The following is a 57,671-nucleotide window of genomic DNA, read 5'->3' as shown; positions in this document are numbered from 1 at the left end:
GTGAGCCGCAGCGCGCGGGAGAGGGCGGCGAGCATCTGCTCCGACGGCTGCGCACCGCCGCCGCGCTCCAGCTCGATGTAGTAGTCCACCGAGGCGCCGGTGAGCTGCGCGACCTCCTCGCGGCGCAGACCCGGGACCCGGCGTCGAGGCCCGGAGGGGAGTCCCACGTCGGAGGGCCGGATCCGGTCGCGCCGCTTCTTGAGGAAATCGCCGAGCTCGCCGAGGTTCACGCCGTCCAGTCTCCGCCGGACGACCGGAGCCGAGCCAGGGGACGGTGACCCCCGGGTCAGCGGCAACTGGATGGTCCCGGTGCCGCGCCGCAGGCTGGTTCTCGTCACCGACGAGAGGAACACCATGACACGCACAGCCATCGTCACCGGCGGTTCGCGCGGCATCGGCCGCGACGTCGTCACCCGGCTCGCCGCGGACGGCTTCGCGGTCGTCGCAGGTTATGCGGGCAACGAGCGGCTCGCGGAGGACGCCGTGCGGGCCGTCGAGGCGGCGGGCGGGCGCGCGATCGCCGTCCAGGCCGACGTCGCCGACGAGCAGGCGGTGGCCGCGATGTTCGACACCGCCGAGGCCGAGTTCGGCGGGGTGGACGTCGTCGTGCACGCGGCCGGGAAGATGGCGCTGTCCGCGGTCGTCGACCTGCACCTGTCCGTCCTCGACGACGTGTACCGGACCAACGTCCGGGGCGCCTTCGCCGTCGCTCAGCAGGCGGCCCGCCGCATCCGCGAGGGCGGAGCGCTGATCACCTTCTCCAGCTCGGTCGTCGGCCTGGCCTTCCCGACCTACAGCCCCTACACGGCGACCAAGGGAGCCGTCGAGGCGATGACGATGGTGCTGGCCCGCGAGCTGCGCGGCCGCGACATCACGGTCAACACCGTGGCTCCCGGGCCGACGGCCACCGACCTGTTCTTCGAGGGCAAGGACCAGGAGACGGTCGACCGCCTCGCCGCCCAGCCCCCGCTGGAACGTCTCGGCACCCCGGCCGACATCGCCGCGGTCACGGCCTTCCTCGCCGGTCCGGACGGCCGCTGGGTCAACGGCCAGGTCCTCCGCGCCAACGGCGGCATCAACTGACCACCGCCACACCCCGCCCCCGGAGCCGCGACGGATTACGGCAGTTTTCCGGCGGCGGATTACGGCGGTGTTCCGGGTTGGGGCGTCGGGGTGGTTGTGGTGTCGGTCCGGTGTTGCCTGGTCAGGGGTGTGCGGGGCCCGGGTAGAGTGAAGTCAACAGTGTTGACTTCGCTTGTGGAGGTGCGCGGTGGGTGACGTGCTGAGCGGTAGGAGCTCGATCGGGGAGTGGCTCGACCACCCCGAGGGAAGGCCGCTGATCGAGGAGCTGCTGGCCGGTTCCGGCCGCGACGCCGAGGCGCTGGCGCCGGTGAGCGGGATGCCGCTGGAGCAGTTGGTCGAGCTCAGCCAGGGCGCGTTCAGCCGCGAGGCCGTCGACGACCTGGTGCTGCGGGCCAACGGCGGGGTCATGCCGGAGGTCGAGGGCGTCGTGCCCGGCTGGCAGGAGCGCCTCGTGCCCGGCCGCTTCGAGGGCAAGACCGTCATCGTCACCGGTGCCGCCTCCGGCATCGGGCGTGCCACCGCCTCGCGCATCGCGCGCGAGGGCGGCCGGGTCGTCGCCGCCGACATCAACGCCGGTCCGCTCGACGAACTCGCGGCCGAGCTGCCCGGCGCGGTCACCGTGGCCGGGGACATCTCGCAGGCGGCCGACGTCGAGCGGATCATCGTCGCCGCGGGCGAGCGCATCGACGGGCTCGCCAACGTCGCGGGAGTCATGGACGACTTCAGCCCGCTGCACGAACTCGACGACGCCGTCTGGGAACGCGCCTTCCGGGTCAACGTCGACGGCCTGATGCGGCTCACGCGCGCCGCGCTGCCGTCGATGCTGGCGGCCGGCAGCGGCTCGATCGTCAACGTCGCCTCCGAGGCCTCGCTGCGCGGCAACGCCGCCGGGGTCGCCTACACCGCCTCCAAGCACGCGGTTCTCGGCATCACCCGCAACACCGCCTTCATGTACGGGCCGTCGGGCATCCGGGTCAACGCGGTCGCTCCGGGTGGCGTGGCCACCGGCATCAGCGCGTCGATCGGGGACATGTCGGAGTTCGGAAAGCAGCGCACGGGCGGGTTCATGGGGCTGATGCCGCCGGTGGCGACGGCGCCGCAGCTGGCCGCCTCGATCACGTTCCTGCTCAGCGACGACGGGGTGAACCTCAACGGCGCGATCCTGCCCTCCGACGGCGGCTGGTCGGTGCAGTGATCACGGCGTGAGCAGTCGCTGCAGGAGTTCCCCGTAGCGCTCGACCAGGCCGGCTCGGTCGGCGGCCAGCTGCTGGTCGCCGACCACCCACAGCGCGTAGAGCAGGCCGCCCACCAGGGCTGCGGCCGAGCGGGCGCGGTCCTCGGCGTCCGGGCCGCGCATCCGCACCCGCAGCGGTTGGACGAACGAGGTCTCGTGGGTCTCGCGCAGTCGCGCGGCGATCTGCGGGTTGCCGCTGCCCTGCACCATCGCCAGGTAGATCGCGCGGCTGCGGCTGTCGGAGTCGAGCAGCACCTCGACGAACCGCGAGCCCAGCCGTTCCAGCGGCACGTTCAGCAGCGGTTCGTCGTCGATGCTCAGGTGCATGGTGTCCAGGAACAGCAGCTCCTTGCTGCCGAAGTGCCGGATCACCAGGGCCGGATCGGTGGCGGCCAGCGAGGCGATGTCGCGGACCGAGGTGTCGGCGTAACCGTGCTCGGTGAACAGCCGGGTCGCGGCGTCGCGGATCGCCTCGCGCGTCTGGGATCCGGACCTTCTGGCCATGTCGCAGAGGATATCGGCACGACCCTTCCGCGTGACCTCTCCCGCGTAGGATTCACGGCACCACAGTGGAGGGAGCTGGAAGCGGTGGAGATCGACATCAGCACGCCGCAGTCGGCGCGGATCTGGAACTACTGGCTCGGCGGCAAGGACCACTACGCGGTCGATCGCGAGGCCGGGGACGCCGTGATCGCGCACATTCCGGACATCCCTGAGGGCGCCCGCGCCGAGCGCGCGTTCCTCGTGCGCGCCGTGCGCCGGCTGGTGGAGACCGAGGGCCTGCGGCAGTTCCTCGACGTCGGAACCGGTCTGCCGACCGCCAACAACACCCACGAGGTCGCCCAGCGCCTCGCTCCCGAGAGCCGCATCGTCTACGTCGACAACGACCCGACCGTGCTCGCGCACGCCCGCGCGCTGCTGACCAGCACTCCCGAGGGTACGACCGACTACCTCGACGCCGACATGCGGCGACCCGGGGAGATCATCGAGGCGGCCAAGCGGACCCTGGACTTCAGCAAGCCGATCGGTCTGATGATGCTCGGCGTGGTCAACCACCTGATGGACGACGAGGAGGCGTACCGGGTGGTGCGCGAGCTGGTCGACGCGCTGCCCGAGGGCAGCTTCCTGGTGCTCACGCACTCCTCCGCCGAGGTGCACGGCGAGCCGATGCTGCGCGCGATGCGGGAGACGACCGAGCGCGGCGGCACGCCGATCCGGGCGCGCACCGCCGCCGAGATCGAGGGCCTGTTCGCGGGCACCGAGCTGCTGGAGCCCGGCGTGGTCAGCTGCTCGCAGTGGCGCCCGGACGCCGAAGGCGAGACGCCCAAGCCCGTCTACCTCTTCGGAGGCGTCGGCCGCGTCGGCTGATTCCGCGGATTCTTCTGCTCCAGGGGTGGAGTGCACCCGGAGCAGAAGAATATCTTTCGTTCATGCGGACGATCAGCTGAAGTATCTTGCTCGAACCACGGCTTCCTGTGTAATTCTTGTTGTGTACGTGAGACCCGCGCACACGCAGCCGGGAGGCCGAATCATGACCGCTCAGCACGAGACCGTTTCGACCGCAGTCCCCGCCCAGCGGGCCGGAACCGACCCCGTAGCCGCGCTGAAAGCGCAGGTCACCGGCGATCTGATGGACATCGTCGTCGATCTCGACGCCGGCGAGGGCTGCCGCCTGCGCGACGTGCGCGACGGCACCGAGTACCTCGACCTGACGATGTTCTTCAGCTCCGCGCCGCTCGGGCACGGGCACCCCGGCCTGCGCACGCCGGAGTTCGAGGCCGCGCTGCTGCGCGTCTCGCGGGTCAAGCCGTCCAACCCCGACTTCGCCACCGATGAGCAGGCGCGCTTCGCCGAGACCTTCCAGCGGGTCGTCGGGGTCCCGGAGCTCCCGCTGCTGTTCTTCATCGACGGCGGCACCCTCGCCGTGGAGAACGCGCTCAAGGTCGCCTTCGACTGGAAGACCAAGGTCAACGCGCGACGCGGGGTCGCCGTGCGCGGCAGCCGCGTGATGCACCTGGAGAAGGCGTTCCATGGGCGCAGCGGGTACACGCTGTCGCTGACCAACACCGACCCGTCCAAGATCCGCGACTACCCGATGTTCGACTGGCCGCGGATCCCCAGCCCGGCCATCGAGCCCGGTGAGCGGTGGGACACCGCTGAGCTGCTGCCCGAAGAGGTCCAGGCGCTGGGCGCGGCCGAGGCGGCGCTGCGCCGCTACGGCGCCGAGATCGCCTGCTTCGTCTACGAGCCCATCCAGGGCGAGGGCGGCGACCGGCACCTGCGCCCGCAGTTCCTGCAGGCGGTGCAGCGGTTGTGCGTCGAGCACGACGTGCTCACCGTCGCCGACGAGGTGCAGACCGGTGCGCTGACCGGTCAGGCGTGGGCGCACCAGGCGCTGGGTCTGGAACCCGACCTCGTCGCCTTCGGCAAGCGGCTGCAGGTCTGCGGGGTCATGGGCGGTCGCCGGGTGCTCGACGTCGCCGACAACGCCTTCCGCGAGCCCAGCCGCATCAGCTCCACCTGGGGCGGTTCGCTGACCGACATGGTCCGGGCGACCCGGATCCTGGAGGTCATCGAGGCCGACGACCTGTTCGCCCACAGCCGCGCCATGGGACAGCTCCTGCTGGGCGAGCTGCGGGACCTCGCCGCCGAGTTCCCGTTCCTGATCCACTCGCCGCGCGGCCGGGGCCTGATGTGCGCCATCAGCTTCCGCGACCCGGACCACCGCGCCCGAGCCCTGGAGATCGCGCGGGACCAGCACCGGACGCTGTTCCTGCCGTCCGGGCCGGACTCGCTGCGCGCCCGGCCGCCGCTCTCGGCCCGCCCGGAGGAGATCCTCGACGCCGTCGCAGCCCTCCGGAAGACCCTCACGTCCCTCACCTGAGTGAACCATTCGAATTTCGCGCGAAATTCGACCGGGATCTTCCGGGTTCAAATTTCGCGCGAAATTCGAATCCCCCCACGCGCCCGGGCGTGTATCCCCAGGTCAGGGTGTCTTGGGGGTGGGTTGGGTCGAATTTCGCGCGAAATTCGAATGGGGTGGGGTCAGATCCAGCCCTCTTGCCAGGCTCGGCGGGCGGCTTCGTGGCGGGTGGCGACGTCGAGCTTGGTCATGGCCGCCGACAGGTAGTTGCGCACTGTGCCCTGGGCGAGGTGGACCTCGGCTGCGATGCCGGCGATGGTGCCGCCCTTGAGGGTGTGCCGGAGCAGCTCCAGCTCGCGATCGGTCAGCGGGCAGGCGTCACCGGTCAGGGCCGTGGCCGCGATCTCCGGGTCGATGTAGCGCCCACCGGCCTGGACGTCGCGGAGGATCGCCGCGAGCTTGGTCGCCGGCGTCGTCTTCGGGACGAAACCGCGAATCCCCGCCGCCAGCGCCCGCTTCAGCACGCCCGGCCGCGCGTGCCGGGTGACCAGCACGATCGGGATCTCCCCGGTGAGCCGCTTGGCGGCCTCGACCCCATCGAGCTCGGGCATCTCCAGGTCGAGCACGGCGATGTCCGGGCGGTGCAGGCGAACCGCCTCCAGCGCTTCGACGCCGTTGCTGCACTGGGCGACGACCTCCAGGTCCGGCTCCAGCGCCAGCAGCGCGGCCAGCGCGCCCCTGATCAGGTCCTCGTCGTCGGCCAGCACCACGCGGATCACAGCGCGACCCCCGGTTCCTCGGCCGTGCCGATGAGTTCGAAGCGCTCGCCGTCGTGGCGGGAGTCCACGTGTCCGTTCAGCGTGGCGAAGCGGTGCCGCAGCCCGTCGATGCCTGACCCTTCTTGCCCGCCTGCGGGATTCGCCGCGTCGTTGCTCAGGACCACGCGGGTGCGCGACCCGTCGACGGCGATGTCGAGGGTGCAGTGCCGCGCTCGGGAGTGCCGCAGGATGTTGGTCGTCCCCTCCCGCACCAGCGCCCCGAACAGCGGTTGCAGCGGTGGCGGGACCAGCGTCGCGTCGCCGCGCACCTCGGTCTTCACGCCCGCAGCTTCCAGGATCTCCCGCGCGTTGGTGAGCTCACCGGTCAGGTTGCTGCGCCGGTAGCCCTGCACGACCGCGCGGGTGTCGCGCAGCGCCGTGCGCGCCAGCTCGGCGACCTCCGCGGCCTGCGCGCGGGCGGCGTCGTCGTCGTTGCCGACGAGGCGTTCGGCGAGCTCGGCCTTCAGCGCGATGGCCTGCAGGTGGTGGCCCTGCACGTCGTGCAGGTCGGCGGCGAAGCGCAGCCGCTCGCGGGCGATCGCCAGCTCGCCGCTGACCGACCGGGCGCGATCCAGCGTCAGCACCATGTCCCAGAACCACACCACGCCCACCGTCAGCGCCGAGATCATCGACACGATGACGATCGCGTAGAGGGCGAAGAACATCCCGACCATCGGGTGCGGGCCGCCGAGCGCGCCGAACACCCACGTCACCGCGGTGGTGACCACCAGCGCGACGATCTGGATCGGCCAGCGCAGCCGGGGCGTCGCCAGCGCCACGTGCACGCCCACCAGCCCGCCGACCGGAAGCACCCACAACAGCCCGTACGGGCTCGTCGACATCGCGTAGCCCGCGGCGGCCAGCCCGGCGACGCCCACCAGCCCGCGCGCGACCGGGTAGCGGGGGCCGTGACCGAAACCGCTCATCAGCAGCGTCGACAGCTGCGTCCCGTCCACCGTGACCAGCAGCGCGGCCAGCGCGAGCACCACGACCTCGGGCGCGCCGTAGTCACCGGTGGCCAGGTCGATGGCCGGGAACACCGCGTAGACCGGCATCATCGGCACGATCGACCACCACGTGTAGCGGCGCAGCCGCGCGAGCCGTCGCGGGTCGAACTCGGTCGGGTCCTCGTTCACGTCCCCAGCATCGTGCATCCGCCCGCTGCGCGGGACCGGATCGCCGAGCTCATGACATCAGTCATCGGATCCGCTGACACCGCACCCGCGCAGCGCTGACGGAACGCTCTACCGGCGCGAACCCCGGATGACCAGGCTGGACGCATGACACCAGTGATCGAAGCCCGCGGCCTGCGCTGCCGCTACGGCGATTTCGAGGCGGTGCGAGGAGTCGACTTCGACGTCCTGCCCGGTGAGCTGTTCGCGCTGCTGGGGACCAACGGGGCGGGCAAGACGACCGTGCTGGAAACCGTCGAGGGCCACCGGGCCCCGGCGCAGGGGCAGGTGCGTGTCTTCGGCGCCGACCCGCTGCGCGACCGCTCGATCCGCAGCCGCACCGGGATCATGCTGCAGGACAGCGGATTCGCCGGAGACCTCACGGTCGCCGAAACCGCCGAGCTGGCCCGCCGGATGCGCACCGCCGAGTCCGATGTGGACGCAACGCTCGCCGCGCTGGGGCTCGACCCGCGCCGCGACGTCCGCGTCAAGCAGCTCTCCGGCGGTGAGCGCCGGCGCCTCGACCTCGCGCTGGCCCTGCTCGGCGAACCCGACCTGCTGTTCCTCGACGAACCCACCGTCGGCATGGACCCCGAGTCCCGCCGCACCACGTGGGAACTCGTGCGCGGCCTGCTCTCCGCGGGAACCACGGTGCTGCTGACCACGCACTACCTCGAGGAGGCCGAACGCCTCGCGCACCGGCTGGCGATCATGCACGAAGGACGCATCGCGGTCGCCGGACGACTGGTCGACGTCCTCGCCGACCACCACGCGCGCATCACCTTCAACGCCGCGGAAGACCTCGGCCTGCCGGCGCTGATCGGCACCGCGACACGGCGCGACAGCCGCGTCGACATCCGCACCCCGCACCTGCAGCAGGACCTGCACGCCCTGCTGACCTGGGCCGACGGTCGCGTGGACCTCTCGGGTCTGCGCGCGCAGCCGGCCTCGCTGGAAGAGATCTTCCAGTCCGTCCGAGAGGAGACCCAGGCGTGAACGTGGTCCTGGCTCTGGCCCGAGCCGAGCTGAAACTCCTGCTGCGCAACAAGACCGTGGCGGTCAGCTCGCTGCTGATGCCGATCCTGGTCGGACTGTGGGTCGGCTTCACCCTGCCCGATGACGCCCCTCCGCAGGCCTGGGCGATCACGCTCTGCCTCCAGCTGCTGATGGTCCTCGGCTTCACCGTCTACTTCGCCGTCACCGCTGCGCTGGCCTCCCGCCGCGAGGACCTCTACCTCAAGCGGCTCCGCAGCGGCGAGGCCTCTGACGTGGTGATCCTCGCAGGTCTGCTCACCCCGGTGGTGCTGCTCGGAGTGCTGCAATCGGCGCTGATGCTGGTCATCTCGATCAGCATGGGCGCGCCGATCCCGGACCCGCTGCCGCTGCTGGCCGCCCTGGTCCTGGGCATGGCGCTCTGCTTGGCGGCCGGTGTCGCGACCAGCGGCCGCACCTCGTCCTCCGAGCAGGCCCAGATCACCACGCTGCCGATGTTCCTCGCCCTGATGGGCGGCGTCCTGGTCGCCGTCGTCGGTCCGATGTGGTTGCCGCTGCCCGGCGGAGGCATCGGCGGGCTGATCCACCACGCGGTGACCGGCGAGGGCGACGCGCTGTCGTCGGCGGCGTCGCTGCTGGTCTGGATCGTGCTGTTCAGCCTGCTGGCCAGGTCTTGGTTCCGGTGGGAACCGCGCTGATCAGCGCCAGGACGGCAGCCACAGCTCGGCCTGCCACTGCTCGTGGGTGATCGGATCACCGTTGAGGATCGGCCACAGCCACGCGAAGTTCGCGACCACCAGTCCGATGTAGAGCGACACGGCCAACAGCCCGGTCTTGCGCCGCTCGAAGTGGTCCTCGGCGGAGCCCAGCACGTGGCCGAGCACCAGCACGATCCCCAGCACCAGGAACGGGACCAGCGGCGTGGCGTAGAAGTAGTACATCTGCCGCGACAGGTTCGTGAACCACGGCAGGTACCCGGCGCCGTAGCCGACCAGGACCGCCGCGTAGCGCCAGTCCAGCCGGAACACCGCGCGCCACACCGACCACGCCGCGACCGGCAGCGCCAGCCACCACATCGCCGGGGTGCCGATCAGCATCGTGGCCTGCACGCAGCTGTTGCGGCCGCAGCCCGGCATCCCGCCCTCGTAGTAGTAGAGCATCGGGCGCATGCCCATAGGCCACGCCCACGGCTTGGACTCCCACGGGTGCGGGGTCGACGGCGTGGTCAGGTGGGTGTGGAAGTCCAGCACGTTGAGCTGGTAGTACAGCAGCGATCGCAGCGCGTCGGGCAGTCCGTTCATGCCCACGTCGTCGTTGAGCAGCACCGCGTGCCGGTCGGTCGCGGTCTCGCTGGCGAACCAGCCCGACCAGGTCGCGAAGTACACCAGCAGCGGGAGGCCCACCAGCGCCCACAGCGCCGGGGCGGTGTCGCGCACCAGCGCGGCCCGCCACGGCCTCCGCACCCCGGCGGCCCGCCTGGCCAGCGCATCCCAGATCACGCTGAGCAGGCCGAACGCCATGATGTAGTAGATGCCGTTCCACTTGACCCCGCAGGCCAGGCCGAGCATCAGCCCGGCGCCCAGGCGCCACCAGCGGAAACCCAGCCGCGGGCCCCAGGTCGACGGGTCCAGCCGTCCGTCCGAGCAGACCTGCCACAGCCGTTCGCGCACCTGGTCGCGGTCCACCAGCAGGCAGGAGAACGCGGCGAGCAGGAACAGCGCCTGGAAGATGTCGAGCATCCCGACGCGGGACTGCACGTGGCTGAGGCCGTCGCAGATCAGCAGCACACCGGCCACCGCGCCCAGCAGCGTCGAGCGCGTCATCCGGCGGGCGATGCGGATGATCAGCAGCACCATCAGGGTGCCGAACAGGGCGGCCATGATCCGCCAGCCCCACGGCGTGTAGCCCAGCAGCCACTCGCCGATCGCGATCATCTGCTTGCCGACAGGCGGGTGCGCCACCAGCTCGTAGCCGGGGTTGTCCTCGTAGCCGCCGTTGCGCAGCATCTGCCACGCCTGCGGGACGTAGTGCTTCTCGTCGAAGACCGGAGTGCCCTCGTCGGTGGCCCGGCCCAGGTCCCAGAAGCGGACCAGCCCGGCGACCAGGGTGATCACCAGCGTCACCACCCAGCCGCGCCTGCGGTCGGTGGGCATCGAGGAGTCCAGCAGTGGCAGCGGGTCGGTCTCCCCCGGGCGGCGAGCCGCCGGTGCGCGGCCTACCTGGACGAGTTCGTCGGCACCGCCGAACCTGCGGACTGGGACGCTCACACCGTCGATCGTAAGGGTCAGGCACGCCTCGACCGGGGGACGCCCCGCTGGGAGCCGTCGAGGAATCGCCTCGCTCCGCGCTGGTGGCGGAAGCCCGGCCCGCACGGCTACGCCGCGTTCTCGCCCGGGGTCAGGCGGCCTACGCTGTGCGGTCATGGACTCCGGCACCCTGCTGCTCGCCGCCACCCCGCTCGGCGATGCCCGCGACGCGTCCGCGCGGCTGATCGAGGCGCTCGGCACCGCCGAGGTGGTCGCCGCCGAGGACACCCGCCGGGTGCGCAACCTCGCCAGCGCGCTGGGCGTCACCCCGGCCGGCAAGGTCGTCAGCTACTACGAGGCCGTGGAGTCCGCGCGCGCTCCGATGCTGCTCGACGCGCTGCGCGAGGGCAGGACCGTGCTGCTGGTGACCGACGCCGGCATGCCGAGCGTGTCCGATCCCGGCTACCGGCTGGTCTCGGCGTGCGTGACCGAGGGACTGCCGGTGACCTGCCTGCCCGGCCCGTCGGCGGTGACCACCGCGCTCGCGGTGTCCGGGCTGCCCTCGGACCGGTTCTGCTTCGAGGGGTTCCCGCCGCGCAAGACGGGGGACCGGCGGAAGTTCTTCGGCCGCCTGGTCGCCGAGGAGCGCACCAGCGTCTTCTTCGAGGCGCCGCACCGGCTGGCCGACACCCTCGCCGACGCCGTCTCGGTCCTGGGGGAGCAGCGGCCTGCCGCGGTGTGCCGCGAACTCACCAAGACCTACGAGGAGATCAAGCGCGGCAGCCTCGGTGACCTGGCCGAATGGGCTGCGGACGGCGTTCGCGGCGAGATCACGGTGGTCCTCGGCGGGGCCGAGCGAGCGGCGCCGACCGACCCCGCGGAGCTCGTCGAGCAGGTCGAGGAGCGCGCCGCGGACGGCATCCGCCTGAAGGACGCCGTGGCCGAGGTCGCCGAACTCGCCGGTGTCCGCAAGAAGGAGCTCTACGACGCGGTCCTCGCGTCGCGGAAGTGATCTGACCGTCAGGCAAGCGACGTAGTCGCTTCCGCTTTGCCCACCCGAGCAGCTGGCACCGCCGGGGGTTCTTCAGCGGCTTCGTGGCGAGCACGCCGCGACGCCGTGCATTGGCATGCATCAGGAGTGGCGCGCGGAGTCCACGGAGCCGCTCAGGTTCCCCTACCCGCACCGCCCCGCAGGACGAGCAGGCGATTACGCTGGCGGGCATGAGCGCCTCTGTGTTGACCGCTGTGGCCTGGCCGTATGCCAACGGTCCCCGGCACATCGGTCATGTTTCCGGCTTCGGTGTGCCTTCGGACGTCTTCTCCCGGTACCAGCGAATGGCCGGCAACCAGGTGCTCATGGTCTCCGGGACGGACGAGCACGGGACCCCGATCTCGGTCCAGGCGGAGAACGAGGGCCTGACCACGCGGCAGCTCGCCGACAAGTACAACCGGGTGATCACCGAGGACCTGCAGGGCCTCGGCCTGTCCTACGACCTGTTCACCCGCACCACCACCGGCAACCACTACAAGGTGGTGCAGGACCTCTTCCTCGCGCTGCACCGCAACGGCTACGTGCTGCCCAAGACCACGACCGGCGCGATCAGCCCGTCCACCGGCCGCACGCTGCCCGACCGCTACATCGAGGGCACCTGCCCGATCTGCGGTTACGACGGCGCGCGCGGCGACCAGTGCGACAACTGCGGCAACCAGCTCGACCCGGCCGAGCTGCGCAACCCGGTCTCGCGGATCAACGGCGAGAAGCCGGAGTTCGTCGAGACCGAGCACCTGTTCCTGGACCTGCCCTCGTTCACCGAGTCGCTGGGCAAGTGGCTGTCCACCCGGGACGGCTGGCGGCCGAACGTGCTCAAGTTCGCGCAGAACCTGGTCGAGGACATGCGTCCGCGCGCGATCAGCCGCGACCTCGACTGGGGCGTGCCGATCCCGCTGGACGGCTGGCGCGACCAGCCGATGAAGCGCTTCTACGTGTGGTTCGACGCCGTCATCGGCTACCTGTCGGCCAGCGTGGAGTGGGCCCGCCGCACCGGCGACCCCGACGCCTGGAAGAAGTGGTGGACCGACCCGTCGGCCCAGGGCTACTACTTCATGGGCAAGGACAACATCACCTTCCACGCCCAGATCTGGCCGACCCTGCTGATGGGGCACAACGGCCAGGGCGACAAGGGCGGCACGACCGGCCCGTTCGGCGAGCTGAACCTGCCCGGCGAGGTGGTCTCCAGCGAGTTCCTCACCATGAGCGGCTCGAAGTTCTCCACCTCGCGCGGCACCGTGATCTACGTGCGCGACTTCCTGCGCGAGTTCGGCCCGGACACCCTGCGCTACTTCATCTCGGTGGCCGGCCCGGAGAACCAGGACACCGACTTCACCTGGGACGAGTTCGTCCGCCGCACCAACTTCGAGCTGGCCAACGAGTGGGGCAACCTGGTCAACCGGTCCATCTCGATGGCGGCCAAGAACAACGGCGCGGTCCCCGCACCGACCGCTCCCGCTCCCGCGGACGAGGAGCTCAAGGCGCAGGCGCGCGCCGCCTTCGACACCGTCGGAGCGCACCTGCGCAGCTCGCGGTTCAAGCTCGCCTCGCAGGAGGCGATGCGGGTGGTCTCGGCGGCCAACAAGTACCTGTCCGACCAGGAGCCGTGGAAGCTCAAGGAGGACCCGGACCGCCGCGACGCGGTGCTGCACACCGCGCTGCAGGTCGTCTCCGACGCCAACACGCTGCTCACGCCGTTCCTGCCGCACTCCGCGCAGAAGGTGCACGAGCTGCTGGGCGGCACCGGGGTCTGGGCGGCGCAGCCGGAGATCCGCGAGGTCGACGACCTCGACGAGCCGTCGATGTCCTACCCGGTGCTGATGGGCGAGTACGCCGCCGAGCAGGCCAAGTGGGAGTCCGCCGACATCGAGGTGGGTCGCCCGCTGGACAAGCCGAAGCCGCTGTTCGCCAAGCTCGATGCCGAACTCGGCGAGACCGGCCCGGAGTGGGCCCCGATCCAGCAGTCCTGATGGGCAAGAAGGACAAGAGGCAGGAGCTGCCGCCGGTGCCCGAGGCGCTGGCGGCAGCGGCTGTCGACGCTCACACCCACCTCGACGCCTGCGGCGCCAAGACCGCCGAGGACGTCCGCGAGATGCTCGACCGCGCGCAGAGCGCCGGTGTCGGCCGCGTCGTGACCGTCGCCGACGACATCGACTCCGCGCGCTGGGCCGTCGAGGCCGCCACCTGGGATGACCGGGTCTTCGCCGCCGTGGCGCTGCACCCGACCCGCACCAAGGACTTCGGCGACGAGGACCGCGCCACGCTGGAGGAGCTGGCCGCGCACCCGCGCGTGGTCGCCGTCGGCGAGACCGGGCTCGACTACTACTGGGACTACTCGCCGCCGGAGCCGCAGCAGGAGGCGTTCCGCTGGCACATCGACCTCGCGAAGCGGATCGGCAAGCCGCTGATGATCCACGACCGCGAGGCGCACGACGACATCCTGCGCATCCTCGACGAGGAGGGCGCGCCGGAGAAGGTGGTCTTCCACTGCTTCTCCGGTGACGCCGAGTTCGCGAAGTCCTGCGTGGACGCCGGGTACGTGCTCTCGTTCGCCGGCACGGCGACCTTCCGCAACGCGAAGGGCCTCCGGGAGGCGGCGGAAGCGGTCCCGCTGGAGCAGATGCTGGTGGAGACCGACGCGCCGTTCCTGACCCCGCACCCGTTCCGGGGACGGCCGAATCAGCCTTACTGCGTCAATTACACCCTTCGTGACCTCGCCGAACTCCGTGGCATGAACGTCGATGAGCTCGCTGTAGCCACCACTGCCACGGCTGAGCGAGTGTTCGGCCTCGAACAGGGGTAATCACAGCCCTGTAGTTCCCTACGCTGCGGTTTCTGGTAGGAGGTCTCCTCCTCCGCCCGCTTGCGGTCCGCACGCTGACTCCTACCGTCCACAGTGGAAGCCGGAACGGGGGGACACCCCGAACTCCGCGGGGAACTCGCCTGCGGAGGTCCTCCCACACCGGAACCATCGGTTGTGAGGATGTGCAGTGAAGTTGCATAGATTCACGAAGTGGACCGTGGCGGCTGCTGTCGCCATCAGCGGTAGCGCCCTGGTCGCGGTGGCCCCGAACGCCGCGGCAGCCCCGAATGACGATCGAGCTGCGGTGTGGGACCGGCTCGCGAGGTGCGAGTCCGGCGGCAACTGGGCGGCCAACACCGGAAACGGTTACTACGGCGGCCTGCAGTTCAACCGCAGCACCTGGGCGGCTTACGGCGGTGAGCGGTACAACCGCTACCCGCATCGCGCGTCGCGCGAGCAGCAGATCGAGATCGCGCAGAAGGTGCGCGACGCCCGCGGCGGTTACGGCGCCTGGCCGGCGTGCTCGCGGAAGCTGGGTCTGCCGCGATGACGTGAAGTCGCCGCAACAACGCGAAAGATCGTCGCGAGGGGAACTCGTTTCCCTCGTGCGTGGGGAGGGGAGGTTCGGCCCGAGCGCGCTCCGTGCTCGGGCCGAACCGATGTCCGGGGCCGTTCTCGCAGGCCCGCCCCGGTTGATCATGGGTTACAGCGCCTTTCGGGCGCGTGTTATATGTCACGCAAGCGGCTCGGGGGGCGGCTAACGAATCCTGCAGGTGCCCCCCGAATGGCCTAATTTTTACCGATCTTGACTACAGATCGTGTCGGGTTGCGTGGCAAACAAGCGTAATCGGCCTCGCATGTCCGAATCGGGTCCTTGGCGGCCCCGCATGATCACGGTAGAGTCTCGGCCCCGTAACCGATGACAACCAGTCATGGGGAACGCCCGTTAGTCTCGCCGGTGTACGTCGGGGAAGTCTGCGGTGAGCGCAAGGAGCTCGCGGCGGACTAGGCGGCAATTTGGCTTGCGGGAGTCGGATACAGACACGAAGCACGAAGGTTGTGCGCACGCGAGGAACGAGAGGGGTTGCGCGAGAAACATGAACTCGCCCAACGTTTCTCACGTTCAGTTCTTCGCGGACGCGACTTTGCGCCTTCGGGAGGTAACGACCCTGTGAACGGACGTGGCGAGCCCAGCCATGCCGGTTTCGCGACCTCGCGGAACGACGGCTACTGGGCCGATTCCTTTGACGCGGCGACTGACTGGTTCACCCCGGTCCAGCCGACCGAGCAGCACACCGCGGTAGGACTGCTCGACCGCCCGGACCCGCAGTGGTCCGACGAGCACCCGAGCTTCCCGCCGGGCGCTTTCGAGATCACCCCGCAAGACGTCTACGACGTCCTCGGCCCCGATGCCGAGGACGTGCTCGCGACGGCCGAGATCGACGTCGACGAGGTCATCCGGCTGATCAACGCCGAGACGACCGTCCTGCCGCCGATGGACTTCCTCGAGGCGATGCCCGAGGGCGAGGCGGGTGCTCTCCCGCCGCAGCAGGTCACCGAGGCGATGACCGTCTGGAAGCGCCGCTTCCTCAAGGGCGCGGTCGCCGGCGTGCTGCTGAGCCTCACCGGCACCGGTGGCGCCGCCGCCGCGATGGACAAGTCGGTCACCGTCGAGGTGGACGGGCAGACGCGCACCGTCAGCACCTTCGACGACACCGTGGGCGAGGTCCTGGAGGACCAGGGCATCCGCGTCGGCGCGCACGACGCGCTGAGCCCCTCCCCGCAGGCCGAGGTCGGCCACGGCGAGACGATCACCCTCGACCGCGGTCGCCTGCTCAAGCTCAACGTCGACGGCGAGGTCCGCGAGGAGTGGGTCCGCTCGGTGACCGTCGAGCAGGCCCTGCGCCAGCTCGGCGTCAACGCCGACGGCGCCGTCCTCAACGCCGACCGCAACATGCCGGTGCCCGAGCAGGGCATGGAGCTGTCGGTCCGCACCCAGAAGGACATCACGCTCATCGACGGCAGTGGTGCGCCGCAGCAGCTGACCACCACCGCCGCCAACATCGACGAGCTCGTCAAGGAGCGCAAGCTCAAGCTCGGTCCGGACGACAAGGTCACCCCGGGCGCCGACGCCAAGCTGGTCACCGGCGCCGAGGTGCGCATCGACCGGCTGCAGAGCTCCGTGATCAGCGTGACCGTGCCGGTTCCGCCGCCGGTCCGCGAGATCGTCGACAACTCGATGTTCAAGGGCGAGGAGCGGGTCGAGTCCCCCGGCGAGGCCGGCGAGAAGATCCAGTTCACCCGCATCTCCACGCGCAACGGCGAGGAGTCGGATCGCGAGGTCATCGACGAGAAGGTCACCAAGGCGCCGGTCGAGAAGGTCGTCCGCGTCGGTGGCAAGGCCGCGCCCAACAGCGCGGTCTGGGACAAGCTCGTCCAGTGCGAGGCGACCGGCAACTGGGCCATGAACAGCGGCAACGGTTACTACGGTGGCCTGCAGTTCGACAAGTCCACCTGGGACGCCTACGGCGGCGACCAGTACGCCCCGTACCCGCACCAGGCCAGCCGCGAGCAGCAGATCGCGGTCGCCGAGAAGGTCCGCGACGCCCGCGGAGGCAGCTACGGCGCCTGGCCGTCCTGCTCGTCCAAGCTCGGCCTGGACTGACGAGAACTGTGCACCGCTCATCGTGCGTAGCGGTGCGAGTAGCGGAACCTCAGCGGCTCTCTGGACTGCGGGTGCCACTCCTGATGTATGTCCAATACACGGCGGAGTGGCCGTCCTCACCAGAGAGCCGCTGAGAACCCGCGGCGGTGCGAGTTGCCAGGGTGGGGTGAAGAGAAAGCGGCTTCGCCGCTTCGACCTGGTGAGATCGGTCGAAACCGGCGCGGGTAGGTTCATCCGCGTGGATGAGCAGGGGGCGGCGTTGCTGGGGCCGGCCGACGTGCGTCGGCTGGCCGACGAGCTGGACATCAAACCGACCAAGAAGCTCGGTCAGAACTTCGTGCACGACCCGAACACGGTCCGGCGGATCGTCTCCGCGGCCGAGGTCGGCCCGGACGACGTCGTGCTGGAGGTCGGCCCGGGTCTGGGCTCGCTGACGCTCGCGCTGCTGCCCGCCGCGGGCGCCGTCATCGCCGTGGAGATCGACCCGGTGCTGGCGGAGCGGTTGCCGCGCACCGCGCGCGAGTTCGCGCCCCGGCTGGCCGACCGCTTGAGCGTGCTGCCCGCCGACGCGCTGCGGGTCCAGGCGGCCGACTTCCCGAAGCCGCCGACGGCGCTGGTCGCCAACCTGCCCTACAACGTCGCGGTGCCCGTGGTGCTGCACCTGCTGGCCGAGCTGCCGAGCCTGCGCAAGGGGCTGGTCATGGTCCAGTCCGAGGTCGCCGACCGGATGGCCGCCGAGCCCGGCAGCCGCGTCTACGGCGTGCCGAGCGCGAAGGCGGCCTGGTACGCCGACGTGCGCCGCGCGGGCCCGGTGCCGCGCAAGGTGTTCTGGCCGGTGCCGAACGTGGACTCCGGGCTGGTTTCCTTCCACCGCGTCGATCCGCCGTCGAGCGCCTCGCGGCAGGACGTCTTCCGCGTGGTGGACGCCGCCTTCGCTCAGCGGCGCAAGACGTTGCGCGGCGCGCTGTCCGGGTGGGCCGGTTCGGCGGCGCGGGCGGAGGAGTTGTTGCGCGCGGCCGGGATCGACCCGACGACGCGCGGAGAGCAGTTGCGCATCGCCGATTTCGCCCGGATCGCGGAGGCCGCGTCATCCGGGTCGAGCAGCTGAACCACTCGTCCGGCGGCTTGCGGCCACGCGCTGCGACATCACTGAGGGTGACGAAAACGCCACCCTCTGCGGAAAAATTCCCGCTCCGCTCGGTATGTGATGTGGCAAACGATTTCGGTCAGTGACCGCTATCAGCTTGCGTCGGGCCCTGTCGATGGGGTCTACTATTCGGGAAATCCATCCCGAGCGGCTGAGAGACCTGGCTTGTTGACGCCGCAGCAACCACCCATCGCGGGCAGGTGCTAACGCCAGGACCGATGGAGTAGCTGTGGATTACAACGCGCGGTTAGCGAACCTGTCTGCCACCGGCAACGCCCGGTTCGAGGTACCCCACATCAGGGAACTGCTCACGCAGCGACGGTTCATCGACCACGGAAGGCGCACGACCTGCGCCTGTCGTCGCGAGATGTGACCTGGCCCTTCCCCTCTTCCTTTTCCCTTAGAAGTTCCCCATGGCTGCTGCCCGAACGCGGGCGCGGCCATCGCGAGCTGATGTGGAGCAGATCGTGATCTCAGTCGAGAACCTGACCAAGTCGTTCCAGCACAACGGCAGCACCGTCCGCGCCCTCGACGGCGTGTCGATGGAGGTCAACGCGGGTTCGGTGTGCGGCGTGGTCGGACCGAGCGGAGCGGGGAAGTCGACGCTGGCCCGGTGCATCGCGCTGCTGGAGAAGCCCGACGGCGGTGCCATCCGCGTCGACGGCACCGACCTCGTGTCGCTGGACGGCAAGGCGCTGCGCGCCGCCCGCAGGCAGATCGGCGTTGTGCCGCAAGGTGATTCGCTGCTGCGCCAGCGCACCGCCGCGGGCAACGTCGCGCTGCCGCTGGAGGCCGCCGGCATCGGCGGCCCGCAGCGGCGCAACCGCGTCGGCGAACTCCTCGACCTCGTCGGCCTGACCGACAAGGCGTCGGTCTACCCGGACCAGCTCTCCGGCGGTCAGCGCCAGCGCATCGCGGTCGCCCGCGCGCTGGCGGCCAAGCCCTCGGTGCTGCTGGCCGACGAGCCGACCTCCGCGCTGGACCCGTCCACCACCGACTCGGTGCTGACCGTGCTCGACCGCGCGCGTGCCGAGCTCGGCGTCACCGTCCTCGTGGTCACCCACGACATGGCGGTGGTGCGCAAGATCGCCGACGACGTCGCGGTGCTCGAGGACGGCCAGGTCGTCGAGCACGGCAAGGTCCTGGACCTCGTCTCCGAACCCGGCAGCAAGGTCAGCGGCACCCTGCTGCCCCCGACCGACCAGGCCGAGTCGCTGCGCCCGACTTCGGGCCGCCACGACGTGGTCGCCGAGATCGTGCTGGTCGGCTTCGCCGCAGTGGGAGCGCTGCTCCCCGAGGCCTCCAACCGGTTCGCCGTCGACCTGGCGATCCTGGGCGGTGGCCTGACCCGCCTCGGCGACACCCCGGTCGCCAAGTTCAAGATCGGCCTGACCGGTGAGCGTTCCGAGGCGGCGCTGAAGTGGATGATCGAGCGGGACGCGCACGTCCGGCGCGCCCCGGTGAGCGTTGACGGAGTTGCTGCTGCGTGACTGATGTGACCCCCTGGTCGGAGGTCGGCGAACTACTGGGCGAGGCAACGCTCGAAACGCTTTACATGGTGCTGGTGGCGACCGTGCTGGCCGTGGTCGGCGGGTTGCCGCTGGGTGTGCTGCTGCACCTGACCTCTCCGGTCGGGCTGAACCCGAAACCGGTGCTGAACAAGGTGCTCGGCGTGATCGTGGACGTGGTGCGCTCGGTGCCCTTCGTGGTGCTGCTGGTGGTGCTGGCGTCGTTCACCCGGCTGCTGATCGGGACCTCGATCGGCAGCAGCGCGGTGATCGTGCCGCTGACCATCGGTGCGATCCCGTTCTTCGCGCGGCTGACGCAGAACGCGTTGCGCGAGGTCGGTTTCACCGTGGTGGAAGCCGCGATCACGACCGGTTCCAGCAGGCTGCGGATCGTGTGGACGGTGCTGCTCGGCGAGGCCCGAGCCGCGCTGGTCGGAGCCGTCGGCGTCACCGCGGTGGCGCTGATCGGCTACGCCGCGATGGCCGGTGCCATCGGCGGCGGTGGTCTGGGCACGACCGCGATCCAGGACGGCTACCAGGGCTACGACGACCGGATCCTCTACGGATCCGTCGTGGTGCTCGGGCTGCTGGCCTTCGCGATGCAGCTGATCACCGATCGCACCGCCAAGCTCGTCGACCGCCGGCGCACCGCCGCCGGCTGAATCTCCGGGAACCGAACCCGTTCTCCCTCCCGCGTCCGTCCCACGAGGACGGTGCGCGATCTCTGCCTGCCTGAAAAACAGGCTCGTTGAAAGGACGCACGACATGCGTTTGCGCTTCGCCGCACTGCTCGCCTCGGCCGGGGTTCTGCTGGCCGCCTGCGGTGGTGGTTCCGCCGCCGAAGACCCCAACGCGCCGCTGAAGATCGGCGTCAGCCCCACGCCGCACGGCGAGATCCTGCAGTACGTCGACGACAACCTGGCCCAGCAGGCCGGGATCGACATCGAGATCGAGAAGTTCGACGACTACAACCGGCCGAACGAGGCCGTCGCCAACGGCGAGCTGGACGCGAACTACTTCCAGCACGTGCCGTACCTGGAGGAGTACCGCAAGGAGCGCGGCGGCGAGTTCACCTGGATCGAGCCGGTGCACCTGGAGCCGCTGGCCGTCTACTCCAAGCAGGCCAAGTCGCTGACCGACCTGCCCGCGGGCGCCACGGTGACGCTGTCCAACGACCCGGCCAACCAGTTCCGCGGCCTGAAGCTGCTGGAGCAGGGCGGTCTGATCAAGCTCAAGCCGGAGGCCGCCGTCGGTACCCGGCTGGACGCCGCCATCGCGGAGAACCCGAAGAACATCCAGCTCAAGGACCTGTCCCCGGACCAGCTGCCGCGTTCGATCGACGATGCGGCCGCCGCGGTGGTCAACGGCAACTACGCGATCAAGGCGAAGCTGTCGAACCCGCTGCTGGTGGAGAGCGCGCAGGGCAACCCCTACGCCAACGGCCTGGTGACCAGCCCGGCGCTGGCCAAGGACCCGCGCGTGCTCAAGCTCGCCGAGCTCCTGCGCAGCCAGCAGGTCAAGGACTTCATCAACGAGGAGTGGGGCGGCGTCGCCGTCGTCCCCGCCTCCTGACTCCTGCGGCGTGACACGAGGGCCGGGGCGGTCGACCATCGACCACCCCGGCCCTCACCCGTCCGATTACTCCCGTATTCCGGTCCCCGATTGCGGCCGTAATCGGGGACCGGAATACGGGAGTAATCAGGGTCCCCGGGGTGGCGGGTTCGGGTGGCCGGTCACCGGGGGATTTGTGGCTGGGGTGGGGCTGTGCGCAGGGAAGTGGGCGGTGAGGTTCTCCGGCCACGTAGGCTCTTGGTGTGCTCTCCGTGGTTCCTACACCGATCACCGTCCGCGTCCCGGCGAAGGTGAACCTCCACCTCTCGGTGGGTGACGCGCGTCCGGACGGCTACCACGAGCTGGTCACCGTCTTCCAGGCTCTGTCGCTGACCGACGACGTCACGGTGGTGGCGGCGGACGAGCCGGCCATCGAGGTCAAGGGCGAGGGAGCCGACGAGGTCCCCACCGGACCGGAGAACCTCGCGTGGAAAGCGGTGCGACTGCTGGCCGAGCACTGCGGGCGCGATCCGGAGAATCCCGGCGTGCGGATCTCGATCAACAAGGGCATCCCGGTCGCCGGCGGCATGGCCGGTGGCAGCGCCGACGCCGCCGCCACGTTGCAGGCGGTCAACCAGCTCTGGCGGCTGGAACTGGGCCGCGACGAGCTCAGCGAGCTCGCCGGCAAGATCGGCAGCGACGTGCCGTTCTCGCTGCAGGGCGGCACCGCCCTGGGCACCGGGCGCGGCGAGCGGCTGGTCCCGGTCCTGGCCCGGCACACCTACCACTGGGTCATCGCGCTCGACCGCGAAGGCCTGAGCACACCCGGCGTCTACGGCGAGCTGGACCGGCTCCGCGCGGACAACGGCAACGGCCGCATCGGTGAGGTGGAACCCCTGCTGGAGGCGCTGGCCTCCGGCGATCCCCGGCAGCTCGCGCTGCTGCTGGGCAACGACCTGCAATCCGCGGCGGTCTCGCTGCGCCCGGGCCTGCGCCGCACGCTGCGCGCGGGCGTGCAGGCGGGCGCGCTGGCCGGCATCGTCTCGGGCTCCGGCCCGACCTGCGCCTTCCTGTGCACCGACTCCGACGAGGCGGTCCGGGTCGCCGCGGAGCTCTCGGGCGCGGGCGTCTGCCGGACCGTCCGCGTCGCGCACGGCCCGGTGCCGGGGGCCAAGGTCGTCTCCGAGGAGCCGGCCCATCGCCCCACCCCGCCCCAAGTCCACGCGTGATGGAGTAGTCGAAACCTCGATGGTGAACCTGGTCAACCTGGAAACGGTCAGCAAGTCCTACGGCGTGCGCCCGCTGCTGGACGGCGTGTCGCTGGGCGTGTCCGAAGGCGAGCGGATCGGCGTCGTCGGTCTCAACGGCGGCGGCAAGACGACGCTGCTGGAAATCCTCGCCGGTTTCGCAGAACCCGACGACGGCCGGGTCTCGCAGTCCCGCGACCTGCGGATGGCCGTGGTCACCCAGCGCACCGAGCTCGACGAGGACGCCACCGTGCGCAACGCCGTCCTCGATCCGCACGGCTTCACCGCCGAGCACGAGTGGGCCGCCGACCCGCGGGTGCGATCGGTGCTGGGCGGTCTGGGCATGACGCGGCTCGGCCTGGACACCCCGGTCAAGAACTTCTCGGGCGGGGAACGCCGCCGCGTGGCGCTGGCCGCCGCGCTCGTGCGCGACCTCGACCTGCTGGTGCTCGACGAGCCCACCAACCACCTCGACATCGAAGGCGTGCGCTGGCTGGCCGATCACCTGCTGGAACGCAAGTGCGCGCTGGTGATCGTGACGCACGACCGCTGGTTCCTCGACACCGTCTGCAACCGGACCTGGGAGGTCGTGGACGGCAAGGTCGAGCAGTACGAGGGCGGCTACGCGGACTGGATCTTCGCCCGCGCCGAGCGCGCCCGCATCGCGCAGGCCACCGAGGAGCGGCGGCAGAACCTGGCCCGCAAGGAGCTCGCCTGGTTGCAGCGCGGAGCGAAGGCCCGCACCTCCAAGCCCCGCTACCGCGTCGAGGCGGCCGAAGCGCTGATCTCCGACGTCCCGGAGCCGCGCGACTCCGTCGAGCTGCTGGCCTTCGCCAAGCGCCGGCTGGGTCGCACCGTGCTGGAGCTGGAGGACGTCGACCTGCGGATCGCCGATCGGGCGCTGCTGGAGAACGTGACGTGGCGGATCGGGCCGGGCGACCGGATCGGTCTGGTGGGCGTCAACGGTTCCGGCAAGACGACGCTGCTCAAGCTGCTGGCGGGGGAGCGCGAACCGGACGCGGGCAAGCGCGTCGAGGGCAAGACGGTGCGGATGGCGCACCTGACGCAGGAGCTGCACGACCTGCCGGGCAACTGGCGGGTGCTGGAGGCGATCGAGAACGTCGCCAAGACCGTCACCCTCGGCAAGTACGAGCTGTCGGCCTCGCAGCTGGGGGAGCGGTTCGGGTTCGGCAAGGGCAGGCAGTGGACGCCGGTCGGCGACCTCTCCGGTGGCGAGCGCCGCCGGTTGCAGCTGGCGCGGCTGCTGATGGCCGAGCCGAACGTGCTGATCCTCGACGAGCCGACGAACGACCTGGACATCGACACCCTCCAGCAGCTGGAGGACCTGCTCGACACCTGGCCGGGCACGATGATCGTGGTCTCGCACGACCGGTACCTGGTCGAGCGGGTCTGCGACAGCGTCCACGCGCTGTTCGGCGACGGCAAGCTCACCCACCTGCCCGGCGGGATCGACGAGTACCTGCAGCGGCGTCATTCGCTGCTGGCGGCGGAGAGCAGCGTCGGCAAGCAGGCCACCGACGCGCCGGAGTCGCGGGGGCTGTCGGGCGCCGAGGAGCACGCGGCCCGCAAGGAGCTCTCCCGCTTCGAGCGGCAGCTCGACAAGCTCGCCAAGCGCGAGTCCGACCTGCACGAGAAGCTCGCCGAGGCGGCCACCGAGCCCGACCGCCTGGCCAAGCTCAACGCGGAGCTCCAGTCCTTGCAGCAGGAGAAGGACGACCTCGAAACCCGCTGGATGGAGCTGGCCGACCAACTCGGGTAGCTGAACCCGGCGGCTCTCCGCAGCCTGGAACTCCCCGACGGTGTGATCGGAACGCTCCGCTCTCGACGGAGGTGACGGATTGCTCCGGTAATCCGTTCCCCGATTGCGGGAGTTTTCGGTGTGCACGGTCGGGCGTTGAGGCGTGCCTCCGGGTTTTCCGGATCGTAAGCTGCGTCACATGAGTCGGTTCGTGGAGACCTTGGTGGCGTCGGCTCGGCGGAACTCCGGTGAAGGGGCTCGCGGGCTCATCACCGGAGAGCCCGCGGAGCCCTTGTTCCGGAGCTGGGCGCAGGTGCACGACGCCGCGCTGCGGATGGCCGGTGGATTGGGTGAGCAGCTCCGGCCCGGTGCGGCCGTCGCGATCCTGGCCGCCGATCCCGGTCTGATCGGTCCCGCCGTGCAGGCGGTGTGGCTCGGCGGTGGCAGCGTGACGATGCTGCACCAGCCGACGCCGCGCACCGACCTCGGGCACTGGGCCGAGGACACCCTCAAGGTGCTGAAGATGATCGGCGCGCGGCTGGTGCTGCTCGGCCCGCCGTTCGAGCAGCTGGCGGGGGTGCTGGAAGACAACGGCATCGCCTACCGCGACCTCGCCGGTCTCGCCGCCACCGACGCGGAGCCGCTGGCCGGGCCGGTCGAGGTCGGCGAGGACGAGACGGCGCTGCTGCAGCTGACCAGCGGGTCCACCGCCGATCCGAAGGCCGTCCGGATCACCCACCGCAACCTCAACGCCAACCTGCGCGCGATGGTCACCGCCGCCGAGCTCGACCCGGAGCACGACGTCGCGGTGTCCTGGTTGCCGCTGTTCCACGACATGGGGATGGTCGGCTGCCTGACCGTGCCGATGGCGATCGGCATGACCACGGTCAAGATCACCCCGTCGGACTTCCTGGCCGGACCGCTGGTGTGGCCGCAGCTGATCAGCAAGTACCGCGCCACGGTCACCGCCGCGCCGAACTTCGCCTACGCCGTCGTCGGCCGCCGGATGGCGCGAGCCGACGAGGACTTCGATCTGTCGAGCCTGCGCTTCACGCTCAACGGGGCCGAGCCCATCGATCCCGCGGCGGCGCAGGCGTTCACCGACGCCGGGGCGCGCTTCGGCCTCACCCCGGACTGCATGGTGTGCGCCTTCGGCATGGCCGAGGCGACCCTCGCGGTCTCGTTCGCCCCGCTGCGTCGCGGCTTGGAGACCGACGTGGTCGACGCCGAGGGCTTGGAGAAGCGGCACGTCGCCGAGCCGGTCGATTCCGAGGAACCGCACGCGCGCCGGTTCGCGCTGCTGGGGCACCCGCTGCCGGGCCTGGAGGTCGACGTCGTCGACGACGCGGGGGAGGAGCTCGCCGACCGGCAGGTCGGGCGGCTGCGCATCCGCGGCGAGGCCGTCACCCCGGGCTACCTCACGGTGGACGGTCCGCAGGAGGTGCAGGACGCCGACGGCTGGCTGGACACCGGCGACGAGGGGTACCTGGCCGACGGTCAGGTGGTGATCTGCGGGCGTCGCAAGGACGTGATCATCATGGGCGGCCGCAACATCTACCCGGTCGACATCGAGCGGGCCGCCTGCGAGGTCCCGGGGGTCCGCGCCGGCAACGCGGCGGCGGTCCGGCTGGAGGCGGGCAGCAGGCGCGAGCGCTTCGCGGTGGTGCTGGAGTCCAAGCAGGCGGGTTCGGAGGACGCGGAGAAGGCGCTGCGCAAGGAGGTCGTGTCCCGCATCGTCGACGCCGTCGGCGTCCGCCCCGCGGAGGTCGTCGTGCTGCCGCCGGGGACGCTCCCGAAGACGCCGTCGGGGAAGCTCCGCCGGGCGGCCACGGCGGACCTGGTACCGCATCGGTGAGGGGCGGTTCGGACCCGCGATCGCGTCAGAGCGGGGTCAGTGGAACTCGTTCTGGGCGGCTTCCAGGCCCTTGGTGACCAGCGCTTCCACCGCGTCGGCGCAGAGGTCGATGAAGTAGGCGAGCTCTTTGCGCTCGGTGCCGGAGAAGTCCTTGAGCACGTAGTCGGCGGGGTCCATCCGGCCGGGCGGGCGCCCGACGCCGAAGCGGACCCGCAGGTAGTCGCGGGTGCCCAGGGACTTGGAGATGGAGCGCAGCCCGTTGTGGCCGTTCTCGCCGCCGCCCTGCTTGATCCGGATCGTGCCGTAGGGCAGGTCCAGCTCGTCGTGGATGACGATCAGCGACTCGGGCGCTGTCTTGAAGAACTTCACCGCGCCGGCGACCGGGCCGCCGGAGAGGTTCATGAACGAACGCGGCTTGACCAGCACGGACCGGGCGCCGCCCAGCCGCCCTTCGACGGCGTCGGCACCGGACTTGTGGGACTTGAACTTGCCGCCGACGCGAGCGGCCAGCTCGTCCGCGACGAGGAAGCCGATGTTGTGCCGGTTGCCCTCGTAGCGCGGACCGGGATTGCCCAGCCCGACGATCACAGAAACCGCGTCCGCAGTGGTCACGGAAGTAAGTCTCCCTCTTGCCGAGGCAGAACCCGCGCCGCCCCCCGGTTGGGGGACGGCGCGGGAGCGCCCGACGTCGTCAGGCTCAGGCTTCTTCGGAAGCCGCTTCCTCGGCGGCCTCTTCGCCCTCGGAAGCGGAGTCCTCCTCCATGGAGGCCGAGGCCTCGGAGACGTTGACGACCATGGTCTCCGGGTCGGACACCAGGGTCGTGCCCTTGGGCAGCTTCAGGTCGGAGGCGTGCAGCTGGGTGCCGATCTCGACGCCCTCGATCGACAGCTCGATCTGCTCCGGGATGTGCAGGGCCTCGGCCTCGACCTCGACCTCGGTGAGCTCCTGGCTGACCAGGGCGCCGGAGGCGGCGTCACCGGAGACGACGATCGGGACGTTGACGGTGACCTTCTCGCCGCGCTTGACCAGCAGCAGGTCGACGTGCTCGATGTAGCCCTTGATCGGGTGGGCGGTGATGGTCTTGGTCAGCGCGAGCTCCTTGCCGGAACCCGCGACCTCGAGCGTCAGCACCGCGTTGTGGCCGTTCTCACGGATGGCGCGGGCGAACTCGACGCTGGGCAGCGACAGGTGCTTCGGGTCGGAGCCGTGGCCGTAGAGGACCGCGGGGATCTGGCCGGCACGACGGGTGCGGCGAGCCGCTCCCTTGCCGAACTCGTTGCGCTGCTCGACTGCGATGGTTACCTCGGACACGGTGGTGCACTCCTTGAAGACGTCGGGCGGAACGTGAGTTGTTCGCTGGCCTGCGGCGGTGGGGCGCGCTACTGGGGTGATCGACCGGTGCCGGTGGAAACGGCACCAGGAGAGTGCGCGACATCAGTGCGCCGGAGGAGAATTCGACCGACCGTCACCGTGCCACCGCGCCGATCACGCCGGGCGTACGTCCCGACCTCGCCGAGGCAACCCGAATAGTCTAAACGGTGCTTGCATAGCCGTTTTCGCACGGGTGGACACGACGCCCGAACGGGTCGTCGCGGTGACTCCGCTTACAGGCCCCTTCACCGGGAATCGTTGACAGTTCAAGAATGTTGGTGACGTGTGGCCGGGAAGTCCGCCTACCGGCCGGTGAGACCGCCCGATCGCCCAGGAGTGACCCCATGACCCTGTCCCAGTCCGAGCTCGCCCTCGACGCCGAGGCCCAGAACCTGCTGTTCCGCGAGGCCCGCACCGCCAACTCCTTCAGCGACGAGCCCGTGACCGACGAGCAGGTCCAGGCGATCTACGACCTCGTCAAGTGGGCCCCGACCTCGATGAACCAGCAGCCGCTGCGGATCGTGCTGCTGCGCTCGGCCGAGGCCAAGCAGCGCCTGCTGCCGCACCTGATGGAGGGCAACCGGGCCAAGACCGAGCAGGCTCCGCTGGTCGCGATCCTGGCAGCGGACACCGAGTTCCACGAGAACCTGCCGAAGGTCTTCCCGCACAAGCCCGAGGCCAAGGACATCTTCGCCGACCCGGTTTTCCGGGAGCAGAACGCGAAGCTGAACGCCACGCTGCAGGCCGGCTACTTCTTCCTCGGCGTCCGGGCCGCAGGGCTCGCCGTCGGCCCGATGACCGGGCTGGACGCCGCGGGCATCAACGCCGAGTTCTTCCCGGAGGGCGACCAGCAGGCCCTGGTCGTCGCCAACATCGGCAAGCCCGGCGAGAACCCCTGGATGGAGCGCCTGCCCCGCCTCGACTACGACGAGGTCGTCACCACCCTCTGACCCCCGTTGTCGCCGAAGTTCTCATGAAAACTTCCTCGCCCCGAGACGGCGAAAGGCCCCGGTCCAGAGGGGCCGGGGCCTTTCGCGTCGACGTGGACCGTCAGGCGCGACCGTCGAAGAGGCTGGTGACCGAGCCGTCCTCGAAGACCTGGTGGATCGCTTCCGCGACGAGCGGGGCGATCGACAGGACCGTGAGGTTCGGGAACCGGCGCTCGTCCGGGATCGGCAGCGTGTTGGTCAGCACGACCTCCTTGGCGCCGCAGTTCGACAGCCGCTCCACGGCGGGGCCGGACAGCACGGCGTGCGTGGAGGCGATGATGACGTCGCTGGCACCGGCCGCGATCAGCTGCTCGGTGGCCTTGGTGATCGTGCCGCCGGTGTCGATCATGTCGTCGACCAGCACGCACAGCCGGCCCTCGACGTCACCGACGACGCGGTTGGCGACCACCTGGTTGGGCTTGCTGGGGTCGCGGGTCTTGTGGATGAACGCCAGCGGCGTGCCACCCAGGTCGTCGGCCCACTTCTCGGCGACGCGAACACGACCGGAGTCCGGGGAGACCACGGTGATGTTCTGGTCGGTGTAGGTCTCGCTGATGTAGTTCGCGAGCAGCTTCTGCGCCATCAGGTGGTCCACCGGACCGTCGAAGAAGCCCTGGATCTGGTCGGTGTGCAGGTCCACGACCATGATCCGGTCAGCACCGGCGGTCTTGAACAGGTCCGCCATCAGCCGCGCCGAGATCGGCTCGCGGCCCTTGTGCTTCTTGTCCTGACGGGCGTAGCCGTAGAACGGGATGACCACGGTGATGCGCTTGGCGCTGGCGCGCTTGAGCGCGTCCACCATGATCAGCTGCTCCATGATCGCGTCATTGAGCGGCGTGCAGTGCGACTGGATCACAAAGGCGTCGCAGCCACGAACGGACTCGTCGTAGCGCACGAAGATCTCGCCGTTGGCGAACTGGTACGCGGCCTGGGGCGTGACCGTCACGTCGAGCTGCTTGGCCACCTCCTCGGCAAGTTCCGGGTGGCTGCGGCCGGAGAAGAGCTTGAGGCTCTTCTTCGGGGTCGCAGACATGGCACTCACGGTCATCGTCCCTCCCCGTTCGACGTCTCTGCGTCATCGGTCGGTTCATTGCCCAAAGCCCGCTGTGCGGCCTGGTCGGCGGCGGTGCCCGGGCGGCGCTTGGCCACCCAGCCATCGATGTTTCGTTGCCTCCCGCGGGCGACCGCCATCGCGCCCGGGGGGACATCCTGGGTGATCACCGAGCCGGCGGCGGTGTAAGCGCCGTCGCCGATCTCCACCGGTGCGACGAACATGTTGTCCGCGCCGGTCCGGGAGTGTGATCCGATTTTCGTGTGATGCTTGTTCACACCGTCGTAGTTGACGAAGACGGTGGCGGCGCCGATGTTGGACTTCTCGCCGATCGTCGCGTCGCCGACGTAGCTCAGGTGCGGCACCTTGGTGCCGTCGCCGATCTCGGCGTTCTTGGTCTCGACGAAGGTGCCGATCTTGCCCTTCGCGCCCAGCGAGGTGCCGGGCCGCAGGAAGGCGAAGGGGCCGACGTTGGCGTTCGGGCCGATCTCCGCGCCCTCGCCGTGGGTGCGCACCACAGACGCGCCGGGGTGGATCGTGCAGTTCGTCAGCGTGGTGTCCGGGCCGACGGTGGCGCCCTCGCCGACGGTGGTGCCCGCGCGCAGCTGCACGCCCGGCTCCAGCGTCACGTCGCGGGCCAGGGTCACGTCGCAGTCCAGCCACACCGCGGCCGGGTCGATGACGGTGACTCCCTCGCGCATCCAGCGCGTCACCAGCCGGCGGTTGAGCTCGGCGCCGAGCCGGGACAGCTGCACCCGGTCGTTGACGCCTTCGACCAGCCAGGTGTCCGAGCAGATCATGGTGCCGACGCTGCGCCCGTCGCCGCGCGCGATGGACAGCACGTCGGTCAGGTAGAGCTCGCCCTGGGCGTTGTCGGTGGACAGCCGCTTGAGCGCGCCGGTGAGCACCTCGGCGTCGAAGGCGTAGACCCCGGAGTTGATCTCGGTGATCGCGGCCTGCTCGGCGGTGGCGTCCTTCTGCTCGACGATGCCGGTGACCTCACCGGAGGCGTCGCGGGTGATCCGGCCGTAGCCGGTCGGGTCGGCGACGACCGAGGTCAGCACCGTGACGGCGTTGCCGGACGCGGCGTGCTCGTCGAGCATCGCGCGCAGCGTGCCCGCGTCGAGCAGCGGCACGTCGCCGTAGCTGACCAGCACCGTTCCGGCGAGACCGTCGGGGAGCTCGGACAGGCCGCAGGACACGGCGTGGCCGGTGCCCAGCTGCTCTTCTTGGACGGCGGTGGTGATCGGGCGGCCGAGCGAGTCCGACACCGAGCTCAGGTGCTCGGCGACGGCGTCGCGTCCGTGCCCGAGCACGACGACCAGTTGATCGGGATCGATCCCCGCAGCGGCGCGGACGGCGTGTTCGACGAGGGGCCTGCCGGCGATCCGGTGCAGCACCTTCGGTGTCGCCGATCGCATCCTGGTGCCCTCCCCGGCCGCCAGCACGACCGTGCTGACCGGTTCCGGGTGCGCAGCAGCGCGCTGAGAGGAGGGCTGGGCGTTGTCGCCCTGGAGCATCAGCGCTCTCCCTTGATCTCTAGAAGCGGCCTGCCGAGTCTGGATCCGGCGCCGGCCGACGTGCCTGTTGCGTCCAAGCGGGTGAAGGGTAACCGCACGGGTCGTCCTTCACCTTCGGCGCCCCTGCCCTTCCGGCAGCAGCTGCGATGGTACCGCCGTTCGGCTGGACGGTGACGGATGAAAGGGCCCCCTAGCTGGGCCAATGTGATCTTTCCCCGACCAGTTGACACGTCGCTTCAGCGCGCGTCCGGCGGAATCCAGACAGCTTGATCGATTTCGGGCGGCGGCTCGACCGGGTGAGGCTCGGTGCGGTCGTTGACTCCGGAGAGTGCTGTGACGCGGTTCCCGCCGTTGCGCTTCGCCTGGTACATCGCGGCGTCGGCGCGGGCGAGGACCTGCGCGGCGGACTCCTGCGGGCGCATCGCGACGACGCCGATCGACAGCGTCACACCTCGGGACAGCTCCGGCGCCAGGCCGTCGACGGCCTCCACGGTGCGGTGCAGCGCGGCCTCGGCGGCGCTGAGCGTCGCGCCGGGCAGCAGGACCACGAACTCGTCACCGCCGTAGCGGGCCACGAAGTCGTCGGTGCGCAGCGTGTCGCGCAGGTTGCGGGCGACGGTGCGCAGCACGTCGTCGCCTTCGGCGTGCGAGCAGCGGTCGTTGACGCCCTTGAAGCCGTCCAGGTCCACCAGCGCGACCGCCAGCGGCTGCACCTCCGGGGCGCCGAGCAGGGTCTCGAGCCGGTCGTCGAGCGCGCGCCGGTTGGACAACCCGGTCAGCGGGTCCTCGCGGGCCTGCCGGGTGATCGCGTCGTGCTTGTGGCTCAGCCGCGAGTTCTCCAGGCGAGTGGCCAATGTGGACACCCGGGCCTCGCGCATCGCCCACAGCTCGGTCTCCAGCTCCAGCGCGTAGTCGCGCAGGGCGTCGCGGGGGCGGTCCGGGGCCAGCTCGGTGAGCAGCGCGAACTCCCTGGCCAGCGAGATCCGCAGGGTCGGCTCGGAGGAGTCGTGGCTGAGCGTGGTCAGCGTCTCCGACAGCACCCGCACCGCGTCGTCGCGGTGGTCGCCGCGCACCAGGCAGCGGGAGAGCGCGATCGCCATGATGATCTGCTCCCGCGGGTGCATCGAGCGGTCGAGGTGGCGCATCTCCTCCAGCCGCGTGATGTGGTCGGCCGACGGGGAGGCCAGGGCGTGCGCGGCGCCCAGCACCGGCATCTGCTCGGCGGCGGTGCGGTTGGACACGCGCGGGAACAGCGATTCCCGCCACGGGCCCTCGACGGCGACGGCGAGCGCGGAGGCGGTGGAGAACTGGCTGGCCGCCTCGTCCTGCAGGCCGACGCGTTCGAGCCGCAGACCCCAGCCCAGCTGCATGCGGCAGCGGTTGATCATGTGCACGGCGATCTCGTGCGGCCCGCCGCTCTCGCGGATGCGCTGGTGGGCGCGGGCCATCACCTCGTCGGCCATCTCGTAGACGCCCAGCTGGGTCAGCACCAGGCCGATGTCGATCAGCGAGGTGGCCAGCAGGCGTTCCCAGGAGCGGCGGCCGAGCGTGCGGTCGGGGGCCAGCTCCTCGTCGAGCATCGCCAGGCCGTGCGCGACCTCGGTCAGCGCGTTGTCCTCGGCGCCCACGAGCAGCGCGCGCCGGCCGCGCAGCGCGTGCGCGTCGGCCTGCAGCACTTCGAGGCCGTGGCGCTTGGTGTGGCTGAGCAGCTCGTCCAGCAGCGCGTCGGCGCTGTCGACCAGTTCGGCGGTGGTCAGGCGCAGGGCGGCGCAGTGCCGGAGGAGCTGGGCGACGATGCGCGGTTCGCCCCGGCGCTGGGCTTCGGTGAGGAGGTTGTCGGCTTCGCGGATCGTGCTGGACTGGCCGGCCGGGGCGCTGTGCTGGCCGACTGCGTTGAGTTCGCGGGCGCGACCGACCAACCACGCGTCGGATACCTCGCCCAGCGTGGTGACCGGATCTTCGCGCACGGCGGCAGTGTCGTCGCGCAGCGGCGCACACCCCCTGTTCACCTTGTCTCCCGGGGATCCCGGGCGGTGCGCGTCGCCGCGTACCGCGTCGGGCCCGGGAGGGCTGCTCGCTCCGCCGCCAGGATTCGAACCTGGACCATCGGAACCAAAATCCGAGGTGCTGCCTTTACACCACGGCGGATTGGGCGCATCGGGCCCCCGGAACCGGGCGTTGCGCGCCGGCGCCGCAGCGTGAGCTTACCGGTCGATGACAACGCCCGGTGGCACCCTGCCGAGATCGTCACGTGGCCGGCCGAATCCGAGTGCCGGCCGGGGTTGCGCGGGGGTCGGGGACGCGGTGCCGGGCGGCAGGGCGGAGCGAGCGGCTGCCGTCGTTGGGGTCGAGGTGTCGCGGGAAGTCGGGGGCTGAGGCTCGGAAGCCCGCACGGCTGGTTCTGGGCAGGCACACCGGGGAGACGGAACGGGGCGGACCCCGGTTGCACGGCGAGATGCGGACGATCGGGTGAACACAGAAGTGAAGACACGCCCGGAAAATAGCGACACGCCGCTTTTTCTCTCCTGGGGGTGACGATTTCGCATCAAACAACCTACGCTAGCGTAAGTTACGGTCCCGTAGGGTGGAGGTGTTGCGGGACCACGACCACCCGGTGCTGACAACCGTTTACCCACCTCCCCAACGCCATTCGAGGTATTGAGCATGACCGCAGCAACCGAGCGCGTCGCCGCTCCGGGCGTCGGCGCTGAATCCGGGCCGAAGCCCCTGACCACAGGGCCGCAGTCGCCCGGACGGTCGTCCTTGGTGTACGCCTTCCTCCTGATCCCGATGACCGCGCTGGTCGCTTCCGTCCCGGTCCTGTGGGGCTGGGGAATCGGCCCGGTCGACATCGCCCTGGCGGTGGCGTTCTGGCTGATCAGCGGCCTGGGCGTGACCGTCGGCTTCCACCGGTACTTCACCCACGGCGCCTTCAAGGCCAACCGCGGCGTCAAGATCGCTCTGGCCATCGCGGGAATGATGTCGGTGCAGGGCCCGGTGATCACCTGGGTCGCCGACCACCGACGGCACCACGCCTACTCCGACCGCGAGGGCGACCCGCACTCGCCGTGGCTGTACGGCACCTCCGCCGTGGCGTTGGCCAAGGGTTTCTGGCACTCCCACATGGGCTGGATGTTCAGCCGCGAGATGACCAACGAGGACCGGTTCGCCCCGGACCTGCTCAAGGACCGCGACATCGTCTGGGCCAACAAGCTGTTCCCGGTGTGGACGGCGCTGAGCCTCGTCCTGCCGGCGCTGCTCGGCGGGCTGTTCACCTGGTCGCTGTGGGGCGCGCTCACCGGGTTCTTCTGGGCCGGGCTCGTGCGCGTGTCGTTCCTGCACCACATCACGTGGTCGGTCAACTCGATCTGCCACATGATCGGTGAGCGGCCGTTCAAGAGCCGCGACAAGGCCGCCAACTTCTGGCCGCTGGCGATCCTGTCCTTCGGCGAGTCCTGGCACAACTCGCACCACGCCGACCCGACCTGCGCCCGGCACGGCGTGCTGCGCGGTCAGCTGGACATCTCGGCGCGCACGATCTGGATCTTCGAGAAGCTGGGCTGGGCCTGGAAGGTCCGCTGGCCCAACGAGAAGCGCCTCGCGCGCATCGCGGTCACCGACCACAAGGGCTGACCGCTCACGACCGGAGGTGCCCGTGCGGTGAGAACCGCGCGGGCACCTCGTTGTCTCGGGCCTGCACCTCGAACGCGGGTCCCTCACCTAGGGTGGGTCGAGTGGCAGGACGGAGACGCGGGCGCTCAGCGTCCGAACCGGCGCCGACGCGGGCTCCGGCCCGGACGCGCGCCCGGATGACGGGCAAGGAACGACGCCAACAACTGCTGGACGTGGCACGCGCGCTGTTCGCGGAGAAGGGCTTCGACGGCACCTCCATCGAGGAGATCGCCCACCGCGCCGGCGTGTCCAAGCCCGTGGTCTACGAGCACTTCGGCGGCAAGGAAGGCGTGTACGCGGTCGTCGTCGACCGCGAGATGCGCAACCTGCTGGACCTGATCGTCTCCGCGCTCGACGCCGGGCACCCGAGGGTGCTGCTGGAGCAGGCCGCGCACGCGCTGGTCGACTACATCGACGAGAACACCGACGGCTTCCGGGTCCTGGTCCGCGACTCCCCGGTGGCCAGCAGCAGCGGGACGTTCTCCAGCCTGCTCAACGACATAGCCAGCCAGGTGGAGCACATCCTCGGGCTGCAGTTCACCGCCCGCGGCTACGACGCCAAGCTCGCGCCCCTCTACAGCCAGGCGCTGGTCGGCATGGTCGCGCTCACCGGCCAGTGGTGGCTGGAGGCGCGCAAGCCGAAGAAGGAGGAGGTCGCCGCGCACCTGGTCAACCTCGCCTGGAACGGGCTCTCCCACCTGGAGCACAAACCGAAGCCGACGATCCGGTGAGCTACGCCTTTGCTCGGCGGTGCGGGTGGCAGAACCTGAGCGGCGCTGTGGACTCCGTGCGCCACTCCTGATGCATGTCCAATGCACGGCGTCGCGGCGTACTCGCCACAACGCCGCTGACGAACCTGCGGCGGTGCGAGCTGAGTCCCACACCTGAAACAGCTGCCGCCTTCTAGAGCGTGATTCGCAGCAGTTCGTCGTTGGTGCCGTTCGAGGTGGTGACGTAGAGGCTGCCGTCCGGTGCTTGGCGGGCGGCGCGCAACCGGCCGTGGGTGTCGTCGAGCTCCGCCGGGATCTCCGGCGGGGACAGGGTGCCGTCGGGGTTGGGTCGGAAGACCAGGAGCTTGCTCCCCTTCAGCGCGGGCACCACCAGGGCGCCGTCCAGCTCGCCCCACTGCGGGCCGGTGAGGAATTCCGCCGCGCAGACCGCTTCGGTCGACGATCCGGAGGACCACGCCGCGCCCACCGCGTCGGGGAAGCGCTGCAGGTCGGTCATCGGCACCGACTCGTCGTACTCGTCGGTGGTGCCGCCCCGGGACGGGTCCCAGCCGTAGTTGCCGCCGGGTCGCAGGACGTTGACCTCGTCGTCGACGTCCGGGCCGTGCTCGGCGATGAACACCCGGCCGTCGGGGTGCAGCGCGACGCCCTGCGGGTTGCGGTGGCCGTAGGTGTGGACCAGCCGCTCGTTCGGATCGGGGGAGTCGGCGAAGGGGTTGTCCGGCATCGCCGCACCCGTGTCGAGGTTCATCCGCAGGACCTTCCCGCCGAGCGAGGTGCGGTCCTGCGAGAGCGGCGCCTGAGCCGTGTCACCCGTGCTGACCAGCAGCGATCCGTCCGCGCCGAGCTCCGGACGGCAGCCCGAGTGCCTGCCGGAGGAGTTGATCGGCAGGCCGGTCAGCAGGTCGCCGACGCGGTCCGCGCGCGAACCGTCCTCGGCCAGGTGCCACTTGACCAGCCGGATGTCGACCGGGTTGCCGCCCTCCTGGTGCGTCTGGCAGGTGATGAAGGTCCGGTTGTCGGCGAAGTCGGGGTGCACGAGCAGGCCCATCAGCCCGCCCTCGCCCTCGGCGCGGACCGAGGCCAGATCGGCCTGCACGTCGCGGGTCTGGCCACCGCTGACCAGTGCGAACTTCCCGGGGCGCTGGCTGATCAGGGAGCTGCCGTCGGGCGGGAAACCGACGTCCCACGCGTGTTCGAGCCCGGAGGCGACCGTCTCGACCTTCAGCTGGGGTGCCGAGGCGCCGGCGGGGTTCGGGGGAGCCGTCGCGCAACCGGCGGCGACCAGGGACAGGACCAGTGCTGCGGTTCTGATGCCCGACATGAAGATCAGTGTGTCACCGATCACGTCTCCGCCAACGGGTCGTCGTGTTTCCGTCATACCAGCGTCGTAGTCTGGGGTACCCACTCCCAGAGTGGCCGCCGCCTCTGGCCCATCTTTCCCGGGCAGAGGTGTGTCCGCATTCGCTTTTCTCCGCTGCGAGGTTGCTCCATGAGCCAGGCCGGTCCCCTGCGCGGACTGCTCGACAACGTGCTGCGCGATCCCGCCCTGCGGCGCCTGGTGGCCGCTGCGGACAGCCCACGCCTGGTCGTGGAGGGCCCGGCCGCAGCGCGCCCGCTGACCGCAGCCGCGCTCGCCGCAGGAGCGGACCGCCCGGTCCTGCTGGTCACCGCCACCGGCCGCGAGGCGGAGGAAGCCGCCGCCGCGACCGCCGATCTGCTCGGGCCCGAGGGCGTCGAGGTCTTCCCGTCCTGGGAGACGCTGCCGCACGAGCGCCTCTCGCCGCGCGCCGACACCGTCGGCCGCAGGCTCTCGGTGCTGCGCAGGCTGGCCCACCCCGAGGAGCACCCGTGCGGGCAGGTGCGGGTGCTGGTCACCACGGTCCGCAGCCTCATCCAGCCGATCGCGCCCGGTCTCGGCGAACTGCGCCCGGTCCGGCTGTCGGTCGGCGACGAGGTCGACTTCCAGGAGACCGTCGAACACCTGGCGGGACTGGCCTACGACCGCGTCGACATGGTCGAGAAGCGCGGCGAGTTCGCCGTGCGCGGCGGCATCGTCGACGTCTTCCCGCCCACCGAGGAGCACCCGCTGCGGGTGGAGTTCTGGGGCGACGAGGTCACCGAGATCCGCCCGTTCTCGGTCGCCGACCAGCGCTCCCTGCCGGAGGCCACCGACACCGACCTGACCGCGCCCGCCTGCCGCGAGCTCCTGATCACCGAGCAGGTCGCCGAGCGCGCGGGCAAGCTCGCCGAGCAGCACCAGGCCGACTCGCACCTCGCGGAGATGCTGGGCAAGATCGCCGGCGGCGCCCCGGTCGAGGGCATGGAAGCCCTCATCCCGGCGCTGTGCGAGGGCGAGATGCAGCTGCTCAGCGACCTCGTCCCGGCGGGCACGCACGTCGTCCCGGCCGATCCGGAGAAGATCCACGCCCGCGCCGCCGACCTGGTGCGCACCGGCCAGGAGTTCCTCGAAGCGTCCTGGATGGTCGCCGCAGACGGTGGCAAGGCCCCCATCGACCTGGGCGCCTCGGCCTACCGGGGTCTCGCCGAGGTCGCCGAGCACACCCGCGACATCGGCCTGCCCTGGTGGCCGCTGACCCAGCTGACCAGCGAGGAAGGCGAGGACGACGAGGTCGTCCGGCTGACCCTCAAGCAGCCCGACGCCTACCGCGGCGAGATCGAGCGCGCCTACGCCGACCTGCGCGCCCACGTCACCTCGGGCGGTGCGGCCGTGCTGGTCGTGGCCGGTGCGGGCACCGCGCAGCGCGCCGTGCAGCAACTGCGCGAAGCCGAGCTCCCCGCCTCGCTCGCCGAGGACGGGCTCGCCGAGGAACCCGCGCCCGGAGTGGTCACGGTCGTGCGCGGCGGGCTCGAAGACGGCTTCGCCGCGCCGGAGATCGCGCTGGTGGTGCTCACCGAAGCCGACCTGACCGGCGGCAGGCACGGGACGTCCACCAAGGACATGCGCCGGATGCCCTCGCGCCGCCGCAACGCCGTGGACCCGCTGGCGCTCAAGACCGGTGACTTCGTGGTGCACGACCAGCACGGCATCGGCAAGTACGTCGAGATGGTGCAGCGCACCGTCGGCGGTGCCACCCGCGAGTACCTGGTGCTGGAGTACTCCTCCAGCAAGCGCGGCCAGCCCGGCGACCGGCTGTTCGTGCCCACCGACCAGCTCGACGAGATCACCCGCTACGTCGGCGGCGAGACGCCGACGCTGAACAAGCTCGGCGGCTCGGACTGGAAGAACACCAAGGCCAAGGCGCGCAAGGCGGTCAAGGAGATCGCCGCCGAGCTCGTGCAGCTCTACGCCGCCCGCCAGTCCTCGCCCGGCCACGCCTTCGGCGGCGACACCCCGTGGCAGCGGGAGCTGGAGGACGCCTTCCCCTACACCGAGACCGGCGACCAGCTCGCCGCGATCGACGAGGTCAAGGCCGACATGCAGCGCTCGGTGCCGATGGACCGGGTGATCTGCGGCGACGTCGGCTACGGCAAGACCGAGATCGCCGTGCGCGCGGCGTTCAAGGCGGTGCAGGACGGCAAGCAGGTCGCCGTGCTGGTGCCCACGACGCTGCTCGCGCAGCAGCACCTCAACACCTTCGCCGACCGGATGCGCTCGTTCCCGGTGACCATCAAGGGCCTGTCCCGGTTCACCGACCCGATGGAGTCCGAGCAGACGATCAAGGGCCTGGCCGACGGCGAGGTCGACATCGTCATCGGCACGCACCGGCTGCTGCAGACCGGGCTCCGCTACAAGGACCTCGGCCTGGTGATCGTCGACGAGGAGCAGCGCTTCGGCGTCGAGCACAAGGAGCACATCAAGGCGCTGCGCACGCACGTCGACGTGCTGACCATGTCGGCCACGCCGATCCCGCGCACGCTGGAGATGAGCATGGCCGGCATCCGCGAGATGTCGACCATCCTGACCCCGCCGGAGGAGCGGCACCCGGTGCTGACCTACGTCGGCGCCTACGACCCGAAGCAGGTGGGCGCGGCGATCCGCCGCGAGCTGCTGCGCGACGGGCAGGTGTTCTTCGTGCACAACCGGGTCAGCGACATCGAGAAGGCGGCCCGCCAGCTGCGCGAGCTCGTCCCGGAGGCTCGGATCGTCACCGCGCACGGGCAGATGAACGAGGAGCGGCTGGAGAAGATCATCCAGGGCTTCTGGGAGCGCGAGCACGACGTGCTGGTGTGCACCACGATCATCGAGACCGGCCTGGACATCTCCAACTCCAACACGCTCATCGTCGACCGCTCCGACATGCTCGGCCTCGCCCAGCTGCACCAGCTGCGCGGACGCGTCGGCCGGGCGCGGGAACGCGGCTACGCGTACTTCCTGTACCCGCCGGAGAAGCCGCTGACCGACACCGCGCACGACCGGCTCGCCACGATCGCGCAGAACTCCGAGCTGGGCGCCGGCATGGCCGTGGCGATGAAGGACCTGGAGATCCGCGGCGCGGGCAACATCCTCGGCGCCGAGCAGTCCGGGCACATCGCCGGTGTCGGCTTCGACCTCTACGTGCGGCTGGTGGGGGAGGCCGTCGACGCCTTCCGCAGGCACGCCGGAGCCGAGCCCGCCGAGGGCGAGGAGGAGCTCACCGACGTGCGGGTGGACCTGCCGATCGACGCGCACATCCCGCACGACTACGTGCCCGGCGAGCGGCTGCGGTTGGAGGCGTACCGGAAGCTGGCCGCAGCGGCCAACCCGGACGACCTGGAGGCGGTGCGCGCCGAGCTCACCGACCGCTACGGGCCGCTGCCGGAGCCGGTGGAACGGCTGCTCAAGGTCGCCCGCTTCCGGCAGGTGTGCCGCGAGCACGGCGTCCGCGAGGTGACGTTGCAGGGCACGTCGCTGCGCTTCGCGCCGCTGGAACTGCCGGACTCCAAGCAGGTCCGGCTCAAGCGCCTGTTCCCGAAGGCCGTCTACAAGCCGGCCCTGCGCACCGTCTCGCTGCCGCGCCCCACCGAAGGTGCGGCAGGAGGGCGCATGGGAGCGCCGCAGTTGCGGGATGAGGCCCTGCTCGAATGGTGCGCAGACTTCCTCGAAACCCTCACCACGAACCCGGTTCCGGCTTGATGGTTTTTCCAGTGGTTGCTCTGCTCAGCGGTGCGGGTGGCGGAACCTGACACGCGTTCTGGCTCCGGGATCCGCGACTTGAGTATGTCCAATACGCGGCGCTGCGGCTGTCCTCCCCAGAAGACGTGTCAGAACCCGCGGCGGTGCGAGTTGCTCAGGTGGGGCACCGAGAAAGCACCTTCGGTGCTTGCCTGACGTGGGTTGGGTGCTCTTCTCAGGGTTCTGACGGGGTTGGCGAGAGTTCGACTTCGGACAGTGTTGTGGCTTCATCTGAGGGTTACTTCGTGAGAGGGTGCCCGCGTGACGATCTCGCTGCGCCGTGGCCGCTTGTTCGCTTCTCTCGCCGTTGCCGGCGTGCTGTTGTCGGGGTGCGGTTCCGGGCCCAGCCAGGTCGGTGCCGCCGCGATCGTCGGTGACCAGCGGATCCCGGTCACCGAGGTGCAGTCCTGGTTCTCCGAGGTGCTGGCGAAGGAGCCGGAGCTCAAACCGCAGCTGCGGGAGCAGGGGCAGTACGACGAGCTCGGGCGGACGCTGGCCGGTCAGCTGGTGCGCCAGGAGCTCGTCGCGCAGGCCGCTCGGGAGAACGGGCTGACCGCGTCCGAGCAGCAGATCACCGACATGATCAACCAGTGGGGCGGTCCGCAGGCCACCGAGGGCAAGATCTTCACGCCCGAGAACCTGCACGAGATGGCCCGCACCGAGGCGCTGGTGACCGAGCTGGGCCGCCGCTACTTCGACGGCCTGGCGGTCACCTTCGACTTCACCCAGGCCACCACCCGCGCCGAGGCCGAGCGCAAGGCCCACCAGATGGCGCAGGGCGACGCGGCCGTGCGCGACCTGATCGCCGCCGACGCCAAGGCGGGCCTCCCGGCCTCCGCGGGGCAGCAGCTGCGCGCGCTCGACAGCCCGAAGCTCGCGGCCTCCACGCCTCTGTTCAGCGCCGAGCCGGGCACGGTCCTGGCCTTCGAACCGGAACCCAACTCGGGTCAGTGGCTGATCGCGCTCATCCGCGACCGCAAGGCCGCACCGACGGCCAACCCGGCCGGTGGCGTGGACGACCAGACGTTGCAGGGCGTCGGCACCTTCCTGCTTGGAGCCACCGCCGACCGCGTCGGCGTCACCCTCAGCCCCCGCTACGGCGTGTGGGACCCGATCGGCCTCCAGCCCGTGCCGAACGAGGGCGAGACCACGGGCTTCCGCATCGAGCCGCACGAGCACGAGGGCGCCTGAGCCGGTTTTCGGCTGACGCCTCCCGGGTGTGGCGCACGTCGCTGAACCTCGGTCGTCCCCGGTTGGGACAATCGTCGTATGAGCGAGCTGCGGGTGGCCGAAGGTACTGCGATCGTCCTGGTGGACGACAGGCTCGGCGAGGCGCTGCCCCCGGCCGCGTTGCCGCTGGTCCGCAAGGCCGCCGCGGTCTTCGCGGGAGCCGGTCTGTCGGTGGCGGCCAAGGCCGCGCTCGACGTTCCCGAGGCACCGCAGGACCTCGTCGAGCGGGCCGCGACCGCGCCGACCGTGCTGATCACCGGCGAGATCGACGCCGTCGCCGAATCGCTGCGCGCCGCGGGCGCCTCCGTCGTCTCCTCGCCCGCGCCCGCCGGAGTGGAGCTGCTGGACGCGGTGACCGTGATGGACCGGCTGCGCTCGCCGGGCGGCTGCCCGTGGGACGCCGAGCAGGACCACGACTCGTTGCGCCAGTACCTCGTCGAGGAGACCTACGAGCTGCTCGACGCGATCGCGGAGAAGGACCGCTCGGCGCTGCGCGAGGAGCTCGGGGACGTGCTGCTGCAGGTCCTCTTCCACGCCCGGGTCGCCGCCGAGGACTCCGAGGACCCGTTCGACGTCGACGCCGTGGCGGCGGGTCTGGTCAGCAAGCTCGTCAGCAGGCACCCGCACGTCTTCGCCGACGACAGCACCGTGCTCGACACCGAGTCCCAGCACGCGCGCTGGGAGGAGCTCAAGCAGCAGGAGAAGCAGCGGGAGTCCATCGTGGACGGTGTCGCGCTCGGCCAGCCCGCCGTCGCGCTGGCCGCCAAGCTCACCCAGCGGGCCGGGCGGGCCGGAATCCCGCTGTCCGCCATGCCTTCCGGCGAGGACACCGGTTCGGCGCTGTTCGCGCTGGCCGCCGAGGCCAAGCTCGACGGGATCGACCCGGAGGACGCGCTGCGCGGGGTCGCCCTGGAGTTCGCGGAGCGCATCCGCGCGGCCGAACGCCGCACCCGCGAAGCGGGCGGCACCGCGCCCACCGCCGACGAGTGGCACGAGCTCCTCAGCGGTTCCGATGCGTGACCGCCGAGCGCTGGCGCTGCCGCTGCTGCTGGCCCTCGCCGCCTGCTCCCCGCCACCCGCACCCACGTCCGAGCCGCCGTCGGCGTCGGCCCCGCCGGATCCCGGCGTCGCCCCGCCGGCGGTCGCGCTGCTCGCCCCGGGGGCGTCGTCGCCGGACCGGCCGCAGGCGCAGCTGATCGACTGGTCCGAGCGGATGTCCGACGAGCTCAACATCCCCCGCGCGGCGCTGCAGGCCTACGGCTACGCGCAGCAGGCGATGAACGCCTCCGTCCCCGGCTGCGGGCTGAGCTGGACTGTGCTGGCGGGCATCGGCTCGGTGGAGTCCAGCCACGGCAGGCACGGCGGTGCCCGGCTCGACGGGACCGGCAGGCCCGACCCCCGCATCATCGGCTTACCGCTCGACGGCAGCGCCGGGGTCAAGGCGATCCGGGACACCGACGGCGGGAACCTCGACGGGGATCCGGTGTGGGACAGGGCCGTCGGGCCGCTGCAGTTCATCCCGTCGACCTGGCGCAAGTACGAGGTCGACGCCGACGGTGATGGCGTCGCCGACCCGCAGGACCTCGACGACGCCGCGCTGACCGCCGGGCGGTACCTGTGCGCGGTCGGCCACGACCTGCGCGACGGCGACCGGTTCTGGGCGGCACTGCTGGACTACAACCAGTCCCGCAGCTACGGCCAGGACGTCATCGACTACGCCGACCACTACGGGAAGACCAGCCGGTCACTGCCGGCCCAGGGTTGATCCCGGAGGGTGGTCGGTGCCCGGAAGTGCTGGAGCCGGGGGCTACCTGCAAGTAGCCTGTGCGAGTGATCAGGACCTCGCCAACGGTGCTCGCGGCCCTCGGACGCCTCGTGCTGGCCGTATCGCTGCTGGCCGCGATGGTCGTCGGCGTCGCCCTGGTCAACGTCCTCGGCGCCCCGCCGAAGGCGCCGGTGGCCGCGCCGCCGCGCCCTGAGGACCCCAAGCCCGCGCCGGTCGCGCCCGGATCGATCGCGCCACCGGTCCAGGCCCCGCAGGTGGAGGCCCCGCCGCAGCCGCAGCCCGGCGTCGACCCCGTGCGCGAGTGGGCGAACCAGATCTCGGCGGTCGTCGACCTGCCGGCTCGCGCGGTCGTCTCCTACGTCAACGCGGACCTGGCGATGCGCCAGCACCAGCCGAGCTGCCGGATCTCCTGGACCACGCTCGCCGGCATCGGCCGCATCGAGTCCAACCACGGCCGGTTCGGCCACCGGCAGCTGCGCGAGGACGGCCGCCCGTCGGTGCCGATCATCGGCATCAAGCTCGACGGCGGACCCAACGTGCGGCTCATCCCGGACAGCGACGGGGGAGCGCTGGACGGCGACGTCGAGCACGACCGGGCCGTCGGTCCGATGCAGTTCATCCCCACGACGTGGCGCAAGTGGGCCACCGACGGCAGCGGCGACGGCCGCGGCGACCCGCAGAACCTCGACGACGCGGCCGTCTCCGCCGCGCGCTACCTCTGCGCGAACGGCCGCGACATGTCCACCGGCTCCGGCTGGTGGCAGGGCGTCATGTCCTACAACAACTCCGTCGAGTACGCCCAGAAGGTCTTCGGCCTGGCCGAGAACTACGCAGCAGCAGGAAACCCCCGCCGCTAACCCCGACCCCAGACCTCACCGGAACCCGGGACGGGATTTCAGTGCGGGAGGGCGCTTGGGCCGCGCGGAGGGGACCGAGCAGGCGGTGGGGTCAGGAGGAGCGGACGGCTATGTGGGCGTTGATCTCGCCCAGGGCCTCTTGGTAGGCCGGGTCCGGGTACATGGTGGCGGCCAGGCGGAGCTGGGCCCTGGCCTCGTTGAGGCGACCCTGGCGTTGCAGCGTCCGGCCCAGGACCAGTCGCGCGTAGTGGTCGGACGGATCGATCTCCAGCACGCGCAGGAACGCGCGTTCGGCTCGGCGCAGCTGCGCCGAGAAGTAGTACGCCCGCCCCAGGAGCAGCTGCACGCTGGGCTTGTCGGGGGCGACGTCGACAACGGGTTCGAGGACTCGGAGGGCTTCCAGCGGGCGGCGCTGCGCGAGCAGTTCCTCCGCTCGCCGGAACGCTTCGACGGTGCCTTCGTTCGTCATGGCGCGGACAACGTTAATCCGCGATCGGCTGTTCCGAGACCTCCGACCGGATGGTCTTGTGGTGACGCAGAGGCATCGAGCGCCCCACGTCGAGGCGACTTCGCGGTGCCGTGACCTCCCGGAAGGCGAACGGCCGACGAACACCGGGTGTGGAGATCGAGCGGCGCAGATCACGGCATCGCGAGTCTGCGGCGAGCGCTGCGCCCGCCCGGTTAGGCTCGTAGTCGGTTGTCGGGGCGGACAGCCGGTTCGCGGCGTGCGGGAACGTCGTGTCGGTTGCTCCCGTCCTATGAGTCCAAGCTGGTTAGGAGCACACGTGGCGATCATCGAACAGGTCGGCGCCCGCGAGATCCTCGATTCGCGCGGTAACCCCACCGTCGAGGTCGAAGTGGCATTGGAGGACGGCACGCTCAGTCGCGCCGCGGTCCCCTCGGGCGCCTCGACCGGCGAACACGAGGCCGTCGAGTTGCGCGACGGCGACGCCGGCCGCTACGGCGGCAAGGGCGTGGAGAACGCCGTCTCGGCCGTGCTGGACGAGATCGGACCCGAACTGACCGGCCTGGACGCCACCGAGCAGCGCGTGGTCGACCAGAAGCTGGTGGACCTCGACGGCACCCCGGACAAGTCCCGGCTGGGCGCCAACGCGATCCTCGGCGTCTCGCTGGCGGTGGCCAAGGCCGCCGCGGAGGCGTCCGAGCTGGAGCTGTTCCGCTACATCGGCGGCCCGAACGCGCACGTGCTGCCGGTGCCGATGATGAACATCCTCAACGGTGGTGCCCACGCCGACACCGGTGTGGACATCCAGGAGTTCATGATCGCGCCGATCGGTGCGGACACCTTCGCCGACGCGCTGCGCTGGGGTGCGGAGACCTACCACGCGCTGAAGTCGGTCCTGAAGTCCAAGGGCCTGCCCACCGGCCTGGGTGACGAGGGCGGTTTCGCCCCCGACCTGCCCAACAACCGCGAGGCGCTGGACCTGATCGCTTCGGCGATCGAGAAGGCCGGCTACAAGCTGGGCCGCGACATCGTGCTGGCCCTCGACGTGGCTGCCACCGAGTTCTTCAACGAGGGCACCTACAACTTCGAGGGCACCAAGCGCACCGCCGACCAGATGGCGGAGTACTACCAGGAGCTCGTCTCGGCCTACCCGCTGGTGTCCATCGAGGACCCGCTGGGCGAGGACGACTGGGACGGCTGGGTCAAGCTGACCAAGCAGGTCGGCGACAAGGTGCAGCTGGTCGGCGACGACCTGTTCGTCACCAACCCGGAGCGCCTGGAGGACGGCATCAACAAGGGTGCCGCCAACGCGCTGCTGGTCAAGGTCAACCAGATCGGCACGCTCTCGGAGACCCTGGACGCGGTCAGCCTGGCCACCTCGTGCGGCTACAAGAGCATGATGAGCCACCGCTCCGGCGAGACCGAGGACACCACGATCGCCGACCTGGCGGTGGCCACCGGCTGCGGCCAGATCAAGACCGGTGCTCCGGCGCGGAGCGAGCGGGTTGCCAAGTACAACCAGCTGCTGCGCATCGAAGAGGGCCTCGGCGACGCCGCCCGCTACGCGGGTGAGCTGGCGTTCCCGCGGTTCAACGCGGAGAGCTGAGCCATGCCGGCCGGGCGCGCATCGAATTCGCAGGGGCGCGGCGAGCGGAACGTTCCGCCGTCGCGCCGGCAGGTGCGCGCCCGCCGGGACTCGGCTCAACGCAAGACGACCGGGACGAGTTCGGTTCGGGGCACCCCGAAGCGGCGCCCGGCGAGCAGGGCGAAGTCCAGCACCGGGGGCGCGTTCAAGCTTTCCTCGACGCGTCGCGCGGCGGTGCTGGCGCTGCTGGTGTGCGTGATGGCGCTGAGCGTCGCGGTGCCGCTGCGCACCTACCTCAGCCAGCGCGACGAGCTCGCCGCGCAGGAGTCGCAGCGAGTCGAGCTGGAGATCCAGGTTCGCGAGCTGGAGCAGCGCAAGCAGGAGCTCTCCGATCCCGCGCAGGTCGAGGCGGAGGCGCGGGCGCGGCTCGGCTACGTCCGGCCGGGGGAGACGCCCTACATCGTGGAGGTCCCGCAGGCTCCGGCCCCGCCGCCTCCGCGGGCACCCGGTGACGACGGGGTGCCGTGGTACGAGGAGATGTGGAACTCGGTGTTGGGGAAGGAATCGTGACGGTCGTGGATACGTCGCTGGTCAGCGAGGCGGACCGGGAGTGCGTCCGGCGTCAGCTCGGACGGCCGCCCCGGGGGCTGCACGCGATCGCGGCACGTGATGCCTCCGGTGAGCCGACGGTCGTGCAGACCTGGCCCCGGCTGGAGGACGGCACGCCGTTCCCGACGCTGTACTACTTGACGGCCCCCGACCTCACGGCCCACGCCTCGACGTTCGAGGCGGAGGGCCTGATGAAGGAGATGGCCGAGCGGCTGGAGACCGACGAGGACCTGGCGGCCCGCTACCGCGCCGCCCACGAGTCCTACCTGGCCGAGCGCAACGCCCTGGAGTCGCTGGGCACCGACGTCAGCGCGGGCGGCATGCCGGACCGCGTGAAGTGCCTGCACGTCCACATCGCGCACTCCTTGGCGAAGGGCCCCGGGGTGAACCCGTTCGGCGACGAGGCCGTCGACCTCATCGCCGAGCGCTGGCCCGAGCACCGCTACCTGCTCAACCGCTGACGCTCCCTCCGCGTCGCGGATCTCGGGCGCCACAGCGTGATCGAGGGGATCGGTACGGGCCAGAACCACCTCACTGACCAGGTGCGATGCGGTCGAAGAGCGACTTGGCTCCCGTGACCGGGGTCGAGCCGAAGGTCCGGCCCGGTTCCGCCAGGCGCGTCGCGATGAACGCGTCCGACACCGCTGCCGGGGCGTAGCGCTGGAGCAGCGACGCCTGCAGCGTCAGCGCCAGCGACTCCGCCAGGGCCCGCGCCCGTTCCGGGCGGGGATCGGCGAGTTCCGCGCGGACGCGGCGCAGCGCGTCGTCGTAGGCGGCGTTCTCGCCGGCGGCGGCGTCGAGCTCGGCGAGGATCGCGTCCCGGCTCGTCGGCTGCTTGGCCAGCGCCCGCAGCAGGTCCAGCGCGGTGACGTTGCCCGAGCCCTCCCAGATCGACATCAGCGGCGCCTCGCGGTAGAGCCGGGGCATCCCGGACTCCTCGACGTAGCCGTTGCCGCCCAGGCACTCCAGCGCCTCGGCCACCACGTACGGGGCGCGCTTGCAGACGTAGAACTTCGTCGCGGGCAGCGCCAGCCGGAGCAGGTCGTGCTCCTGCTGCTCGACGGCCGCCGCCAGCCGCATCGCCAGCGTCGTCGCCGCTTCGGACTCCAGCGCCAGGTCCGCGACCACCTGCTGCATCAGCGGTTGGTCGGCCAGCCGGGCGCCGAACGCGCTGCGCTGCTGCACGTGGTGGGCAGCCTCCGACAGCGCGATCCGGACGTTCGCCGACGCGCCGAGCACGCAGTCGAGCCTGGTCATCGACACCATCTCGATGATGCAGCGGACCCCGCGCCCCTCCTCGCCGATGAGGTGCCCGATCGCGCCGGTGTACTCGATCTCGGACGAGGCGTTGGACTTGTTGCCCAGCTTGTCCTTCAGCCGCTGCAGGCGGATCTCGTTGCGGGTGCCGTCGGGCAGCACGCGCGGGACCAGGAAGCAGCTCAGCCCGCCCGAGGTCTGCGCGAGCGTCAGGAACAGGTCGTTCATCGGCGCCGAGGTGAACCACTTGTGCCCGACCAGCCGGTACGTGCCGTCGGCCAGCGGTTCGGCGGTGGTGGTGTTGGCGCGGACGTCGGAACCGCCCTGCTTCTCGGTCATCGACATGCCGGCCAGCAGCGCCGACTTCTCCTGCGGCGGGCGCAGCCCGAACTCGTAGCGGCGGGCGGTGAGCTTCGGCTCGAACTCGGCGGCCAGCTCCGGCGACCAGCGCAGCGCGGGGACCGCGGCGTAGGTCATCGAGATCGGGCAGCCGTGCCCGGCCTCGGCCTGCGACCACAGGTAGAACCCGGCGGCCCGGCGCAGGTGCGCGCCCGCTCCCTGCCCCCACGGGGCGGCGTGCAGGCCGTGCGCGATCGCCCGCTCCATCAGCCGGTGCCACGACGGGTGGTACTCGACCTCGTCGACGCGGTTGCCGTAGCGGTCGTGGGTGCGCAGCTGCGGCGGGTTCTCGTCGGCGAGCCTGCCGTGCTCGCGGGTCTCGGCCGAACCGGCCTCCAGCGCGAGCGGGGTCAGGTCGCCGACGGCGTAGCGGGTCAGCGCCGAACCCAGCGCGGGGTCGCAGGCCAGCGGATCGAATCCGGACAGCGGTGAAGCCTGGTTCACGACCTGGTGGGTGCTGTGCACGCGCGGCTCGTCGATGAGCGTCATGCCCGGAGCGTAGGCACAAATCCCCGCGAGATGAATGCCTCGATCCGATGCAGCTGGATTCCAGGTGGGCAAGCTTCTCCGGCGGCTCGGTCGGGTGAAGTCGCGCGGCGAGTGCCCCCGAGGTGGTGTATCCAGGGGTTCGGCTGTTTGGCGGAGTGCTCGATTCAGGCGTGGGGGTTTGACGAGTGGGGGACCGCAGGAAGCGCATGGCCCGGAGGAAGGATCCGACGGGTGTGCTGGCGCGACGACGGGCCCGGAGGTGGCTGGCGGTCACCGCGATGGCACCGGTCCTGGCGCTCCCGGCGGGTTTGCTGAGCGCCTCGGCCCTGCCCACCGGACCAGCCCCGGGACCGCAGGCGTCCGCGCTGCGCGAGCTGGGTGTGAGCGGGAACCTGCCGCAGGCTCCGGTGCTCAGCCCTCGGCTTCTGAACGAGGCAGCCGACCCGGCGCAGCTCGCCGCCGTGCCGCAGGCCGCGCCCCGGGCGGAGCTGCCCGTCGGTGAGCTCGGCATCCCCGAACCCGTGCTGGCCGCCTACATGCAGGCGGCGCGCGAGGTGGAGCAGATCCAGGCCTGCGGGCTGCACTGGTCGGTGCTGGCGTCGATCGGGCGCATCGAGTCCGGGCACGCCCGCAACGGCGCCATCGACGTCAACGGCACGACGGTGCACGCGATCCTCGGCCCCCAGCTGTCCGGCGGGCCGGAGGTCGCGGCGATCCCGGACACCGACGCCGGGCGCTTCGACGGCGATCGGGTGTGGGACCGGGCGGTCGGGCCGATGCAGTTCATCCCGTCGACCTGGCGGAAGTTCGCCTCCGACGGCAACCAGGACGGCGTCCAGAGCCCGCACAACGTGCCCGATGCGGCGGCCGCGGCGGGCACCTACCTCTGCAGCGGCGGCGAGGACCTCAACGATCCGCGCGCTCTGGCGGCGGCCGTGTTCCGCTACAACCACTCCGAGAGCTACGTCCGCACGGTTCTGGTCTGGGCCGACGCCTACCGGCGCGGTGTCACGCCGACCCCGGCCGAGCTGGCTCCGGAGACCAGCGACCTCCTGGCCGCTGAGCGGACTGCCGAGAGCCCGAGCGCGCTGGCGCTGCCGGAGCCCGAGCCGCTGACGATCCCGGAGATCGAGCCCGTGGCGCCGATCCCGGATCCGCAGCCGCAGGCGTTCGAGCCGGTCGTGCCGGAAACCGCTCCGCAGGCCGAGCCGGAGCCGCTGGTCGCTCCGGTCGAGCCGGTCGTGCCGCAGCAGCCGTCGACCGCACCCGCGCCGTCGCAGATCCCGCCGCCCCAGCCGGTTCCGTCGAGCGCGGAACCCCTGCCGTCGAGCCAGCAGCCTGCCCCGCAGAGTCCGGAATCCTCGCCGTCGAGCTCGGTGCCCGTTCCGCAGAGCTCGGAACTGGCGCCGCAGAGCTCGGTGCCCGCGCCGCAGAGCTCGGCGCCCGCGCCGCAGAGCTCGGTGCCCGCGCCGCAGAGCTCGGTGCCCGCGCCGCAGAGCTCGGTGCCCGCGCCGCAGAGCTCGGAGCCCGCTCCGCAGAGCTCGGCGCCGGTTCCGCAGAGCTCGGAGCCCGTGCCGTCGACGAGTTCACCAGAGCTGGTCCCGCCGCCTTCCGAGGTCGGCGAAACCTGCGACACGGCTCTGCTCGACCGCGGCGAGTTCGCCCTCATCGAACCGCTCGCGGGCGACGACGTGCTGCCCGGCGAATCGCCCCCGATGCTGGCGCAGCCCGACTCCGAGGTCTTCACCGACGCCGGTGGCGTGGCGGAGCCCTGCACCGTTCCCGACGCTTACACCCCCAGACCGCAGTAACCGCCGGACCCCGGCACCGGGCCGCGCGCGCTCCTTCCGCGGGAACGTGCGCGGCCCGGCGCTTTCCTCGCCCCGGCCTCGGGCCCGATAGCGTGGGGGAGCGGCCGGAAACGCCGGTGCGCAGCTGGGCGAGGAGGGTGCGATGGCACGGGTTGCGGCGATCGACTGCGGGACGAACTCGATTCGCCTGCTGGTCGCGGACGTCACGGTGCACGAGGACGGGCGCAAGGATCTGCGCGACATCTACCGCACGATGCGCATCGTCCGGCTCGGCCAGGGCGTGGACGCCACCGGCCGGCTCGCGCCGGAGGCGATCGAGCGCACCCGCGCGGCGCTGGTCGACTACGCCGCGATGGCCGCGCGCAAGGGCGTCGAACGGGTCCGGATGGTGGCGACCTCGGCGACCCGCGACGCGGAGAACCGCGAGGACTTCTTCTCCATGGTCCGCGAGACGCTGGGCGTCGACGCCGAGGTGATCACCGGTGACGAGGAGGCGCGGCTGTCGTTCGTCGGCGCCGTCGGCGATCTCGACCCGCTGGACGGGCCTTTCGTGGTGACCGACGTCGGTGGCGGTTCCACCGAGGTCGTGGTGGGCACCTGGGACGGCGCGAACGCCGACATCACCGCCGCGCATTCCGCCGACATCGGCTGCGTGCGGCTGACCGAGCGGTGCCTGCGCGACGACCCGCCGACCGAGGCGGAGGTCGACGAGGCCGAGAAGGTCGCGCGTCAGATCCTCGACGAGGCGTTCGCCCGGGTCGACGTCAGCGGGGCCCGGACCTGGGTCGGAGTCGCCGGAACCGTCACGACGCTCTCCGCGATCGCGCAGGATTTGCCCGAATACGATCCTCAAGCGATCCACCTTTCCCATATTTCCCAGAACCGTGTCGAACAAATCGCCGAACAACTTCTTTCCATGTCGCATGAAGAGCGTTCGAAGATCGGATCGATGCATCCGGGTCGCGTGGATGTGATCGGGGGCGGTGCGCTGGTGGTCAAGGTGCTCGCGCAGGAGTTTTCGGAGCGCAGCGGCATCTCCTCGATGACTGCTAGTGAGCACGACATCCTGGACGGCATTGCCCTGTCGATCAGCTAGTTCCCAGAGGGTGGACACGTTGTCCCGATTGCAAAGAATGGGAACGGTGTATCGATTCAGAAAGTGACGGCTTTGTGACACTGCATTGCCGCCGCCCGGTTCTCACTTATGTTTACGCACGTCTGACGCGACGGTGAAGAACCGTCGTGCGTGATGCCCCTGGAAAACAAACCCGGGGCGCGCGTGGGAAGCGGGAGGACCTACATGCGAAAGGGACGTTTGGCCGCATTGGTCGCGGCCCCGCTGGCGGTGGCGTTGCTCGCCACCGGCTGCGGCGGTGGCGGCAGCGGCTCGGGAGAGGACGGCATCGTCACCCTTGACTGGGGCGAGCCGGAGAACCCTCTTGTCCCGGCGAACACCACCGAGGAAAACGGTGGTTTCATCGTGAACTCCATGTTCACGGGTCTGGTGAACTACCGCGCCAGCGACCTCAAGGTCGAGAACGCGGTCGCCGAGTCGATCCAGACCACGGACAACCAGAACTTCACGATCAAGCTCAAGCCGGGCTGGACCTTCCACGACGGCACGCCGGTCAAGGCGAAGAACTTCGTCGACGCCTGGAACTACTCGGCCTACGGCCCCAACGGTTTCCAGGGTGCGAGCTTCTTCGAGCAGATCGACGGCTACGACCAGCTGCAGTCCGAGGACCCCGACGGTGACGAGGGCCCGGCACAGGCCCCGACGCCGCCGGCCAAGGAGATGTCCGGTCTCAAGGTCGTCGATGACACGACGTTCACGGTGAAGCTGAAGGCGCCGTTCACGATCTTCCCGGTCGTGCTGGGCTACTCCGCTTACATGCCGCTGCCCGACGCGTTCTTCGCCGATCCCAAGGGCTTCGAGCAGCACCCGATCGGCAACGGTCCGTTCAAGTTCCAGGACCGCACTCCCAACGTCGAGCTGAACCTGGCCGCCTACGACAAGTACGCGGGCACCGACAAGCCGACGATCAAGGGCGCCAAGTTCAAGGTCTACGACAACCTGGACACCGCCTACCAGGACCTGGTCTCGGGCAACCTGGACTTCCTGCGCGCCGTTCCGGTCTCCGCGCTGGTCGGCGACAAGTGGAAGCAGGAACTCGGCGAGCGCGCGAAGCAGAAGCCGGGCCTGCTCACCCAGAACCTGGGCATCCCGATCTACGACGAGAAGTTCAAGAACCCGCTGGTCCGCAAGGCGATCTCGATGTCGATCGACCGCAAGACCATCACCCAGCAGGTGTTCTCGGGCGGTCGTGACCCGGCGGACGGCTTCGCCACCGCTGCGGCCGACGGCTACCGCCCCGGCCAGTGCGGCGAGGCGTGCGAGTTCAACCCGGAGAAGGCCAAGCAGTACCTGGCCCAGGCCGGCGGCTTCCAGGGCACCCTGACCCTGGAGACCAACGCCGACGGCGGTCACAACGAGTGGGTCCAGGCCGTGGCCGCGAGCATCCAGCAGAACCTGGGCATCCAGACCCAGTTCGTGCCGGTGCCGACCTTCGGCGAGTTCCGCCAGAAGGCCAACGCGTTCCAGTTCGACGGTCTGTTCCGGACCGGTTGGAAGGCCGACTACCCGAACATCGAGACGTTCCTGACGCAGCTGTACCGCACGGACGCGTCGTCGAACGACTACAAGTACTCCAACCCGGCGTTCGACGCCGCGCTGGACAAGGCGAACGCGGCTCCCACCACGGAGGCCGCCACCGCCGCCTACGCCGATGCGGAGAAGCTGCTGGGGGAGGACCTTCCGGTCATCCCGCTGTGGACCCAGCCGGTGCAGTACGGCTTCTCGGAGCGAGTCGCCGAAGGTGAGGTCAAGGCCTACCGCGAGCTCGACTTGAGCACGGTGCGCCTGAACCCGTAAAACCGAGTGCGCGCCCGGCCCATCGAAACCCGGTGGGCCGGGCCCTGCGCTGCTGTTGATGGAGGAGGCCCGGATGGGTCGCTACGTGTTGCGGCGGTTGCTGCAACTGATCCCGGTTTTCATCGGGACGACTTTTATCATCTACCTGCTGGTGTGGGCGATTCCCGGCGACCCGTTCGCGGGCAAGTGCGGCGACCGCGGCTGCCCTCCGGCCTACATCGCGGAGATGCAGGAGAAGTACAACCTGGACGATCCGCTGATCATCCAGTACTTCAAATATCTGGGAAACCTGCTGACGGGTGATTTCGGGGAGACCTACTCCGGTACGGCGATCTCCTCGCTGCTCGAACAGGCCTATCCGGTCACCGTCCGGCTCGCCCTCGTCGCTCTGATCATCGAGGGCATCATCGGTCTGCTCGCCGGTGTCCTGACCGGCCTCCGCGGGCGCGGCTTCCTGGACAACCTGGTGCTGGTGTCCACCCTGTTCCTGATCGCGCTGCCGGTGTTCGTCACCGGTTTCGTGCTGCAGATCGTGCTCGGCTCCGAGCTGGGCCTGATCAAGACCACGGTCTCCTCCGATCCCACGATCGGTGAACTCCTCGTCCCCGGGTTCGTCCTCGGATCCCTGTCCATGGCCTACGTCTCGCGGCTGACGCGGACGAGCATGATGGAGAACAAGCACGCGGACTTCGTGCGCACCGCTGTCGCCAAGGGCCTCGCGCCCCGCCGCGTCGTCGGAGTGCACATGCTGCGCAACTCCATGATCCCGGTGGTCACGTTCCTGGGCACCGACCTGGGCGCGCTGATGGGTGGTGCGATCGTCACCGAAGGCGTGTTCAACGTCCGCGGCATCGGCGGACTGGTCTACAAGGCGATCACGACGCAGGAAGGCACCACGGTGACCGGGATCGTCACCGTCCTGGTGCTGGTCTACCTGCTGATGAACCTGCTGGTGGACATTCTCTACGCGGTGCTCGACCCGAGGATCCGATATGACTGACCCACGCCCCACCACCGGCCTCGCCGCGACCACCACCCCCGCGGCCGAGGCACCACGAGCGGACGAGAAGAACGAGCAGGCCAAGAACGAGAAGCCTCGCGGTCTCTGGAGCGACGCGTGGCGCGATCTGCGCCGGCGTCCGCTGTTCCTGATCGCCTCGGGGATCATCCTCCTGCTGCTGATCATCGCCGCGTTCCCGCAGCTGTTCACGAGCGCGGATCCGAACTTCCAGGACCTGACCAAGGCGCGCGACACCCCGTCGGGGGAGGCGTGGTTCGGCTACGACAACCTCGGCCGCGACCTCTACGCCAGGACCATCATCGGCGCTCGCGCGTCGATCCTGGTGGGCCTGGCGGCGACGTTGCTGACGGTGCTGCTCGGTGGCCTGATCGGCATCATCGCCGGGTACTTCGGCGGCATCGTGGACACGCTGATCTCGCGGTTCTCCGAGATCTTCATGGGCCTGCCGTTCGTGCTCGGCGCGATCGTCATCCTGACCACGTTCAACGCCGACATCAAGATCCCCAGCGGCAGCCGGATCATCACCCAGGTCGTGGTGACGATCGCGGTGCTGTCCTGGCCGATCTCGATGCGCATCATGCGGTCGGCGGCGATCGCGGCCAAGCAGCAGGACTACGTCAAGGCGGCCCGCGCGCTGGGCGCGAGCCCGACCCGGATCATCATGCGGCACGTGCTGCCCAACACCCTGGCGCCGGTGATGGTCTACGCGACCATCGCGCTCGGCGGGTTCATCGGTGCCGAGGCGACGCTGTCGTTCCTGGGCATCGGCCTGCGCGAGCCGGTCGTGTCGTGGGGCGTGATGATCTCCGACTCGCGCAACTACATCCAGGCCGCCCCGCACCTGCTGTTCTTCCCGGCCGGTTTCCTGGTGGTCACGGTCCTGGCGTTCGTGATGCTCGGTGACGCCGTCCGCGACGCGCTCGACCCGAAGCAGAAGTAGGAGAAACCGCTGTGTCCGCAACGAAACACGAGACCTCGGCGGAACGTCTGCTGGAGGTCGAGGACCTGCACGTCGAGTTCCGCACCCGGGACGGCGTCGCGAAAGTCCTCAACGGTGTGAACTACCACGTCGACGCCGGCGAAACCCTCGCCGTGCTGGGCGAGTCCGGTTCCGGCAAGAGCGTCACGGCGCAGACCGTGATGGGCATCCTGGACGTCCCGCCGGGGGCGATCACCGGAGGTGCGATCCGCTACCGCGGTGAGGACCTGCTGACCGCCACCGAGGAGCGCAGGCGAGAGCTGCGCGGCGACGCGATGGCGATGATCTTCCAGGACGCGCTGTCGGCGCTGAACCCGGTCTACACGGTCGGGTTCCAGATCGCCGAGCAGCTCCGGACGCGGCGCGGCATGTCCCGCAAGGACGCCACGAACCGGGCCGTGGAGCTGCTGGACCAGGTGAAGATCCCGAACGCCAAGCAGCGCGTGAAGGAGTTCCCGCACCAGTTCTCCGGCGGCATGCGGCAGCGCGCGATGATCGCGATGTCGCTGGCCCTGGACCCGGACCTGCTCATCGCCGACGAACCGACCACGGCGCTGGACGTCACCGTGCAGGCCCAGATCATGGACCTGCTCGACGAACTCCGCCGGGACCGCGGCATGGGCCTGATCCTCATCACCCACGACCTGGGCGTGGTCGCCGAGGTCGCGGACCGGATCGTGGTGATGTACGCGGGCCGCATCGTCGAGGCCGCCGACGCCTACTCGCTGTACAAGGCCCCGGGCCACCCCTACACCGACGGTCTGATGCGGTCGATCCCGCGCCTGGACCTCAAGGGCCAGGAGTTGGAGACGATCAAGGGCCTGCCGCCGAACCTCATGGCGGTGCCGCCGGGATGCCCGTTCCACCCGCGTTGTTCGCGGGCCGAGGACAAGTGCCGCACGGAGGTGCCGACCGATCACAACCTCGGGTTGGGCCGCGTCAGCGCCTGCCACTTCGCGGAGGAGATGATGAGCCGTGGCTGAGCCGATCCTCCAGGTCCAGGACCTGGTCAAGCACTTCCCGGTGCGCGCGGGCCTCCCGCGTCGCACGGTCGGGCACGTGCGGGCGGTCGACGGCGTGTCCTTCGACCTGCAGCGCGGTGAAACCCTCGGCATCGTCGGTGAGTCGGGCTGCGGCAAGTCGACGCTGGCGCAGGTGCTGATGCGGTTGGAGAACCCCACCAGCGGCACCGCGCTGTTCGAAGGTCGCGACATCTTCAAGATGCGCGGCTCGGAACTGCGCAAGCTGCGCCGGAACATGCAGATCGTGCTGCAGGACCCCTACACCTCGCTGAACCCGCGGCGCACCGTCGGCGACATCGTCGGCGAGCCCTTCGAGATCCACCCCGAGGTGGCGCCGAAGGGCGAGCGGCGGCGCAAGGTGCAGGAGCTGCTGGACGTCGTGGGCCTCAACCCCGAGCACATCCACCGCTACCCGCACCAGTTCTCCGGCGGCCAGCGGCAGCGCATCGGCATCGCCCGCGCGCTGGCGCTCAAGCCGAAGGTGATCGTCTGCGACGAGCCGGTGTCGGCGCTGGACGTGTCGATCCAGGCTCAGGTGATGAACCTGCTGGGCGACCTGCAGGACGAGTTCGGGCTGTCGTACGTGTTCATCGCCCACGACCTGGGCGTGGTCCGGCACCTGTCGGACCGGGTCGCGGTGATGTACCTCGGCAAGATCGCCGAGATCGGCACCGAGGACGACATCTACGAGCACCCGCAGCACCCGTACACCCAGGCCCTGCTGTCGGCCGTTCCGGTGCCGGACCCGACCCTGCGCGGCAAGCGCGAGGTCATCCGACTCACCGGCG

At 70.4% G+C, this 57,671-nt stretch carries 48 protein-coding genes, 1 tRNA gene, 1 pseudogene and 1 riboswitch (2 of these 51 cut by a window edge); of the genes and pseudogenes, 36 read left to right on the top strand and 14 right to left on the bottom strand.

Features of this window, described 5'->3' with window-relative positions; all coding sequences use genetic code 11:
* Window positions 1-338 carry the beginning of a helix-turn-helix transcriptional regulator gene (locus KBO27_RS17605; protein WP_307870469.1) on the bottom strand. The gene continues 622 nt to the left of window position 1, outside the view, so 338 of the gene's 960 nt are visible here — the first part of the coding sequence; it begins with the start codon at window positions 336-338; its stop codon lies beyond the left edge, outside the window.
* A gap of 16 nt (window positions 339-354) precedes the next feature.
* On the opposite strand from KBO27_RS17605, the gene KBO27_RS17600 reads away from it, so the two are divergent.
* Together KBO27_RS17600 and KBO27_RS17595 are read left to right on the top strand one after the other, a co-directional pair.
* Window positions 355-1,083 carry an SDR family oxidoreductase gene (locus KBO27_RS17600; RefSeq protein WP_210971077.1) on the top strand — a complete coding sequence of 243 codons (729 nt, stop codon included), beginning with the start codon at window positions 355-357 and terminating at the stop codon, window positions 1,081-1,083.
* A gap of 187 nt (window positions 1,084-1,270) precedes the next feature.
* Window positions 1,271-2,278: an SDR family NAD(P)-dependent oxidoreductase gene (locus KBO27_RS17595; RefSeq protein WP_210971076.1), complete on the top strand. Its 1,008-nt coding sequence runs from the start codon at window positions 1,271-1,273 to the stop codon at window positions 2,276-2,278.
* Here the strand turns inward: KBO27_RS17595 and KBO27_RS17590 are convergent, their stop codons facing one another.
* On the bottom strand, window positions 2,279-2,821 hold the full coding sequence (locus tag KBO27_RS17590) for a TetR/AcrR family transcriptional regulator (protein WP_132673817.1): 543 nt from the start codon (window positions 2,819-2,821) through the stop codon (window positions 2,279-2,281).
* 84 nt (window positions 2,822-2,905) lie between these two features.
* Here KBO27_RS17590 and KBO27_RS17585 point away from each other — a divergent pair, with 84 nt between their 5' ends.
* Both KBO27_RS17585 and lat read left to right on the top strand, forming a co-directional pair.
* Window positions 2,906-3,685: an SAM-dependent methyltransferase gene (locus tag KBO27_RS17585; RefSeq protein ID WP_307870468.1), complete on the top strand. Its 780-nt coding sequence runs from the start codon at window positions 2,906-2,908 to the stop codon at window positions 3,683-3,685.
* Between the two features lie 163 nt (window positions 3,686-3,848).
* Window positions 3,849-5,201, top strand: a complete 1,353-nt coding sequence (gene lat, locus KBO27_RS17580) for an L-lysine 6-transaminase (RefSeq protein WP_210971075.1) — start codon at window positions 3,849-3,851, stop codon at window positions 5,199-5,201.
* A 161-nt stretch (window positions 5,202-5,362) separates the two neighbouring features.
* On the opposite strand, the gene KBO27_RS17575 is transcribed toward lat, so the two are convergent.
* Complete coding sequence (locus tag KBO27_RS17575) at window positions 5,363-5,959, bottom strand: response regulator transcription factor (RefSeq protein ID WP_210971074.1); 597 nt, start codon at window positions 5,957-5,959, stop codon at window positions 5,363-5,365.
* Complete coding sequence (locus KBO27_RS17570) at window positions 5,956-7,134, bottom strand: histidine kinase (RefSeq protein ID WP_307870467.1); 1,179 nt, start codon at window positions 7,132-7,134, stop codon at window positions 5,956-5,958. The genes KBO27_RS17575 and KBO27_RS17570 overlap by 4 nt, the downstream gene beginning before the upstream one ends.
* Before the next feature lie 144 nt (window positions 7,135-7,278).
* Here KBO27_RS17570 and KBO27_RS17565 point away from each other — a divergent pair, with 144 nt between their 5' ends.
* Together KBO27_RS17565 and KBO27_RS17560 are read left to right on the top strand one after the other, a co-directional pair.
* The gene (locus KBO27_RS17565; protein ID WP_210971073.1) at window positions 7,279-8,166 is read left to right on the top strand and encodes an ABC transporter ATP-binding protein; all 888 of its coding nucleotides are present in this window, start codon (window positions 7,279-7,281) and stop codon (window positions 8,164-8,166) included.
* A complete protein-coding gene (locus KBO27_RS17560) occupies window positions 8,163-8,861 on the top strand; it encodes an ABC transporter permease (RefSeq protein ID WP_210971072.1) in 699 nt (232 codons plus the stop codon). The genes KBO27_RS17565 and KBO27_RS17560 overlap by 4 nt, the downstream gene beginning before the upstream one ends.
* Here the strand turns inward: KBO27_RS17560 and KBO27_RS17555 are convergent, their stop codons facing one another.
* A complete protein-coding gene (locus tag KBO27_RS17555; protein ID WP_210971230.1) occupies window positions 8,862-10,316 on the bottom strand; it encodes a dolichyl-phosphate-mannose--protein mannosyltransferase in 1,455 nt (484 codons plus the stop codon).
* Between the two features lie 268 nt (window positions 10,317-10,584).
* Here KBO27_RS17555 and rsmI point away from each other — a divergent pair, with 268 nt between their 5' ends.
* From rsmI to KBO27_RS17495, 12 genes and pseudogenes are all read left to right on the top strand, one after another.
* Window positions 10,585-11,421, top strand: coding sequence for a 16S rRNA (cytidine(1402)-2'-O)-methyltransferase (gene rsmI / locus KBO27_RS17550; RefSeq protein ID WP_210971071.1), 837 nt, complete (start codon window positions 10,585-10,587; stop codon window positions 11,419-11,421).
* A gap of 209 nt (window positions 11,422-11,630) precedes the next feature.
* Window positions 11,631-13,427, top strand: a complete 1,797-nt coding sequence (gene metG / locus KBO27_RS17545; RefSeq protein WP_210971070.1) for a methionine--tRNA ligase — start codon at window positions 11,631-11,633, stop codon at window positions 13,425-13,427.
* A complete protein-coding gene (locus KBO27_RS17540; protein WP_210971069.1) occupies window positions 13,427-14,260 on the top strand; it encodes a TatD family hydrolase in 834 nt (277 codons plus the stop codon). The genes metG and KBO27_RS17540 overlap by 1 nt, the downstream gene beginning before the upstream one ends.
* A gap of 298 nt (window positions 14,261-14,558) precedes the next feature.
* Window positions 14,559-14,810, top strand: a pseudogene (locus tag KBO27_RS33740) (transglycosylase family protein); the annotation flags it as partial.
* Window positions 14,811-15,431: 621 nt separating this feature from the next.
* Window positions 15,432-16,925, top strand: a complete 1,494-nt coding sequence (locus tag KBO27_RS17530) for a resuscitation-promoting factor (RefSeq protein WP_307870466.1) — start codon at window positions 15,432-15,434, stop codon at window positions 16,923-16,925.
* 238 nt (window positions 16,926-17,163) lie between these two features.
* On the top strand, window positions 17,164-18,033 hold the full coding sequence (rsmA, locus tag KBO27_RS17525) for a 16S rRNA (adenine(1518)-N(6)/adenine(1519)-N(6))-dimethyltransferase RsmA (RefSeq protein ID WP_307870465.1): 870 nt from the start codon (window positions 17,164-17,166) through the stop codon (window positions 18,031-18,033).
* Window positions 18,034-18,207: 174 nt separating this feature from the next.
* Window positions 18,208-18,297, top strand: a riboswitch (SAM riboswitch).
* 242 nt (window positions 18,298-18,539) lie between these two features.
* Window positions 18,540-19,562, top strand: coding sequence for a methionine ABC transporter ATP-binding protein (locus tag KBO27_RS17520; protein WP_210971067.1), 1,023 nt, complete (start codon window positions 18,540-18,542; stop codon window positions 19,560-19,562).
* On the top strand, window positions 19,559-20,242 hold the full coding sequence (locus KBO27_RS17515) for a methionine ABC transporter permease (RefSeq protein ID WP_165944585.1): 684 nt from the start codon (window positions 19,559-19,561) through the stop codon (window positions 20,240-20,242). The genes KBO27_RS17520 and KBO27_RS17515 overlap by 4 nt, the downstream gene beginning before the upstream one ends.
* Before the next feature lie 103 nt (window positions 20,243-20,345).
* Entirely contained in the window at window positions 20,346-21,152 is an 807-nt protein-coding gene (locus KBO27_RS17510; protein ID WP_210971066.1) for a MetQ/NlpA family ABC transporter substrate-binding protein, read from the top strand.
* A 251-nt stretch (window positions 21,153-21,403) separates the two neighbouring features.
* Window positions 21,404-22,360, top strand: a complete 957-nt coding sequence (locus KBO27_RS17505; RefSeq protein WP_210971227.1) for a 4-(cytidine 5'-diphospho)-2-C-methyl-D-erythritol kinase — start codon at window positions 21,404-21,406, stop codon at window positions 22,358-22,360.
* Window positions 22,361-22,379: 19 nt separating this feature from the next.
* Window positions 22,380-24,158, top strand: coding sequence for an ABC-F family ATP-binding cassette domain-containing protein (locus tag KBO27_RS17500; protein ID WP_210971065.1), 1,779 nt, complete (start codon window positions 22,380-22,382; stop codon window positions 24,156-24,158).
* A 178-nt stretch (window positions 24,159-24,336) separates the two neighbouring features.
* Window positions 24,337-25,992 carry a fatty acyl-AMP ligase gene (locus KBO27_RS17495; RefSeq protein ID WP_210971064.1) on the top strand — a complete coding sequence of 552 codons (1,656 nt, stop codon included), beginning with the start codon at window positions 24,337-24,339 and terminating at the stop codon, window positions 25,990-25,992.
* A gap of 36 nt (window positions 25,993-26,028) precedes the next feature.
* Here KBO27_RS17495 and pth read toward each other — a convergent pair whose 3' ends face one another.
* A complete protein-coding gene (gene pth / locus KBO27_RS17490; RefSeq protein ID WP_132679364.1) occupies window positions 26,029-26,604 on the bottom strand; it encodes an aminoacyl-tRNA hydrolase in 576 nt (191 codons plus the stop codon).
* An 85-nt stretch (window positions 26,605-26,689) separates the two neighbouring features.
* Window positions 26,690-27,304, bottom strand: a complete 615-nt coding sequence (locus tag KBO27_RS17485; RefSeq protein WP_210971063.1) for a 50S ribosomal protein L25/general stress protein Ctc — start codon at window positions 27,302-27,304, stop codon at window positions 26,690-26,692.
* Between the two features lie 404 nt (window positions 27,305-27,708).
* On the opposite strand from KBO27_RS17485, the gene KBO27_RS17480 reads away from it, so the two are divergent.
* Window positions 27,709-28,314 carry a malonic semialdehyde reductase gene (locus KBO27_RS17480; protein WP_210971062.1) on the top strand — a complete coding sequence of 202 codons (606 nt, stop codon included), beginning with the start codon at window positions 27,709-27,711 and terminating at the stop codon, window positions 28,312-28,314.
* 100 nt (window positions 28,315-28,414) lie between these two features.
* Here the strand turns inward: KBO27_RS17480 and KBO27_RS17475 are convergent, their stop codons facing one another.
* The 4 genes from KBO27_RS17475 to KBO27_RS17460 form a co-directional block, all read right to left on the bottom strand.
* On the bottom strand, window positions 28,415-29,395 hold the full coding sequence (locus KBO27_RS17475; RefSeq protein ID WP_210971226.1) for a ribose-phosphate diphosphokinase: 981 nt from the start codon (window positions 29,393-29,395) through the stop codon (window positions 28,415-28,417).
* Between the two features lie 2 nt (window positions 29,396-29,397).
* Window positions 29,398-30,924: a bifunctional UDP-N-acetylglucosamine diphosphorylase/glucosamine-1-phosphate N-acetyltransferase GlmU gene (gene glmU / locus KBO27_RS17470; RefSeq protein WP_210971061.1), complete on the bottom strand. Its 1,527-nt coding sequence runs from the start codon at window positions 30,922-30,924 to the stop codon at window positions 29,398-29,400.
* Window positions 30,925-31,160: 236 nt separating this feature from the next.
* Window positions 31,161-32,891, bottom strand: a complete 1,731-nt coding sequence (locus tag KBO27_RS17465) for a GGDEF domain-containing protein (RefSeq protein WP_210971060.1) — start codon at window positions 32,889-32,891, stop codon at window positions 31,161-31,163.
* 110 nt (window positions 32,892-33,001) lie between these two features.
* A tRNA-Gln gene (locus KBO27_RS17460) sits at window positions 33,002-33,072 on the bottom strand.
* A gap of 516 nt (window positions 33,073-33,588) precedes the next feature.
* Here KBO27_RS17460 and KBO27_RS17455 point away from each other — a divergent pair.
* Both KBO27_RS17455 and KBO27_RS17450 read left to right on the top strand, forming a co-directional pair.
* Window positions 33,589-34,557 (top strand): acyl-CoA desaturase, encoded by a 969-nt coding sequence (locus tag KBO27_RS17455; RefSeq protein WP_210971059.1) that lies wholly within the window; start codon window positions 33,589-33,591, stop codon window positions 34,555-34,557.
* A 176-nt stretch (window positions 34,558-34,733) separates the two neighbouring features.
* Entirely contained in the window at window positions 34,734-35,327 is a 594-nt protein-coding gene (locus KBO27_RS17450; protein ID WP_132681336.1) for a TetR/AcrR family transcriptional regulator, read from the top strand.
* A 172-nt stretch (window positions 35,328-35,499) separates the two neighbouring features.
* Here KBO27_RS17450 and KBO27_RS17445 read toward each other — a convergent pair whose 3' ends face one another.
* Window positions 35,500-36,648 carry a PQQ-dependent sugar dehydrogenase gene (locus KBO27_RS17445; protein ID WP_210971058.1) on the bottom strand — a complete coding sequence of 383 codons (1,149 nt, stop codon included), beginning with the start codon at window positions 36,646-36,648 and terminating at the stop codon, window positions 35,500-35,502.
* A 168-nt stretch (window positions 36,649-36,816) separates the two neighbouring features.
* Here KBO27_RS17445 and mfd point away from each other — a divergent pair, with 168 nt between their 5' ends.
* The 5 genes from mfd (at window position 36,817) to KBO27_RS17420 (ending at window position 44,313) form a co-directional block, all read left to right on the top strand.
* Window positions 36,817-40,401, top strand: a complete 3,585-nt coding sequence (mfd, locus tag KBO27_RS17440; protein ID WP_210971057.1) for a transcription-repair coupling factor — start codon at window positions 36,817-36,819, stop codon at window positions 40,399-40,401.
* A gap of 300 nt (window positions 40,402-40,701) precedes the next feature.
* Window positions 40,702-41,631 carry a SurA N-terminal domain-containing protein gene (locus KBO27_RS17435; RefSeq protein WP_307870464.1) on the top strand — a complete coding sequence of 310 codons (930 nt, stop codon included), beginning with the start codon at window positions 40,702-40,704 and terminating at the stop codon, window positions 41,629-41,631.
* A gap of 78 nt (window positions 41,632-41,709) precedes the next feature.
* Window positions 41,710-42,690: a nucleoside triphosphate pyrophosphohydrolase gene (locus tag KBO27_RS17430; RefSeq protein WP_210971056.1), complete on the top strand. Its 981-nt coding sequence runs from the start codon at window positions 41,710-41,712 to the stop codon at window positions 42,688-42,690.
* A complete protein-coding gene (locus tag KBO27_RS17425; RefSeq protein ID WP_210971055.1) occupies window positions 42,683-43,435 on the top strand; it encodes a lytic transglycosylase domain-containing protein in 753 nt (250 codons plus the stop codon). The genes KBO27_RS17430 and KBO27_RS17425 overlap by 8 nt, the downstream gene beginning before the upstream one ends.
* A gap of 65 nt (window positions 43,436-43,500) precedes the next feature.
* Complete coding sequence (locus KBO27_RS17420; protein ID WP_307870463.1) at window positions 43,501-44,313, top strand: lytic transglycosylase domain-containing protein; 813 nt, start codon at window positions 43,501-43,503, stop codon at window positions 44,311-44,313.
* A gap of 91 nt (window positions 44,314-44,404) precedes the next feature.
* Here KBO27_RS17420 and KBO27_RS17415 read toward each other — a convergent pair whose 3' ends face one another.
* Window positions 44,405-44,782, bottom strand: coding sequence for a tetratricopeptide repeat protein (locus KBO27_RS17415; RefSeq protein ID WP_132681105.1), 378 nt, complete (start codon window positions 44,780-44,782; stop codon window positions 44,405-44,407).
* A gap of 316 nt (window positions 44,783-45,098) precedes the next feature.
* Here KBO27_RS17415 and eno point away from each other — a divergent pair, with 316 nt between their 5' ends.
* The 3 genes from eno to KBO27_RS17400 are packed head-to-tail and all read left to right on the top strand — an operon-like array spanning window position 45,099 to window position 47,434.
* On the top strand, window positions 45,099-46,385 hold the full coding sequence (gene eno / locus KBO27_RS17410) for a phosphopyruvate hydratase (protein WP_210971054.1): 1,287 nt from the start codon (window positions 45,099-45,101) through the stop codon (window positions 46,383-46,385).
* Between the two features lie 3 nt (window positions 46,386-46,388).
* Window positions 46,389-46,934, top strand: coding sequence for an FtsB family cell division protein (locus tag KBO27_RS17405; RefSeq protein WP_132674089.1), 546 nt, complete (start codon window positions 46,389-46,391; stop codon window positions 46,932-46,934).
* A 5-nt stretch (window positions 46,935-46,939) separates the two neighbouring features.
* Window positions 46,940-47,434: a DUF501 domain-containing protein gene (locus KBO27_RS17400; protein ID WP_210971223.1), complete on the top strand. Its 495-nt coding sequence runs from the start codon at window positions 46,940-46,942 to the stop codon at window positions 47,432-47,434.
* Between the two features lie 70 nt (window positions 47,435-47,504).
* On the opposite strand, the gene KBO27_RS17395 is transcribed toward KBO27_RS17400, so the two are convergent.
* Window positions 47,505-49,094, bottom strand: a complete 1,590-nt coding sequence (locus tag KBO27_RS17395) for an acyl-CoA dehydrogenase family protein (protein WP_210971222.1) — start codon at window positions 49,092-49,094, stop codon at window positions 47,505-47,507.
* A 230-nt stretch (window positions 49,095-49,324) separates the two neighbouring features.
* Here KBO27_RS17395 and KBO27_RS17390 point away from each other — a divergent pair, with 230 nt between their 5' ends.
* The 7 genes from KBO27_RS17390 to KBO27_RS17360 form a co-directional block, all read left to right on the top strand.
* Complete coding sequence (locus tag KBO27_RS17390; protein WP_210971053.1) at window positions 49,325-50,929, top strand: lytic transglycosylase domain-containing protein; 1,605 nt, start codon at window positions 49,325-49,327, stop codon at window positions 50,927-50,929.
* A 142-nt stretch (window positions 50,930-51,071) separates the two neighbouring features.
* On the top strand, window positions 51,072-52,025 hold the full coding sequence (locus KBO27_RS17385) for a Ppx/GppA phosphatase family protein (protein WP_210971052.1): 954 nt from the start codon (window positions 51,072-51,074) through the stop codon (window positions 52,023-52,025).
* Between the two features lie 204 nt (window positions 52,026-52,229).
* On the top strand, window positions 52,230-53,861 hold the full coding sequence (locus KBO27_RS17380) for a peptide ABC transporter substrate-binding protein (protein WP_210971051.1): 1,632 nt from the start codon (window positions 52,230-52,232) through the stop codon (window positions 53,859-53,861).
* 73 nt (window positions 53,862-53,934) lie between these two features.
* Window positions 53,935-54,861 (top strand): ABC transporter permease, encoded by a 927-nt coding sequence (locus KBO27_RS17375; protein WP_210971050.1) that lies wholly within the window; start codon window positions 53,935-53,937, stop codon window positions 54,859-54,861.
* Window positions 54,854-55,822 carry an ABC transporter permease gene (locus tag KBO27_RS17370; RefSeq protein WP_210971049.1) on the top strand — a complete coding sequence of 323 codons (969 nt, stop codon included), beginning with the start codon at window positions 54,854-54,856 and terminating at the stop codon, window positions 55,820-55,822. The genes KBO27_RS17375 and KBO27_RS17370 overlap by 8 nt, the downstream gene beginning before the upstream one ends.
* 11 nt (window positions 55,823-55,833) lie before the next feature.
* The gene (locus KBO27_RS17365; RefSeq protein ID WP_210971048.1) at window positions 55,834-56,844 is read left to right on the top strand and encodes an ABC transporter ATP-binding protein; all 1,011 of its coding nucleotides are present in this window, start codon (window positions 55,834-55,836) and stop codon (window positions 56,842-56,844) included.
* Window positions 56,837-57,671 carry the 5' portion of an ABC transporter ATP-binding protein gene (locus KBO27_RS17360; RefSeq protein ID WP_210971047.1) on the top strand. It continues 164 nt past the right edge of the window, so only the first 835 of its 999 coding nucleotides appear in the window; its start codon is at window positions 56,837-56,839; its stop codon lies off the right edge, out of view. The genes KBO27_RS17365 and KBO27_RS17360 overlap by 8 nt, the downstream gene beginning before the upstream one ends.

The organism is Saccharopolyspora endophytica, assembly GCF_018070075.1.
Lineage (GTDB): Bacteria > Actinomycetota > Actinomycetes > Mycobacteriales > Pseudonocardiaceae > Saccharopolyspora > Saccharopolyspora endophytica.
Note: the sequence above shows the minus strand (reverse complement) of the source record. Positions and strands in the feature narration are given on the sequence as shown.

Excerpts from the sequence above, each read along its gene's own strand:
- KBO27_RS17455 (WP_210971059.1), top strand. The coding sequence starts at position 33,589 with ATGACCGCAGCAACCGAGCGCGTCGCCGCTCCGGGCGTCGGCGCTGAA.
- KBO27_RS17510 (WP_210971066.1), top strand. The coding sequence starts at position 20,346 with ATGCGTTTGCGCTTCGCCGCACTGCTCGCCTCGGCCGGGGTTCTGCTG.
- KBO27_RS17370 (WP_210971049.1), top strand. The coding sequence starts at position 54,854 with ATGACTGACCCACGCCCCACCACCGGCCTCGCCGCGACCACCACCCCC.
- KBO27_RS17555 (WP_210971230.1), bottom strand. The coding sequence starts at position 10,316 with ATGCCCACCGACCGCAGGCGCGGCTGGGTGGTGACGCTGGTGATCACC.
- KBO27_RS17450 (WP_132681336.1), top strand. The coding sequence starts at position 34,734 with ATGACGGGCAAGGAACGACGCCAACAACTGCTGGACGTGGCACGCGCG.
- KBO27_RS17430 (WP_210971056.1), top strand. The coding sequence starts at position 41,710 with ATGAGCGAGCTGCGGGTGGCCGAAGGTACTGCGATCGTCCTGGTGGAC.
- KBO27_RS17495 (WP_210971064.1), top strand. The coding sequence starts at position 24,337 with ATGAGTCGGTTCGTGGAGACCTTGGTGGCGTCGGCTCGGCGGAACTCC.
- KBO27_RS17480 (WP_210971062.1), top strand. The coding sequence starts at position 27,709 with ATGACCCTGTCCCAGTCCGAGCTCGCCCTCGACGCCGAGGCCCAGAAC.
- KBO27_RS17600 (WP_210971077.1), top strand. The coding sequence starts at position 355 with ATGACACGCACAGCCATCGTCACCGGCGGTTCGCGCGGCATCGGCCGC.
- metG (WP_210971070.1), top strand. The coding sequence starts at position 11,631 with ATGAGCGCCTCTGTGTTGACCGCTGTGGCCTGGCCGTATGCCAACGGT.
- KBO27_RS17380 (WP_210971051.1), top strand. The coding sequence starts at position 52,230 with ATGCGAAAGGGACGTTTGGCCGCATTGGTCGCGGCCCCGCTGGCGGTG.
- KBO27_RS17415 (WP_132681105.1), bottom strand. The coding sequence starts at position 44,782 with ATGACGAACGAAGGCACCGTCGAAGCGTTCCGGCGAGCGGAGGAACTG.
- KBO27_RS17425 (WP_210971055.1), top strand. The coding sequence starts at position 42,683 with ATGCGTGACCGCCGAGCGCTGGCGCTGCCGCTGCTGCTGGCCCTCGCC.
- rsmI (WP_210971071.1), top strand. The coding sequence starts at position 10,585 with ATGGACTCCGGCACCCTGCTGCTCGCCGCCACCCCGCTCGGCGATGCC.
- KBO27_RS17405 (WP_132674089.1), top strand. The coding sequence starts at position 46,389 with ATGCCGGCCGGGCGCGCATCGAATTCGCAGGGGCGCGGCGAGCGGAAC.
- lat (WP_210971075.1), top strand. The coding sequence starts at position 3,849 with ATGACCGCTCAGCACGAGACCGTTTCGACCGCAGTCCCCGCCCAGCGG.
- mfd (WP_210971057.1), top strand. The coding sequence starts at position 36,817 with ATGAGCCAGGCCGGTCCCCTGCGCGGACTGCTCGACAACGTGCTGCGC.
- KBO27_RS17445 (WP_210971058.1), bottom strand. The coding sequence starts at position 36,648 with ATGTCGGGCATCAGAACCGCAGCACTGGTCCTGTCCCTGGTCGCCGCC.
- KBO27_RS17390 (WP_210971053.1), top strand. The coding sequence starts at position 49,325 with ATGGCCCGGAGGAAGGATCCGACGGGTGTGCTGGCGCGACGACGGGCC.
- KBO27_RS17375 (WP_210971050.1), top strand. The coding sequence starts at position 53,935 with ATGGGTCGCTACGTGTTGCGGCGGTTGCTGCAACTGATCCCGGTTTTC.
- KBO27_RS17500 (WP_210971065.1), top strand. The coding sequence starts at position 22,380 with ATGGTGAACCTGGTCAACCTGGAAACGGTCAGCAAGTCCTACGGCGTG.
- KBO27_RS17385 (WP_210971052.1), top strand. The coding sequence starts at position 51,072 with ATGGCACGGGTTGCGGCGATCGACTGCGGGACGAACTCGATTCGCCTG.
- KBO27_RS17540 (WP_210971069.1), top strand. The coding sequence starts at position 13,427 with ATGGGCAAGAAGGACAAGAGGCAGGAGCTGCCGCCGGTGCCCGAGGCG.
- glmU (WP_210971061.1), bottom strand. The coding sequence starts at position 30,924 with ATGCTCCAGGGCGACAACGCCCAGCCCTCCTCTCAGCGCGCTGCTGCG.
- KBO27_RS17565 (WP_210971073.1), top strand. The coding sequence starts at position 7,279 with ATGACACCAGTGATCGAAGCCCGCGGCCTGCGCTGCCGCTACGGCGAT.
- KBO27_RS17590 (WP_132673817.1), bottom strand. The coding sequence starts at position 2,821 with ATGGCCAGAAGGTCCGGATCCCAGACGCGCGAGGCGATCCGCGACGCC.